A 57,671-nucleotide genomic window follows, 5' to 3' on the forward strand; every position below is an offset into this window, starting at 1 on the left:
CGGGGGGGGCCGGGGGGGGCCCCCCCCCCGGCCCCCCCCCCCCGGGCGCGGCCCCCCCCCGGGGCGCGCCCCCCCCCGGGGCGGGGCGCGGGGCGGGGCGCGGGGGCCCCCGCCACGGCGCACGCGGTGCCGCGGCGGTCCGGCGCGCAGCGCGCCGGACCGGTGCTGCGGAGGGTTACGGGAAGGTCAGCTTGAAGCTGTTGATGTACCCGGTGTCGAAGTAGGCCCGGTCCCGGACCTTCAACTGCCAGACACCGTTGGCGTTCTCGGCCGAGGCGTCGACGCTGTAGGTGGTGTTGATGTTCGGCGTCGAGTCGCCGGAGGAGCTGTGCAGGCGGTACGACCTGCCGCTCGGGCCCACCAGGTCGACCTGCAGGTCACCGCTGTAGGTGTGCACGATGTTCACGCCCACCTTGAGGTTGCTGGGGGCCTTGCCGCTCAGACCGGTGGTGGTGATCTTGGAGGTCACCGCGGAGCCGGGGTAGTCCGGGATGGAGACGTCCGTGTCGTTGGTGAACGTCTTGCCGTCGCCGGGGTCGGGGTCGCCGCCGGGGCGTTCGCCGACGTTGACACCGGCCCAGGCGTCCGCCACCGACTTGTACTCGGCGCTGTCGGTGCCGTACAGGTCACCGGCCACCGCGAGGGTGCCGGCGCGTGCCCCGGCGTAGTTGGTGGTGGAGGTGAACTTGGTGGTCAGCGCCTTGTACCAGATCAGCGCGGCCTTCTCGCGGCCGATCCCGGTGACCGGGAGACCGTCGGAGGTGGGCGAGTTGTAGCTGACGTCGTTGATGACCTTGGCGCCGCTGCCCTCGCTCAGCAGGTAGAACCAGTGGTTGGCGGGACCCGACGAGTAGTGCACGTCGCTGTTCCCGATACCCGAGTACCAGTAGTCCTTGGAGGCGCCGTCCCGGCTGGGCTTGTCCATGTAGCGCAGCGGGGAGCCGTCACCGTTGATGTCGATCTTCTCGCCGACGAGGTAGTCGCCCTTGTCGGTCGAGTTGGCGGCGTGGAACTCCACGGCCGTGCCGAAGATGTCCGAGGTCGCCTCGTTGAGGCCGCCGGACTCGCCGCTGTAGATCAGGCCGGCGGTGGCCGAGGTGACACCGTGGGTCATCTCGTGCCCCGCCACGTCCAGCGAGGTCAGCGGCTTGCTGTTGCCCGAGCCGTCGCCGTACGTCATGCAGAAGCAGGAGTCGCTCCAGAACGCGTTGACGTAGCTGTTGCCGTAGTGGACCCGGGAGTATGCGGCCTGGCCGTCACCGCGGATGCCGGAGCGGCCGTAGACCTCCTTGTAGTAGTCCCAGGTCTCCGCGGCGCCGAAGTGCGCGTCCGCACCCGCGGTGGCGGCGTTGGACGGGCTGCCGTTCCCCCAGGTGTCGGAGGACTGGGAGAAGAGGGAGCCGGTGCCGGAGGTCCCGTGGTTGAGGTTGTAGGTCTTGTGGCCGCCGCGGGCGTTGTCGGTCAGCGTGTAGTTCGAGCCCGACTGCGCGGTGCCGAGGGTGACCTGGCCGCTGTACTGGGTGTTGCCGATGCCGGTCTCGATGCCCTGCCACTGGCTGAGCTTCTTGCCGGTGCGCGCGTCGGTGACGACGTGCAGCTCGTTGGGCGTGCCGTCGTGCTGCAGTCCGCCGACGACCGTCTCGAAGGCGAGGGTGGGCTTGCCCTCGACCAGCCAGACGACCTTGCGCGGTCCGCGGTCGGCGTCGGTCTTCTTCGACCCCGCGGCGTCGGCGGCCTTGAGCGCCTGCCGTTCCGCCGTGCCGGGCCGCACGCCCGCCTTGGCGGAGAGGTTCTTGAGCGCGTGCTTGGAGGCTCGGCCGACCTCCTTGGTGGCGCCCTTCGCGGTGGTCTCCACGACGAGGTCGCCGCCGAGCACGGGCATTCCGCGGTAGGTGCGCTCGTAGCGCGTGTGGACGGTGCCGTCGCGGTCCTTGAGCACGTCGCGGACGACCAGCTTCTCCTTGGCGCCCAGGCCGAGCTTGTCGGCGGTGGCGGCCTTCTTGCTGTCCGCCTTCCGCAGCAGCGCGTCGCGTTGGGCGGGCGAGAGCTTGACGGGCAGGGCCCCGGTGTCGGCACCCTTGGTGGCTGCCGCGGCGGAGTCGTGGCTCTGGTCGTCGGCCGCGGCCGGACCGGTCTGGACGGCGACCGAGAGCAGGGCGGCCACGGCGCCGAGTGCGACGCCCGCCGATGCCTTCGGCGGCAGGAGGCGTCTGTGGGAGGTGGCGGTGGTGCCTCTGTGGGAGGTTGATCTTCGCAAGACTGGCTCCTTCTGCTGGTCGCACGGTGTGCGGCCTGGGAGACCGGACGGCGGACGACCGTCCGGCGGATCTCGGCAGAGCAAGGCGGAGCAAACGCGAGCTGGTGGAACGGTGTTGCTGGTGCGGTCACCGGAACGACCAGCACCGCGTGGGGGAACTACCGCTCGCCGTTCGTGCAGCGGTACGAGCGGCCAGTCGCAGACTGCCACTCGGGGCGAGCTCCTGTCAGGAGCGCATCAAGGGTTTGGCCGGAAACGGTCCGTTGTCCGTGCGTTCATGTCCGCTATCCGGTGCCGTTCACCGACCGGGCGGCGCGCCACGCCGGTTCCACGCCGGGCCGTACGGCTCCTCAGCTCCCGCCGCTCCAGGGCTCGGTCGCCACGACCGCCGACACCGGCAGCGGCCCGTAGAGGTGCGGGAACTCCTCACCGCCGGGCGCCGCCGGCTCGTAGCGGACGGGCGAGGAGAGCCGCTCGGTGTCGACGACGAGGACGATCAGCCGGTCCGGTGCCACCTGGTCGCCGTAGAGCGCGGCCGCCACGCCGGGGAGTTGGTGCCGCAGCGAGAGATGGATGAAGCCGACCTCGCTCAGCGTCCGGCCGCGGGTGGACATCTCGTACGTCCCCCGCGCGCAGGCTTCGTCCCACAGGACCCGTTCGGTGATGTGCAGTACCTCGGCCATCCCCGCACGGTAGCCTCCGCGCAACCCGCGGGCCCGGGGCCCCGGCCGGCAGGCCGGCAGGGCCGCCCCGGCGCCGGGGCGCGGGGCTCAGTCGCGGAACGAGCCGTCCGCGCGCCGTGCGTGCCGGGCCAGCAGGTGCCCGCACCGCGGGCAGTGACGCCGCAGCCCCCGCTTGAGCAGGTATCCGATGCCCACGGTGCACAGGTACATCAGGCCGACTCCCGTCGCCTGGAGCAGTTTTCCCAGCCCGGATTTGGTGCAGCTCTCGCAGTCCCGGCAGCCGGCAGTCATCGCGGATCCCTCGCCTTCGTCCCGTTCGGTGGTTCTGCCCGGAAGGACGTCGGCAGGGCCGGGCACGGGTGCCCCCGGTACGGTGCCGCAACGGTCCGGGGACGGCCCTGTGACAGCGGGCCGAGGTCCGGTCCGCCGCGGGAAGTGGCGCCCGACCCGCCATCGGTACTCCGCGCCCGGCGGCGGCGACGGTTTCCCGCCAGGCGCTTCGCGCCCGGGCCCCGCATGCGCGGGCGTCGACCGGGGGCGCCGGGCCCTCCGGACCGGAGAGGGCGAGGGGTCAGCCCTCGACTTCGGTCCTGTTGCCGCCCCAGAGGGTGTGGAAGACGCCCTCGCGGTCGGTGCGGCGGTAGGTGTGTGCGCCGAAGTAGTCGCGCTGCCCCTGGGTGAGTGCGGCCGGAAGGCGTTCGGCGCGCAGCGAGTCGTAGTAGGCGAGGGCGGAGGCGAAGCCCGGGATGGGGACACCCTGGGTGGCGGCTGTGGCGACGACCGCGCGCCAGTCGTCCTGTGCGGCGGCGATCTCGGCCGCGAACCCCTCGTCTGTGAGCAGGCTGGGCAGCCCCGGCTGTGCGGCGTAGGCCCTGGTGATGCGGTCGAGGAAGGCGGCTCTGATGATGCAGCCGCCGCGCCAGATCGCGGCGACCTCTCCGAGGTCGATGTGCCAGCCGTACTTTTCGCTGCCGGCGGCGATCTCGTGGAAGCCCTGGGTGTAGGAGACGATCTTCGACGCGTACAGGGCCTGCTCGACGCGGTCGGTGAACGCGGCCGCCTCGCCCTCGCCGAGGGCGCGCGCGGCGGGTCCTGCCAGCCGACGGGAGGCGGCGCGCAGGTCCGCGTGGCCGGAGACCGAGCGGGCGAAGACGGCCTCGGCGATGCCGGGTACCGGAACCCCCAGGTCGAGGGCGGTCTGCACGGTCCAGCGGCCGGTGCCCTTCTGCTCCGCGCGGTCGGCGACGACATCGAGGAACGGCCGGCCGGTCTCCGCGTCGGTGTGGGTGAGCACCTGTGCGGTGATCTCGATCAGGTAGGAGTCCAGCCGCCCCTCGTTCCAGCGCCGGAAGATCTCGGCGATCTCGGCGGGGGACCGGCCCGCGACCTTCCGCAGCAGGTCGTACGCCTCCGCGATGAGCTGCATGTCCGCGTACTCGATGCCGTTGTGCACCATCTTCACGAAGTGGCCGGCCCCGTCCGGTCCGATGTGCGCGGTGCACGGGGTGCCGTCCGGAGCCCGCGCCGCGATCCGCTCCAGCAGCGGGCCCAGTGCCTCCCAGGACTCGTCCGAGCCGCCCGGCATGATGCTCGGGCCCAGCAGGGCACCCTCCTCGCCGCCGGAGATGCCCGTGCCCACGAAGTGGAGGCCGCGCTCGCGCAGCGCGGCCTCCCGCCTGCGGGTGTCCTCGAAGTGGGCGTTCCCTCCGTCGATGAGGATGTCGCCGGGCTCCAGCAGTTCGGCGAACTCCTTGAGGACCGCGTCCGTCGGCTCGCCCGCCTTGACCATCACCACCAGGCAGCGGGGCCGCCGCAGGGCCGCCACGCACTCCCGCGCGGAGCCGGCCGGTACGAAGTCGCCCTCGTGGCCGAACGCGTCCATCAGCTCCCTGGTCCGCGCCTCGGTGCGGTTGTGCAGGGCGACCGTGAAGCCGTTCCGGGCGAAGTTGCGGGCGAGATTGCGCCCCATGACGGCCAATCCGGTGACACCGATCCGCGCCGACGCTGTCATGGTCACACCTTTCGGACGGGGAAACCTCCGTGGGCCGGGAGCGTCCGCGCAGGGCTCCCGCGCCGACCGGCCCGGCCGCCCCTCGATCGTCCCCCGACACGCGCCCCGGTGCTCGCCGCCGTGGCACAGGTCGCCCGGTCCTGCTCCGTCACTTGGCGTCGGCGTAGCACTCCACCGCGGCGGTGGTGAATCCGAAGCGCACGGGAGTCTGCCCGAACGCGGCGACGCCGGCCTCCTCGGCGGACGCCGTGATCGCCTCCCGGACCCGGGGCGCCTCCTCGGCGGGGCAGTGCACGATGACCTCGTCGTGCTGGAAGAACACCAGTTCGGCGACGAGGGGCAGGAGGCGCCGGCGCAGCGCCGCGAGCATCAGTACCGCCCAGTCCGCCGCGCTGCCCTGGACCACGAAGTTCCGGGTGAAGCGGCCCCGGGCCCGCGCGGCGCCCGCCGCGCTCCCGGAAGCACCCTCGGGCGGCCCGGAGGCCCCCGCGCCCGCCTCGGGCCCGGTGCCGCCCGCTTCCTCCTCCCCGCCGCGTCCCACGGGCGGGGAGGTGCGGCCCAGATGGGTACGGACGAGCCGGCCCTCCTCTCCCGCGCGGGCCGCCTCGTCCACATAGGAGACCGCGGCCGGGAACCGCTTCCGCAACGCGGCGAGATGGCGCAGGCCGTCACCGCTGGTCTGGCCGTAGACCGCGCCCAGCACCGCGAGCTTGGCGCGGTCGCGGTCGCCCGCGAAGGCCCGCTGCGACAGCACCGTGTACAGGTCCTGCCCGCTGCTCGCCGCCGTCATCAGCCCCGGGTCCCGGGAGACGGCCGCGAGCACCCGCGGCTCCAGCTGATCGGCGTCGGCCACCACCAGCAGATGCCCCGGGTCGGCGACCACGGCCCGCCGCACCACCTTCGGGATCTGCAGCGCACCGCCCCCGTTGGTGGTCCAGCGGCCGGAGGCCGCGCCGCCGGGCACGTACGCGGCGTGGAAGCGGCCGTTCCGCACCCAGGAGCGCAGCCAGCTCCAGCCGTGCGCGGTGTAGAGGCGGTACAGCTTCTTGTAGCGCAGCAGCGGCTCGACCGCCGGATGGTCCACCTTCCGCAGCTCCCAGGCCCGCGTGGACCCCAGCCGGATCCCCGCGCGGGCGAACGCCTGGAGCACCTCCGCGGCCAGGTCGGGGCGCACCCGCTCGCCGGGACCGAACGCCTGCGAGATCTCCTCCTCCAGCTCCACCAGGCGCCTCGGCAGCCCGTTGCCCGCGTACCGCTCGCCCAGCAGCTCCTCCAGCAGCTCCCGGTGGATCTCCGCGCTCCAGGGCAGCCCCGCCTGTGTCATCTCCCCGGCCACCAGCGTCCCCGCGGACTCCCCGGCCAGCAGGAGCCGCATCCGCTCCGGGTGCTGCGCCCGCGCCGTCCGGTCCAGCTGCGCCGTGTACACCTCCAGCAGCGCCTCCAGCGGATCCACGCCGTCCGGCAGCGGTACCGGGCCCGTGTCGAACAGCGACGGCGGGACATCGGACTCCAGATGCTCCGGCGGCCGGTCCGGGGGCACCGGACGTCCGTGCAGCCGGGCCCACGCGGCGGGCAGCGAACGGGGATCGCCCGCCCGGCCCTCGTGCGCGAGCAGCAGCGCCTCGGCCGTCTCCACGTCATAGCAGCGCGCCACCCGGATCCCGGCGGCCAGCAGCTCCGACTGCACCTGCGGGGTGGCCCGCCACACCCATCGGGCCACCTCCGGGCGGGCCCGTACGGCAGCCGCCGTCGACTCCTCCGTGTGCACGGGACCCGCCGCGCGGCCGTGCGCGTCCAGCGGGCACACCCGCACCCGGGTGCCGCCCGCCGGTGCCAGCGCCCATCTGCCGCGCTCCGGTGCCTCCCGGGTGCGGTGCCGGTGCCCCGAGCCCCCCGTCCTGTCGTCCATGCCGGGAGTCTCCCAGCCGCCTCCGACAATGCCCGCCGACCGCCGTCCGCGCGCGAGCGGGGGCAGGCGGAGTGCGGGCGCCGCCGGTCGGCGTAATCCGGCGGCGGAAGCAGGTGAGGGGGTGTCATACTCCGGCCATGCCAACCCACTTGGAGAAACGGGCGCACGGTGGCTGACGCCCGGGCGCACGAGGTGCGCAGGTTCCCCGGCCCCCGCGGTACCGAGCGGTCCCAGGCGCGTCGCGCCGAGCTGCTGGCGGCGGGGCGCACCCTCTTCGCCGACACGTCCTACGACGCCCTGTCCATGGACGACATCGCGCGCACCGCAGGCGTGGCCAAGGGGCTGATCTACTACTACTTCACCAGCAAACGCGGTTATTACCTCGCCGTCATCGAGGACGCCGTCGCCGAACTTGTGCTCCGCGCGACGAGCAGCCCCGACCTGCCCCGCGCCGACCGCGTCCAGCGCACCATCGAGGGCTATCTGCGCTACGCCCAGCAGAACCAGGCCGCGTACCGCACGGTCGTCAGCGGGGGAGTGGGTCACGACGCGCAGGTACTGGAGATCCGCGACCGGGTGCGCGAGCAGTTGCTGGGCGTGATCGCCGAGGGCTCCTGGGGCCGCACCCGCCTCCCGCCGCTCGCCCGAGCCGCCCTGGTGGGCTGGCTCTCCTCGGTGGAGGGCGTCACCCTGGACTGGCTCGCGCGCGGGCAGGAGCTCTCCGCCGAGGTGCTGTGCGACCTGCTCACCCGCACGTTGCAGGGCACACTGGAGATCGCCACGGGGTTCGAGAGCACGCTTCCGCCGCGCGCCGACTGCCGGGAGCCGCTGCACGCGCAGCCGGCGGCCGCTGCCGTGCGGGGTTCCGCATGATCCGCGCGGTTCCGGGACACTCGTTCCGGTAGCAATGTCCCTGGGTCCGGGAGGCGGTCGTGGACATCTCCGGAATCATCAGTGCGCTCGTCGTCGGCGTCGTCATCGGCGCGCTCGGCCGGCTGGTGCTGCCGGGCAGGCAGCGGGTCGGCCTGCTGTGGACGGTGGTGGTGGGCGTCGTCGCCGCGTTCGTCGGCACGGGAATCGCCAGTGGCCTGGGTGTCGCCGACACCCGAGGGTTCGACTGGATCGAGCTGATCATCCAGGTCGCCCTCGCCGCGGTCGGCGTCGGCGCGCTGGAGCGGGCGCGCGCGGGCGGACGAGCGCAGCGCTAGAGAGTCCCGGTCGGCCCCGCCCGCCCGGCGGACGGGGCCGACCGGCGGACGGGGCCGACCGGCATGCCCGGAAGCGCCGTACGCGGACCCGGAGCGGTCCGGGGCCGTGGAGACGGGTGCGGCCGGAGCCCGGCGGTGGCAGTCCGCCACCGGCGCCGTCGCCGGGCGCCCGGCAACCGCTGCGGAGCTGCTCTTCGCGGCCAGGGGCCCCGCGGTGGTGCGCCGCGGGGCCCCTGGTGCTCTGCCGGGCGTCGTACGCGCTACCGGACGGCAGCGCGCTACCGGATGGCCTTGATCAGCTCTCCGTTCGCGGTGTCGCCGCTCAGCTCCCAGAAGAAGGAGCCGGCGAGACCCTGCTGCGCGGCCCAGTCGCCCTTGGCGCCGATCGTCTGGGGGGTGTCGTAGCTCCACCACTGGTTGCCGCAGTGGGCGTAGGCGGTACCGCCGACGGTGCCGGTGGTCGGGCACTTGCTCTTGAGGACCTTGTAGTCCTCGATGCCCTGCTCATAGGTGCCGGGGGCCGGGCCGGTCGCGGTGCCGCCGGGCTCCGACTGCGTCACTCCGGTCCAGCCGCGGCCGTAGAAGCCGAGGCCGTACAGCAGCTTGCTGCCGGGTATGCCCATGCCCTTGAGCTTGGCGATGGTGGCCTGGGTGTTGAAGCCCTCCTTGGGGATGCCCGAGTAGGAGCTCAGCGGCGAGTGCGGTGCCGTGGGGCCCTTCGCATCCCAGGCGCCGAAGTAGTCGTAGGTCATCGGCATGTACCAGTCGACGTACTGGGCGGCCGTCTTGTAGTCCGTGGCCTCCATCTTGCCGCCGGGGGAGGCGTCGGCGGTGATGGCAGCGGTCACCAGCTTGTCGCCGAACTTGGCGCGCAGCGCCTTCATCACGTTCGTGAAGGCGTTCCGGCCGCTGGTGTCGCAGCTCAGTCCGCAGGCGTTGGGGTACTCCCAGTCGATGTCGATGCCGTCGAAGAGCCCCTTCCAGCGCGAGTCGTCGAGCAGGTTGTAGCAGGACTCGGCGAAGGCCGCCGGGTTCCGGGCCGCCTGGCCGAAGCCGCCGGACCAGGTCCAGCCGCCGAACGACCACAGCACCTTCAGGTCCGGGTGCTTCTTCTTGAGCTTCAGGAGCTGGTTGAAGTTGCCGCGCAGCGGCTGGTCCCAGGTGTCGGCCTTGCCGTCGACGCTCTGGGCGGCGGTGTAGGACTTCTCGTAGTCGGCGTAACTGTCGCCGACGGTGCACTTGCCGCCCTGGACGTTGCCGAAGGCGTAGTTGATGTGCGTGAGCTTGTCCGCCGAGCCCGAGGTCTCGATGTTCTTGACGTGGTAATTGCGCTGGTAGACGCCCCAGTTGGTGAAGTAGCCGACGGTCTTTCCGCCGGCTGCCGACGGTGCCGCGACCGAGCCGTGGCGGTTCCCGTCCGCGGTCGGACGGGGGCCGGCGGAGGCCGTGGCCGAGAGCAGCGTCGTGGTCAGCAGGGCCGCGCACAGTGCACCCAGGAAGGCGATGAGTCCGCGGCGGCGGGAGAGGCGGGAGCGTTCGGTGCGTGGGGAGTGCTGGCTGTCCGATCCGAGCATGGTCACCTCGCGTGTGGGGTGCGGAGGGTGTGGGGGGTGGCGCCGGTCGTACGTTCGGGGAATGTAGATGGACTAGACCAGTCAGTCAATGGTTCGGACCAATTTCGGTGCCCGGGGCCGCACCCGGCGCCCCTTCGCGATCATCGAGCGGTTCACACCCCTACGCCGGTGACGTGCGGCGCTCGATCGGGCATACTCCAACTCGCCGCAGCCGCTGGTCAGCCACCCTCGCGACCCGACGGTGCAGTATCACGGCAGGGGCAGCGGCACCCCCGGTCCGCCAGCGGGCCGGTGTCCCTCGGCGACCCGCCACACCCCGGCGCCGGTCGTCGCGATTCCTGACCCGAAGGAGAGCGCGTCATGCCCAAGGACGGTCCGCAGCCGGTGGAACGTGAACTGCCCACGGACGAGTCACGCGACCTGCTGGGCCTCGTCCGCGACCTGGTGCAGCGGGAGATCAAGCCCGTCGCCGCGGAGCAGGAGGCCGCCGGCGTCTTCCCCCGCGAGACCTTCCGGCTGCTCTCCGAGGCGGGACTCCTGGGCCTGCCCTACCCCGAGGAGCACGGCGGCGGGAGCCAGCCGTACCAGGTCTACCTCCAGGTCCTCGAGGAACTCGCCGCCGCGCGCCTCACCGTGGGGCTGGGCACCAGCGTGCACTCGCTCTCCTGCCACGGCCTGGCGCACTTCGGCAGCAAGGAGCAGCGCACCGAGTGGCTGCCCGACATGCTCGGCGGCGGCCTGCTGGGCGCCTACTGCCTCTCCGAACCGTCCTCCGGCTCGGACGCCGCCGCGCTGCGCACCCGGGCCGTCCGCGACGGTGACGACTGGGTGCTCAACGGCACCAAGGCGTGGATCACCCACGGCGGCGTCGCCGACTTCTACACCGTGCTCGCCCGGACCGGCGCCGAGGGGGCGGGCGGTATCACCGCCTTCCTCGTCCCCGCCGATGCCCAGGGGCTGAGCGCGGCGGCACCCGAGCACAAGATGGGGCTGAACGGCTCTCCGACGGCGCAGCTCCATCTCGATGAGGTGCGGATCCCCGACACCCGTCGACTCGGAGACGAGGGCCAGGGCTTCGCGGTCGCCCTCTCCTCCCTCGACTCGGGCCGCCTGGGGATCGCGGCCTGCGCCGTCGGTGTCGCACAGGCGGCGCTGGACGAAGCGCTGGCCTACACGGCCGAACGCGAGCAGTTCGGCCGCCCCCTCGCGGACTTCCAGGGGCTGCGCTTCATGCTCGCCGACATGGCGACCCGGATCGAGGCCGGGCGGGCCCTCTACCTGGCGGCGGCCCGGCGGCGGGACGCGGGGCAGCCGTTCTCACGACAGGCGGCGATGGCCAAGCTGTTCTGCACGGACGCCGCCATGGCCGTCACCACCGACGCGGTGCAACTCCTCGGCGGGTACGGCTACACCACGGACTTCCCCGCCGAGCGGTACATGCGTGAGGCCAAGGTCCTCCAGATCGTGGAGGGGACCAACCAGATCCAGCGCATGGTCATCGCCCGGCACGTGGCGGGGCCGGAACGCAGGAGCTGAGCGGACCGGGCGGGCACGAGGGGCGCGCGCCGCGGACCGGGGCCCGGCCCGCAGTTCCACCCCGGCCCACGGTTCGGGCTCCGGGGCGAACGGGGCGTGGCCGGTGGACCGGTCACCGACGGCGGCGGTCGCCGAGCCGACCGCTGCCGGGTGCGGCGCTCCTCAGCCGCGAGCCGCGTCCCAGACGTCCTCGGCGACGTCCTTGCTGAGCGCGACCCGCACCAGCCCGGCGGCCAGCGGCGCCAGCTCGTCCTCCCGCACCAGGTCGGCCAGCGCCTCGGCGGACGCCGGCAGTCCCAGCCGCTCCGCGCCCTGCAGCGCCTTCTGGTCCAGCCAGGGCCGGTACTCGGGCCACACCGCCTGAGCCTCGCGCAGGAAGATCGACGCGCCCAGCGGGCCGATGCCGGGGACCTCGCGCAGCGCGGCGGCGACGTCGCCGCTCCGCCGCATCCTGCGCAGGTCGCCGCCCCACCGGTCCAGCAGCAGTTCCGCCCCCCGGCCGAGTTGGGTGGCGGTGCGCTCGTCGTAGCGCCGGTAGCCGCCCTCGCCGAGTGCGTCGACCCGCTGCTGCCAGGTGGCCTCCGCCATCCGCCGCGGGTCCCGCATCCCGGCCCGGGACAGCGCCCGCGCGCTGGCGACCGCGATGTCCGCACGGATGCGGGCGCTCAGCAGCAGGGAAAGCACCAGAAGGCGGTAGAGCGGCTGCGGAGTGTCACGCAGCGTGATACCGGCGTCTTCCGCGTAGGTGTTCCCGTGCCGTCGCAGCAGTTCCCGCACCACGGCCTGCTGCCGGGCCCGTTCGCCGCGACGGGGGGCCGCGGCTGTCCTGCTCTTTGTGCGCGTGTTCGCCATGATGCCTCCTCGGCCCTCCGAGGTTCCCAGCCGTGCGGGATCCACGCCGGGCCCGTGCGCGGGCTACCGGTACGGGCCCGGGCCCGTCCGCGTGCGTGCGGATTTGCGGCCGGGGCGGTGCGGCCGGGAGCAGTGCGTCGGGGCGTCACGCTGCGTCGTCTTCCCGCACGGTGGGGTGACGCGCCATGTCATCGGGCGGGCCGGTATCGGTCGGCTCCCTCGGCTCCTTCGGCTCCCTCGGCGCCCGGGAGCGGTGCGGAGCGCCGTGGCCCGTTCGGTGCCGGTACGGCGGGGGAGCGCCGTGCGCCGGACCGCGCAGCGGCGTGCGCGGGCGTGCCGCCCCGACGCGGAAGGCCCGCACGCTCTGCGGCGCGGTCCGGGTTCCGATGCGGGACGATGCCGAACAGCAGCTGAACGGCACTGCTGACCAGGCGTGTTGCGTCCGTGCAGCCGTCTCGCGCCGGCCGGGGGAACGCCCGGCCGTAGGGTCGCCGGTGTCCGGGTCCGGTGCGGGAGCCCCTTGCGATGTGCCGCGCCGACCTGCTGCGCGCCGCGCAGCCCTGTCGCACGGGTGGCGTGGTGTGTTCGCGTCCGGCGGCCGGGGCGGCCGGACGCGCGCTCGACGGGCGAGGTGCGGACGGCCGGCGGCGGCCAGGCAGTTCAGCAGGGAGTCGGCGCCCCCGCGGCGGGGTCCGCCGGCGTGTGCCGGGCCGTCCCGCTCCGTGCCCCGGAGGGCCGGTCGGTCACTCGGCGCCGACCGGAACCGGCCGGCGGTCCGGGCGTCCCGCATGCGAGAAGGGCTGGGTGCGCCAGTCCAATCCCTCGGGAAGCGTGAGCAGTTCGCTGACCGCGCGTTCCCGGGTCTCGCTGTCCCAGGGGACGGCCCCGCCCACCGGGCGGCCGGATCCCTGGCACACCGTCAGGCCGAACGGGTCCCAGGGGGAGGCGCACAGCCCGTGCCGCGGCAGCTTCTCCTCCTGCGCGAACACAGCGATCGCCTGGCGGCATTCGGGGCACTGGACGCGGAGACTTTCGTACATCTCGTCCTCGGTGACCGGTCCGGACGGGTCGGTGGGGGTGTCGGGGCCGTCCGGGAGAGCGGCCGCTTCGTTCGGTCGCGTCTCGTCGCGGTGCGCCTCGCTCCGGAGAGCGCTTCGCGGGCGGGCGGACTGGGCGGATTTCGTCGTGCGCATGTGATCCCCCTTGATGGAACGGCCGGGCGACTGGGCTCCGGCCACAGCAAGCACTTCCCGTCGTGCCGCGCGCATAATCACTCTGCACGGGAGCACGCGGATGCATAAGTGTGGCCTTGGTCACATACTTGGCATTCGGATATTCGACGCGGCGTCCACCGGGCCCGGTGCGCCGTATGCGTGCGCCGGAGCTTTTTCCGCTGCGGCGGGCGCGCGAGGGCAGTACGGTGATCCGCTGTGGAGGAACTCGACCGTCAGATCGTGGAACTGCTCGTCAAGGACGGGCGGATGAGCTATACCGACCTGGGCAAGGCCACCGGCCTGTCCACCTCGGCCGTGCACCAGCGGGTGCGCCGTCTCGAACAGCGCGGCGTCATCCGCGGCTATGCCGCGCTGGTGGACTCCGAGGCGGTCGGACTGCCGATGACGGCGTTCATCTCGGTCAAACCGTTCGACCCCAGCGCCCCTGACGACATCGCGGACCGGCTCGCCGACGTGCCCGAGATCGAGGCGTGCCACAGCGTGGCGGGGGACGAGAACTACATCCTCAAGGTGCGCGTGGCCACGCCGATCGAGCTGGAACACCTGCTGGCCAGGATCCGGAGCCTGGCGGGGGTCTCCACCCGCACCACCGTCGTGCTGTCCACCCCCTACGAGGCGCGTCCGCCCCGCATCTGACCCGTCCCGGTCCGGAATCCGCCGGGGCCGGGGCCGGGGCCGGGGCCGGGGCCGAGGCGGCTGGACACGGGGCTCCGCCGGGAGGGAGCCCTTCCTTCCCCCGGCACTCCGGAGGCGCTCTCGGCCCCCGGGCGCCGGGCAACTGCCCGGAAGCGGGAGACTGTCCCCATGACCGAGCGCACGACCCCCTCCCGGCCCCGTACCGTCCTGCTGCGCGAGGGCGAGGTGCACAGCCCCGCCGACCCGTTCGCGACCGCGATGGTCGTGGAGGGCGACCGCATCGCCTGGGTCGGCTCGGAAGGGGCCGCCGACTCGTTCGCGGAGGGCGTGGACGAGGTGGTGCACCTCGACGGCGCGCTGGTCACCCCGGCCTTCACCGACGCGCACGTGCACACCACGGCGACCGGTCTCGCGCTGACCGGGCTCGACCTGTCGGGAGCACCCACGCTGGCCGACGCGCTGGCCCGGGTGCGCGCGTACGCGCGGGCACGGCCGGACGACCGGGTGCTGCTGGGCACCGGCTGGGACGCGCACGCCTGGCCCGAGCAGCGCCATCCGGGCCGCGCCGAACTCGACGAGGCGAGCGGCGGACGTCCGCTGTACCTGACCCGGGTCGACGTGCACTCCGCACTCGCCAGCACGGCCATGCTGGACCTGGTCCCCGGCATCACCACCCGCGAGGGCTACCGGCCCGACGCCCCGCTGACCGGTGCCGCGCACCACGCCGTGCGGGAGGCGGCGCACGGCACGCTCACAGCCCGGCAGCGCACCGAGGCCCAGCGTGCGGCCCGGGCCCGCGCCGCCTCCCTCGGCATCGGCTCGCTGCACGAGTGCGCGGGCCCGGACATCTCCGGCGAGGAGGATCTGCGCGGGCTGCTTGCGCTGGCCGCCGAGGAACCCGGCCCCCGCGTACACGGGTACTGGGCCGAACTCGTCACTTCGGCAAAGGAGGCGGCCCGCGTCCGGGAGCTCGGTGCGATCGGCGCCGCGGGGGACCTGTTCGCCGACGGGTCTCTGGGCTCGCACACGGCGCACCTGTGCGCCCCCTACGCGGACGCGCCGGGCACCAGCGGCAGTGCCCTGCTGGACGCCGAGGCGGTGGCGGTCCACGTCGCCGCCTGCACCGAGGCGGGGATCCAGGCCGGGTTCCACGCCATCGGGGACGCCGCCGTCCAGGCTGTCACCGACGGGGTGCGGCGGGCCGCCGAGCAGGTCGGCATCGCCCGGGTCCGCGCCGCCCGGCACCGTGTCGAGCACGCCGAGATGCTCACCGCCCGCACCATCGCGGACTTCGCGGACCTCGCGCTCACCGCCTCGGTGCAGCCCGGGTTCGACGCGGCCTGGGGCGGAGCGGACGGTATGTACGCGCGCCGTCTGGGGGCCGAGCGCGCCGCCACGCTCAACCCCTATGCGCCGCTGCTGCGGGCCGGGGTCCCGCTCGCGCTCGGCTCCGACAGCCCGGTCACCCCGCTCGGACCCTGGGAGGCCGTCCGCGCCGCGGCCTTCCACCGCACCCACGACCACCGGATCTCCGTACGCGGCGCCTTCACCGCGCACACTCGCGGCGGCTGGCGTGCACTCGGCACGGATGACGCCGGAGTGCTGGTCCCCGGCGCCCCCGCGGACTACGCGCTCTGGCGCACCGGTCCGCTGGTCGTCCAGGCCCCCGACACCCGCGTCGCGAACTGGTCCACCGACCCGCGCTCCGGTACACCGGGGCTGCCCGACCTGACGCCGGGCGGTCAAGTCCCCGTCTGCCTGCGGACGGTGGTGAGTGGACGCGAGGTCTACGCACGGCCGGACGAGTGACATAGGGGAGGGCGATACGGCCGAACGAGACCCCCTCCGCCGGTCACCGGGACGCCGTCGTCTCCGCACTGACCTGGGATTTCACCGAAACACCCCAGGTAACTCGGCTGTTGACAATGATTGCCCGGAGCCCGGTAGGTTCGGCGGCGTCCACCACAGGACGTCCGACCGGGGAGCTTCCGCGCTGTCGTCGAACGCCGCTGGGCCACGGGGTGGTGTACCGCACCGGCGCACCACCACTGCGAGCCAGGTCCAGCGCCCGCGGCACGGGGACAGATGGTTTCCGCCGGTCGGCGGGTGTGACCCGGGACGGGGCCCGGACGCTCAGTAGACAACGGCTTTCGGACGATCCGCAGCCAGCGGGTCCCAGGTCGGCCCGAAGGGCACCGGGCCCCGATCCGCAGACAGCGCCCCGAACCGGGCGCGCCCGCCCGCCGGTGACACTCCGCGACGCCCCGGCTACCGCTCCGCGCCCTTCGCCGGTGCCCACAGCCGCGTGCTCCTGCTTTTCCGCCGCTTTACGGTCCCGCGCCCCGCGCAGCCCCCCGCGCGTTGTACCGTCACCACACACCACCGCACGACCTGCTAGGAAGGCCGCGACCTTGGCATCGGGCCCCGAAACCACCTCCGCCTCCGCCCCGGACGGCTCCCGGGAGCGGAAGGCGGCCCCCGCCGCGCAGCCCGGCGCCCCGGAGGGGCCGACGCGCGCGAGCAGCGCCGACACGGGCAGTGACGTTCCGCCCGACGTCTCCGAGCACTCCGAGACCCGGGCTGCCCGCCCGGGCCGGATGCGCCGACTGGCCGCGCTCGCGCGGCGCGAGGCCGGGCGGTCCGCGCTGGCCGCGCTCGGCGGTGTGGCCCTGGCGTGCGCCTTCCCGCCCTACGGGATCTGGCCGCTCTCGCTGCTGGCCGTCGCCGCGCTCAGCCTGCTCACCCGCGGCCGGACCGGCCGGCAGGGCGCCTGGCTCGGATTCGCGTTCGGCTGGCCCTTCTTCGTCGTGCTGCTCAAGTGGCTGCATGTCGTCGGCTGGGACGCGGTCATCGGACTCGCCTTTCTGCAGAGCCTGTTCGTCCTCGGGCTCGGAGCGGGACTGGCCGTCACCGCGCGGCTGCCGCTGTGGCCCCTGTGGGGTGCGTGCCTGTGGCTGACCGAGGAATTCCTGCGCGACCGGCTGCCGTTCGGCGGCTTCTCCTGGGGGCGGCTGGCCTTCGCCAACACCGACTCCCCCTACACCCCGCTGGCCGCGCTCGGCGGAGCCCCGCTGGTGTCCTTCGCGGTGGCCCTCACCGGGACCCTGTTGGCCGCCGTCGCGCTGCGGGGCCTGGGGCTGCGGTCCGCCGCGGCCCGTACCGGCCGCGCCTGGGCCACCTGCTTCGGCGCGCTCGCGCTCGCCGGCGCCGCCAGCGTCGCCGGTCTCGCGGTACCGGTGCCGACGAAGGCGGCCGACACCGTACGGGTCGCTGTCGTGCAGGGGAACGTGCAGCAGCCCGGCATGCACTTCCTGGGCCGCCCGATGCAGATCCTCAACAACCACGCCGAGGCCACCCTCGACCTGGCGAAGCGGATCGAGCAGGGCAAGGAGCCCCGCCCCGACCTGGTGATCTGGCCGGAGAACTCCTCCGACCTGGACCCCTACAAGTACCCGGAGGCGGGCGACCGCATCGACCGGGCCGTCAAGGCCGTCGGCGTCCCCGTGCTGGTCGGCGCCCTGGTCGACCACCCGACCAAGGAGGGCTACGTCGAGAACCAGGGCATCGTCTGGGACCCGGACAAGGGGCCCGGCGCGTCCTACACCAAGCAGCACCCGGTCCCCTTCGGCGAGTACGTCCCCTTCCGCGCCCAGCTGAGCAAGGTCATCACCCGCCTCCAGCAGGTGCCCCGCGACTTCTATCCGGGCGACCACACCGGTGTCCTGCAGACCGGCCCCGCGCGCCTCGGCGACGTGATCTGCTTCGAGGTCGCCTACGACGAGATCCCCAGGGACACCGTCAAGGACGGGGCCCGCGCACTCGTCGTCCAGACCAACAACGCCACCTACGGCCGGACCGGGCAGCCCGAGCAACAGCTGGCGATGTCCAAGCTGCGCGCCGTCGAGCACGGCCGCGCCGTGGTCACCGCGGCGACCAGCGGCATCAGCGCCATCGTCGCGCCCGACGGCACCGTCCAGCAGCGTACGGACGAGTTCACCCAGGACGTGCTCACCGGGAAGCTCCCGCTGCGCGACGAGATCACTCTCGCCGACCGCGTCGGTGCCGCTCCCGAATGGGTGATCGCTATCGTGGGCGTGCTCGCCTGCGCCGGGGCCTGGATCCTGGGCCGCAGACGGAGCGGCACCGGTGCTCGGGCCCGTACCGCGCCGGACGCGGCCGGTGGCGGGGACGGCACCGACAGGCAGGACCGACAGGCTCAAGCGGAGGGGCAGCACCAGTGACGGACGGCGGACAGCGGCGGTACGGCCCGCTGGGAACGGCCCTGGTCATCATCCCGACCTACGACGAGGCCGACAACATCCGGCCTGTCGTCTCCCGGGTGCGCGAGGCGGTGCCCGAGGCACACATCCTCGTCGCGGACGACAACAGCCCCGACGGCACCGGGAAGATCGCCGACGAGCTGGCGGCCGAGGACGGCCACGTCCACGTGCTGCACCGCAAGGGCAAGGAAGGGCTCGGCGCGGCCTATCTGGCGGGCTTCCGCTGGGGCATCGACAACGGCTACGGCGTCCTGGTCGAGATGGACGCGGACGGTTCCCATCCGCCCGAGGAGCTGCCCCGGCTGCTGACCGCGCTGGGCGGCGCCGACCTGGTGATCGGCTCGCGCTGGGTGCCGGGCGGCCGGATCGTCAACTGGCCCAAGTCCCGGGAGTTCCTCTCCCGCGGCGCCAGCACCTACTCGCGGCTGCTCCTGGACGTCGACGTACGGGATGTGACGGCGGGCTTCCGGGCCTTCCGCAAGGAGACCCTGGAGGGCATCGGCCTGGACTCCATCGCCTCCCAGGGCTACTGCTTCCAGGTCGACCTCACCCGCCGCACGGTGCACTCCGGCTACCACGTGGTGGAGGTCCCGATCACCTTCGTCGAGCGCGAGCGCGGCGACTCCAAGATGAGCCGGGACATCATGGCCGAGGCGCTCTGGCGGATCGCCGCCTGGGGGGTCGAGGGACGGGTCAAGAAGGTCCTCGGCCGCGCGGAGCACCGCAAGGACGGCAGCGGGGACGGCCGCCCGCCGAGCTGATCCCGGGCCTACGCGGTAGCAGGCACACTGGAAGCATGACGACGCGCGCACCCTTTCCCCACGGACTTCCGCAGGAACCGGGCGGTGGAGCCGGCGGCCCGGGTGCCGGGACGCGCTCCGAGGGAGGCGAGCAGCCCCGGCGGAACCGGCCGAGGAGCCGCACCCTGCTGCCGCTGGCGGTCGCGCTGTGGGCGGTTCTGGAGATCTGGCTGCTGACCCTGCTCGGCCAGGCCGCGGGCGGGTTCACGGTCTTCCTGGTGCTGGCCGGCGGCTTCGTGCTCGGCGCCGCGGTGATCAAGCGGGCCGGGCGCCGCGCCTGGCGCAACCTCGCCGAGACGGTCCAGCGTGCCCAGGAGCAGGCCCGCACCGGAGCCGAGCCCTCGGGCGAGGACGCCGCGGAGGGCCGCGGCGGCAACGGGACGGCCATGCTGGGCGGACTGCTGCTGATGATTCCCGGGCTGCTCTCGGACGCGGTCGGGCTGCTGCTGGTTCTCCCGCCGACGGGAAAGCTGCTGCGCGGCGCCGTGCAGCGCTCCCTGGACCGCCGCAGCGGCTTTGCGCCGGGCACCCTGGGCGACGCCTACCAGCAGGCACGCACGGCCGAGCAGCAGGTGCGGATGCACCGCCCGGACGGCAAGGTCGTGCCGGGCGAGGTCGTCCGCGACGACGAGCCACAGGAGCGCGAAGGCGGGCAGAGCGGAAGCTGAGCGGCGCTCGCGCGCCCCGTTCGCGAGACGTGCGCCGGTGCCGCGAGCACTGTGGGACACGTCCGTCGGCACGCCAGAAAGGGCTCGGCGGCACGGGCGTGAGTCCGGGAGGCCAGCCGCAAGGGTCCGGCTGGGGAGCGGGCAGGAGGCCCCGGGGCGCGCAAGAAGACGCTCGATGCGAGCGCCCGCGCAGGTCGGCCCGCCCTCCCGAAGGGGCCTGGAGAACGCGCGAGAGGGCCCCGGTCACGCTGTGCGTGGCCGGGGCCCTCCCGCTGCGCTCCGGAACCATCAGGAGCGCAGGGTCGTCAGGCGGACTTGCGCTTGTTCCCGCCGTCGTCGCGGGGGTGGATCGCGAGGTTCATGGTGCCGGAGCGCAGTACGGCGAGCCGCTCGGCGAGGACTTCCTCGAGCTCCTCACGGGTACGCCGCTCCATGAGCATGTCCCAGTGCGTGCGCGCGGGCTTGCCCTTCTTCTCCTCCGGACCCTCGCCGTCCACCAGGAGCGCCTGTGCACCGCACACCTTGCACTCCCACTCGGACGGAATCTCGGCCTCTACCGAGAACGGCATCTCGAAACGATGTCCGTTCTGGCATGCGTACTCCACGGCCTGGCGCGGGGCCAGGTCGATGCCGCGGTCGGTCTCGTAGCTGGTCACCACGAGTCGCGTGCCGCGAAGAGCTCGCTCACTCATGAATTCGTGCCTCCCGGGCTGGTCGCCCACAGGACAGGTGTCGCTGTCGTCGTCATCCGGTCAACGTCCGGCTGCCGGTGAAGATTCCCGTAATCGGGAGATCACCCACCCTTCACGCACCTCCAACCTGACGGAAGGCTGCGCGCCGCTGCTGCTTCGTGCCGCCGCTTCGTTGATCTGCGGTACCCGCCGGTGACCGGTTTGTCACAATTGGCAGAAGATGTCACCCACTGTTCGCATCTCTTCGGCGCGCAGTAACGGTCCATCCCGGTGGGCCAAAGGCGTACACTACCGGTCCGGCACCCGCACGTCTAAATCCGGTCCGGAGCGACGTTGCCCACTGCTGCCGCAGCTCGCTGTACGGGTACCCGCAGCAGCAGTACGAAACCGAGCGCGAAGAAGACCACCAGCGAGAGGATCGCGTTCCGGTAGTCCCCCGAGAGCTGGTAGGCCAGCCCGAACACCAGTGGTCCCAGCCAACTGGTGCCGCGGTCGCTGATCTCGTACAGCGCGAAGTACTCCGCCTCCTTGCCGGCCGGCACGAGATGCGAGAAGAGCGAGCGGGAGAGCGCCTGGCTGCCGCCCAGCACCAGGCCGATGCCCACCGCCAGCGCGTAGAACCACAGCGGATCCTCCCGCGGCAGGAAGTATCCCGCGCCCACGGTCGCGGTCCACGCCACCAGCGACCCCAGGATGGTGCGCTTGGCCCCGTAGCGGGTGGCGAGCCGGCCCAGCAGCAGCGCGCCCGCCACCGCCAGGACCTGCACCAGCAGGATGGCACCGATCAGCGTCGTCTGGTCCAGGCCCAGCGCCTCCGAGCCGTAGACCGACGCCTGGGTGATCACCGTCTGGATGCCGTCGTTGTAGAGCAGGTAGGCCAGCAGGAACAGCAGTGTGAGCGGATAGCGGCGCAACTGGCGGAAGGTTCCGGCCAACTGGCGGAATCCCTGCCCGGGTCCGGTGCGCCCGGATCCCGCCGTCGGGCGCGCCGGCGGACGCTCCCGCAGCCGCAGCAGCGGTACGACCGTGAAGACGGCCCACCACACCCCGGCCGAGGACAGGCAGATCCGCACCGCTGTCGACTCCGCGACGCCCAGCGCCTCGTGTCCCAGGAACAGCCCGAGGTTCGCGACCAGGACCAGCGCGCCCGACCCGTAGCCGAAGGCCCAGCCGCGCGAGGAGACCGCGTCGCGCTCCTCGGGCGGGGCTATCTGCGGCAGGAAGGCGTGGTAGAGCACGATGGAGACCGCGTAGCTGACGTTCGCCACCACCAGCAGCACGCCGCCCAGCAGATACCGGTCGCCGTCCAGGAAGTACATCCCGGTGGTCGCCCCGGCCCCCAGATAGGCTGCGGCGCCCAGCAGCGGCTTCTTGCGCCCCGTGCGGTCGGCGAAGGCCGCCGCCAGCGGCATCACCAGTACCGACAGCAGGACGGAAGCCGAGACCGCGTAGGGGAAGAAGGAGCCGGCCCGCACCGGGATGCCCAGCGGGTGCACATAGCCGTCCGCGTCCGCGGCGGCCTCGGTGACCGAGGTCAGATACGGGCCGAGGAAGACGGTCAGCACACTCGTGGAGAAGACGGAGTTCGCCCAGTCGTAGAAGTACCAGCCGCGCTGTTCGCGGCGGCGCTCGCGGAGCGGGGTCCGGTTCCCGGATCCCGCGCCCTCCTGCGGCGCCCTCGGCGCGTCCGGTGCGACCGTTCCCATCCCCGTTCCTCCCCGTCGGCCCGCCGTGCGGGTTCCTGACCGGCCGCGCGGGAACCGAACGCCCGCAGAGCCGTGCCGGGAGACTACAGCCCGTCCCCGGCGGCACACCGGGCCGCCGGGGACGGGCTGTGGGCCGGTGCCGTTCGGCGGCGGTTCAGTCCGGGGGCCAGGCGCCGCGGGCGTCCAGTACCTCGCGCAGCATTTCCAGTTCGTCGGTCATGATCCCGTCCACGCCCAGGTCCAGCAGCGCCGCGGCGCGGACGGGATCGTTCACCGTCCAGACGTGCACCCGCAGCCCCCGCGCGTGCGCCGCCCGTACGAAGGCGCGGTCCACCACGCGGACCGGCCCGTGCCGTTCGGGCACCTGCGCGCATCCGGCGCCGGACGGCAGCCGCCACGGCAGTCGGCAGGAGCGCAGTCGCAGGGCCAGCACTCCGCCGGTGCCCAGCGAGGTCAGCAGCCGCGGACCCGCCAGCGCCCGCGCCCGGGCCACCCGCGCCTCGGCGAACGCGCCCACGCACACCCGGTCCCAGGCGTCCTCGGCCGCCAGCAGCTCCAGCAGCGGGACGAGCGCGCCGTCGGACTTCACGTCGATGTTCCAGCGCGCGCCGGGGAACGAGCGCAACAGGTCGGCGAAGAGCGGAACCGGCTCGCGCCCGGCCACACGTGCCCGGCTCACCTCGGCCCAGCCGAGCTCCGCGAGGCGGCCGCCGCTGCCGGTGGTGCGGTCCAGGGTGGTGTCGTGGAAGGCCACCAGGGCGCCGTCCGCCGTGGTGTGCACGTCCGTCTCCATGTAGCGGTAGCCCAGCTCCGCCGCACGGGCGAAGGCCGCGTGGGTGTTCTCCAGGCCGGCCGCCGCGCCGCCGCGGTGCGCGAAGGCCAGCGGCACTGCCGAGTCCAGGAAGGGGTGGCCGGGGCGGCCGCGGGGCTCTCTCGCTCTCGTCACCGCCGCAGTATCGCCGCAGTCGCGCCCGTCCGCCGTCGGCTCACCGCCTCCGGTCCGCCGGCGCACCGCCGTGCGCATCCCTCCTGCCGCCGCCGGCCACCACGTGCGAGCCCCCGGCGCCGCACGGCACGGCGAAGAGGCGCAGGAAGAACTGGGCGAGCGGGCCGATCGCCAGCGCGTACAGCACGGTGCCCGCGCCGGCCGAGCCGCCCAGCAGGATGCCGACGACCAGGACCACGATCTCGATCGCCGTCCGCACCAGCCGGATGGAGCGGCCGGTCACCTTGTGCAGGCCGGTCATCAGCCCGTCGCGCGGTCCCGGTCCGAACCGCGCCGAGATGTAGAGCCCGGTCGCGGCGCCGTTCAGCACCACGCCGCCCACCAGGAGCGGGATCCGGTAGGCCAGTTCCTGCGGGTGCGGGAGCAGCCACAGCGTGGCGTCCATGGACAGGCCCACGAGGAAGACGTTGGAGACGGTGCCCAGGCCCGGGCGCTCGCGCAGCGGCCACCACAGCAGCAGCACCGCGGCCCCGGCGATGATCGCCACGGTGCCGATGGACAGTCCGGTGTGCTCGGCGACGCCCTGGTGGAGGACGTCCCAGGGGTCCAGCCCCAGCCCCGCGCGCACCATCAGCGCCGCACTCGCCCCGTACAGCACCAGGCCCACGTAGAGCTGTGTGAGCCGGCGGACCAGATGCCTGTCAGAACCCCTCGAATGGGACAAAGATCTCCCCCTTCTCGTGTCATTGGACTGTCTCGTGGCACCCTGTGGCATGGAAGCAGGCCGTTTGAACGGCCAATCCAGGAGAGGTGGACTGCAAGATGGCGCACTGGAACTCCGCCGTGGGGGCCGCTCAGCTCGCGCGGCTCCTCGGCTCGCAGCACAGCGTGCGGGGGGAGGGCCCCGGAGCGGCCCGGCCGCACGCGGTCGCAGCGGACCCGGCAGTCACCGTCGGAGCCGCGGGCGCAGGTATCGGTGCGCACCCGGCACCGGCGGCCCGGAAGCTGCCCGCCTACCGTTCGCTGGCCGAGGGGCTGCGGATGCTCGTCCTGGAGGGGCGCATCCCCGTCGCCACCCGGCTGCCCGCCGAGCGGGAACTGGCCGCGGCCCTCTCGGTCAGCCGCACCACCGTCGCCGCCGCCTTCGAGGCGCTGCGCTCGGACGGTTTCCTGGAGTCCCGCCGCGGCTCGGGGAGCTGGACGACCGTGCCCGCGGGCAACCCGCTGCCCACCCGCGGCCTCCACCCGCTGCCGCCGGAGAACGAGGGCACCGTCATCGACCTGGGCTGTGCCGCGCTGCCCGCCCAGCCGGTCATGAACGAGGCGTTCGGCAGCGCCCTGGAGGCGCTCCCGCCGTACGCGCACACCCACGGCGACTACCCGGCCGGGCTGCCCGTGCTCCGCGAGGCCCTCGCCGAGCGCTACACCGCACTCGGCGTGCCCACGATGCCGCAGCAGATCATGGTCACCACCGGTGCGCTGGGCGGCGTCGGCGCCCTGGCCCGGATGCTGGTGCCGCGCGGCGAGCGCATCGCCGTCGAACACCCCTCGTACGCCAACGTACTGCAACTCCTGCGCGAGACCGGCGGCCGCCTCGTCCCCGTCCCCATGGGCGACGACCTGGCGGGCTGGGACCTGCCCACCTGGCACCGCACACTGCGGGAGTCCGCACCCCGGCTCGCCTACGTCGTCGCCGACTTCCACAACCCCACCGGGGCGCTGGCCGGCACCGAGCAGCGGCGCGAACTGGTCGCGGCGGCCCGCGCCTCGGGGACCGTGCTGATTGCCGACGAGACCATGGCCGACCTGCCGCTGGGCCCGCCCGGCGCCACCGGTACGCCGAGCACCGGCTCCCCGGGGCTGGAGATGCCGCGGCCGATGGCCGCCTTCGACCCGGGCGGTTCGGCCGTCATCACGGTCGGCTCCGTGAGCAAGTCCATCTGGGCCGGGATGCGGATCGGCTGGATCCGGGCCGCACCCGAGGTGATCCGCAGCCTCACCGCCGCGCGCGCCTACGTCGATCTGGGTAGCCCCGTGCTCGAACAGCTCGCCGTGGCCGAACTGCTGAACGGAACGGGCTGGGAGCAGGCCGTCACCGAGCGCCGGGCCCGGGCCCGGGAGAACCGCGAGTCGCTGACGGCCGCGCTGCGCGACCACCTGCCCGACTGGGAGTTCGCCGTCCCGCACGGCGGCCTCACCCTGTGGGTGCGCACCGGCGGCCTCTCCGGATCCCGGATCGCCGAGGCCGGTGAACGGCTCGGAGTACGGGTGCCCTCCGGGCCGCGGTTCGGGGTGGACGGCGCCTTCGAGGGGTTCGTGCGGCTGCCCTTCACCATCGCCGAACCGCTGGCCCGGGAGGCGGCCTCGCGGCTGGCAGCCGCCGCCGAACTGGTGCGCTCCGGAGCGCCCACCCCCTCCGACGTGCCGCGCTCCTACGTGGCCTGACGCCTCCTCGGCGGACTGCCCCTCCCGTCCCTTCGGCAGGGGCCGGGGCCCGGGCGCGGTGGACGGCGGGTTCGCGCTGCACCGGGATCCGGGCCGGATATACGGTCCCACGGGCCCGGTGAAACCTACGGGAGGGGGCCGGCGGGCGGGAGCGGCACCGCGCCGCGGGGCCCCCGCGGTTCGTCGTACGCGGCGGTCACCGCCCCGGCCGCCGCGGGATCCGCCGGTTCCCGCACGGGGGTACGCACCGATGCCGGGAGCAGGTCACGGACGGCGGTCCGCTCGGCCTCGTCTACGGCCTCGTCCCGCGGATCGGGGGTCGCGGGCACCTGGAGCCGCAGCACCGGTCCGTCGCCCAGCCGGGCGAAGCCCCGGCCCCGCGGCGCCTCGGCGGCCGGTACCGTCTGCGGCGCCCGGCCCAGCACACCGCCCGCCTGTCCGGGGGTGACGGCGCCCAGCACCACCCGGGCGCGGGTGCAGGCGAGGACTGCTTCGGCCAGCTCGTCCAGGCCGTCGAACTGCTCGGCGACCGCCACGGCCACCCCCGCGGCGCGGCCGTGGCGCAGCGGGGTCCGCAGCAGCTCCTGCGGGTCGGCCAGGCCCCGGGAGCGGGCGAGATGGCTGAGTACGGCGGGCCGGTCCACCAGCACGCACAGCGGCCGGGGCGCCTCCCCTGGGGAGCGCTTGCCGTGCTGCCGCGAGCGGCTCGCGGTCAGCAGCCGCCGTTCCGTCTCGCGGGCCGCCCACTCCAGCGCGGCGAGTGCTCCCGGCAGGGTGGACTCCACTCCGAGTACCCCGCGCCGCGCCGCGAAGGCGGCGAACTCGCCGGCCCCGCCGCCGTCCACCAGCAGCACCTCGCCGCGGCCGAGCGCCTGGAGGGCGAGTGAGCGCAGCAGGGTGCTGGTGCCGGCCCCGGGTGTGCCGACGGCCAGCAGGTGCGGCTCGGTCGAGCGCGGGCCGGTGCGCCAGACCACCGCCGGTACGTCGTCGGCCCGGTTCTCGTCCGGGAAGCGGACGGGCACCGTCCTGGCGGTCTCGTCGTCGTCCGTGAGGCCGAGGACCGCCTCGTCGGGTGCGGTGTCGAACGGCTGGGCACGGATTCCGCGGGGCAGCGGTTCCAGCGCCGTCATCTCCAGCAGGTTGCACTCCTCGTCCCAGCAGAAGCGGTACTCGCGACCGCGGCCCGTCTTGGCCGCCAGGAGGTGTTCGAGCCGGAGCCGCTCGGTGGGTTCGCTGTCGCGGAACGAGGTCGGATAGCGCAGCAGCAGGCCGCTGATCCGCCCGTCCCGGAAGGCGAACTCCTCGAAGGCGCGCTCCCATCCGCCGTCCGATGCGTACAGCGGCTCCCCGGGCGCGGAGCCCGGCGGCGCGAAGTACGGCACCAGTGCCTCGTACAGCGCCTGCAGCCGCGCCCGCTGCGCGTCCGTGGGAGCTGCGCGGCGCGGTGCGGGCCCGGCCCGCCGCCTCCCGTACCAGGCGGTCGAGCCCAGCAGCGCGAACCCGGCCAGCACCGGCCCGTAGGGCAGCAGCCAGAGCAGCACCCCGCACGCGGCGACGGCGAACAGCGTGGGACCCCGCCGTTCCCGGGGCGTGCCCAGCCACCAGTTCCGGCCCTTCGCGGCCAGGTGGCAGGCCCCCCTGCCGAGCACGAGCAGCGGATGCAGCACGTCGAGCGCCCCGTCGGTACCGGCACGCACGGCCTCGCGTGCGTGCCGCCGTGACGGTACCGCCCACCGCCCCACATCCGGCTCCTCCCGGCCTGCTGACTGATGCTCAGGCCCGTCGGTCTCCCGGCCTGTCGGCCCTGCGCCCGGCTTGCTGCCGCTCGGTCCGCGGTCGTTCGGCCGACCGCCGTGCGGCTGGTGGCGGGCGGCTAGAACTTGAGGCCGCCCAGCAGGCCGGCCAGGCTCTCGCCTCCCGCCTTGATGCTGGGTGCCATGGCGGTGCCCGCCAGGTAGAAGCCGAAGAGCGCGCACACCAGCGCGTGGGAGACCTTGAGATTGTCCTTGCGGAAGAACAGGAAGACGATCAAGCCAAGCAGTACGACGCCCGAGATCGAGAGAATCACCAGTACTCCTGATGTAGGGGACGGTCACCATGAGTGTCACCAGCTTCACAGATAGGACGTATCGTATGAAGCTGGCAAGTGGGTGATTCATGTACTAACGCCCCTGAACGGGTCGTGTCGCCGACCTGCTCCCGGTGGAAGCGCCCACTGGTGACACAGCCGCCGCGTGGGACGTCGCGGTCCGTCCGGCGCGGGAGCGTGCCTCCCCCGCCCGCGGGCCGGCACGCAGCGCGCCCCGGGCCGATGCCCCGACGCGGAAGCCCCGCGCCCCGAACCGCCGCCCGCACCGCCGGAGGACCAGGACCGCATGACCGAGAAAGATCCCACGACCGTCGCCGCGGACGCGGTGCTCACCGGGCTGCCCGACATCCGCGACAGCCTCGAATTCCGCTACAAGGACCTCCACCAGCACCCCGAACTCGGCTTCCAGGAGCGCCGCACGGCCGGCCACGTCGCCCAGGCCCTGAACGAGTGCGATTACGAGGTCACCGAAGGGGTCGGCGGGACCGGCGTCGTCGGCGTGCTGCACAACGGGGCGGGCCCCACCGTCCTGCTCCGTGCCGACATGGACGCGCTGCCGGTGCGTGAGCGGACCGGACTGTCCTACGCCTCGACCGACACCGCCCGCGGCCCGGACGGTGCGGAGCAGCCGGTGATGCACGCCTGCGGCCACGACGTCCATGTCATCTGCCTGCTGGGCGCCGCGCGCCTGATGGCGGCCGGGACCCACGCGTGGCGCGGCACCCTGGTCGTCCTCTTCCAGCCCAACGAGGAGAACGGCTCCGGAGCACGGGCGATGATCGACGACGGCCTCGCCCGGCGCATCCCCCGTCCGGACGTCGCGCTGGGTCAGCACGTGCTTCCCGCGCCCGCGGGGACGCTGCTGACGCGGGCGGGCGTCATGATGGCGGCGTCCGACAGCCTGCGGGTCACCTTCCACGGGCGGGGCGCACACGGCTCCATGCCCGAACGGGCCGTGGATCCCGTGGTGCTGGCCGCCTCGACCGTGGTCCGGCTGCAGACGGTCGTCGCCCGGGAGACCGGTGCGACCACGCCCGCGGTGGTGACCGTCGGGGCGATCCACGCGGGCAGCGGTCCGAACATCATTCCCGACCGCGCCGAGATCCAGCTCAACATCCGCACGTTCGGCGAGGAGACCCGCGCCCGGGTGCTGGCCGCGGTGCGCCGGATCGTCGCGGGCGAGTGCGCCGCCTCGGGCGCGGACGCGGCGGAGTTCGAGACGATCGGCGCGTTCTCCGTGACCGAGAACGACGCGGAGGCCACCGAGCGGGTCGCGAGCGCCTTCGGAGCCTACTTCGGGGAGCGTGCGCGGACCACCGGCCCGCTGCCGGCCAGTGAGGACTTCGGTGAGCTGCCCGCCGGTCTCGGCTGCCCCGCCACCTACTGGGGGCTGGGCGGTACCGACCCGGCCGCCTACCGCAAGGCGGAGCGCGCCGGCACCGTCGACCAGGACATTCCCGGCAACCACAGTCCGCGCTTCGCGCCCGTGGTCCAGCCCACCCTCGACACCGGCGTACGGGCCCTGGTGACCGCCGCCCTGGCCTGGCTGGCGCCGCGCCCGAAGTCCGACTGAGCGCTGTCCGTGCCGGGTCCGGTGCCCCGCGCGGGCGGTGGTGGGCATTCCCATCTTGTGGAACACGTTCTACTCTGTGCGCCGCCGTCGGCACACGTCGTGGAGCGGAGGGACCGTGTACCTCGAATACACCACCGAACAGCAGGAGCTGCGCACGCGGTTGCGGGAGTACTTCACCGGCCCGGACGGAGTCGTGCCTCCGGACGCGCACCCGCGGAACGTCGAACCGGCCGCGCAGAAGCGGTTCTACCGGGAGACCGTGCGGCGGCTGGGCCGGGACGGCTGGCTGGGTGTGGGCTGGCCGCGCGAGTACGGCGGCCGCGGAATGAGCGCCGTCGAGCAGTTCATCTTCTTCGACGAGGCCGCCCAGGCGGGCGTGCCGCTGCCGCTGATGGCGCTCAACACCGTCGGGCCCACCCTCATGCGCTTCGGCACCCCGGAGCAGAAGGACTACTTCCTGCCCCGGATCCTCTCCGGCGAGATCGACTTCGCCATCGGCTACAGCGAGCCCGGCGCCGGTACCGACCTCGCCTCCCTGACCACCCGCGCCGTCCGCGAGGGCGACACCGAGACCGGGCACTACGTCGTCAACGGCCAGAAGATCTGGACCACCAACGGGGACACCGCCGACTGGGTGTGGCTCGCGGTGCGCACCGATCCCGACGCCGCGCCGCACAAGGGCATCACGCTGCTGCTCGTGCCGACCAGCGACCCGGGCTACTCCTGCACCCTCATCACCACTCTCGCCTCGCACGACACCACCGCCGGCTTCTACGAGAACGTCCGGGTCCCGGCCCGCCGCCGGGTCGGTGCGGAGAACGGCGGCTGGAAGCTGATCACCACACAGCTCAACCATGAGCGGGTCACCCTGGCGGCACACGGGACCACGGCCGTCCGGGCGCTGGAGGACACCCGGCGCTGGGCGCGGAGGACGAAGCTCTCCGACGGCCGCCGCGTCATCGACCTGGGCTGGGTGCGCACCCGGCTGGCCCGCGCGCATGCCCGGCTGGACGCCATGAAGCTGCTCAACTGGCAGATGGTGGACGCTCTCGACAAGGGCACACTCACCCCGCACGACGCCTCGGCCGTCAAGGTCTACGGCAGCGAGGCGCGCCGCGACGCCTACGCCTGGCTGATGGAGGTGGCCGGAGCCGCCGGACCGCTCAAGGAGGGCTCCGCCGGTGCGGTGCTCCGCGGGGAGCTGGAGCGCGGCTACCGCAGCGCCGTCGTCTTCACCTTCGGCGGCGGCAACAACGAGATCCAGCGCGAGATCATCTCGTGGATCGGCCTGGGCATGCCGCGCGTGCGGCGCTGAGCCCGCGCCGCCCTCCGGCAGATGACGGGGTCGGAAGTCCGCCTCCGGCGGAAACTCCCGACCCACGTGCGACACCGAAACCGTCTGTATACGTCAGTAACACATCGAACCAGTCAAACGCGTACACCTCGGCATCGGTTGGCATACACGCGCAGGAACGAGGCAGCCATACTGGGCAGACAGGGGAGGGAAGAACGCGGCAACGACGGGGGCGAGAGACGGGGATGGTGCAGAGCACCCTGATCCATGGCCGGTACCGGCTGCTCGATCTTGTGGGGCGTGGCGGTATGGGCGAAGTGTGGCGGGCGCGCGACGAGTCACTGGGCAGACGCGTGGCCGTCAAGTGCCTGAAGCCGCTGGCGCGGCGCGAGGACGCGGGCTTCCTGCGTGTCCTGCGCGAACGCTTCCGGCGGGAGGCGCGGGTCGCCGCCTCGCTCCAGCACCGCGGTGTGACGGTCGTGCACGACTTCGGGGAGGACGACGGACTGCTCTACCTCGTCATGGAGCTGCTGGAGGGCCGCAACCTCAGCCAGCTGCTGGCGGACAACAAGGGGCAGCCGCTCCCCCTTGCCGAGGTCCTCGACGTGGCCGAACAGGTCGCGGCGGCCCTCGCGTACACCCATGCCCAGGGCGTCGTGCACCGGGACCTGAAACCGGCCAACGTCATGCGGTCCGAGGACGGGGCCGTGAAGATCTGCGACTTCGGCATCGCCCGGCTGGCGCACGACATCGGCTTCACCGCCCGGATCTCCGGCAGCGGTACGGCCATGGGCACCCCGCACTACATGTCCCCCGAGCAGATCGCGGACTCCGCCGTCGACCATCGCAGCGACCTCTACTCGTTCGGCTGCGTCCTCTACGAGATCGCCACCGGCTCACCCCCGTTCGAGGGCGCGGACCCCTGGGCGGTGCTCGTCGGCCACCGGGACACCCCGCCCGTACCGCCGTGCGTCCACCGCCCCGACCTGCCGCCGCCGCTGGCGACCGCGATCCTGCGGCTGCTGGCCAAGGCGCCGGACGAACGGCCCGGCGCCGCAGCCGGGCTGGCGGGCGAACTCGCGGCCGCACGCGCCCAGCTGCCCGGTGCGTGGACGGGCGCGTGGGGCACGACGGCCTTCCCCGGCACTCCGGTCGCACCGGCCGCGGTCGGGGGGATCGCGCCGCTGTGGATGCCGCCGTGGACGCACGGGATGCACGCCGGCCTGCCGGCCGGTGGCGCCCGTCCGGCGGGCACGCCGCCGGACGGAGCGCCGGTCGGTGCCGGTGGGCTCGCCGCGTGGTGGAGCGGGAGCCCCGGGCGGCGGTCCCGGGTGTCTCTCGGACAACCGCCCGGCGCCGGAGGGTCCGCCGTGCGCGGCCCGGTGGCGTCGTGGGGCGTCGCGCGGGTCTTCGCCGCGTCCGGTGCCGCGGACACCACCCACGCGGCCGCCCGCCCGGCCCCGGCGCGCGTCCCCGCGCAGGGCGCCCCGCCGCGGGGACGGCTCGCCCTCCTGGCGGACCGGCGCGAGGCGGGGCTGCGGCTGGGCCGGGCCGGTCGTTGGGAGGAGGCGTACGAGGTGCACCGCGCGGTCGCCGCCGAACGGGAGCTGCTGCTGGGGCCCCAGCACCCGGACACGCTCGCGAGCCGGCACGACACCGGGACCGCACTGGCCCGGTCGGGTCGCCACCCGGAGGCGCTGGAGGAGTACGCCTGCACCGCCGCCGGCCGTGCCGGTGTGCTGGGGCCCGAGCATCCCGACACGCTCGCCGTCCGGCACGAGCTCGGGCACGCGCTGGGCCGGCTCGGTCGCTGGGAGGAGGCGCTGGAGGTGCACCGCCAACTCGCCTCGGTGCGCGCGCAGGTGCTCGGCTCCGCCGATCCGGCGACGGTGGCCAGCCGGAACGAGGAGGCGCACTGCCTGGAGCGGCTGGGCCGCCGCTCGGAGGCGGACGAGGTCTACCGCGAACTGGCGCGCAGGTGCTGACCGCAGGCGCAGGCGTACCGGGATCGGTGGGGGTGGAAGGGGCCGCGTGAGGCGGTCGGGACGAGGGGGATGGCGCCCGCAGCCGACACCTGACGCAGCATCAGAAAATGTCTTCCCTCCGCGGCACTCCTGCGGCATCCTGCCGCGCATGCAGACGGAGCTGAGCAGACGCCTGGGAGCAGAGCACGCCATCTTCGGCTTCACCCCCTTCCCGGCCGTCGCCGCGGCGCTCAGCCGGGCAGGCGGATTCGGCGTGCTCGGTGCCGTGCGCTACGGAGCGGCCGACGATCTCGCCCGCGACCTCGACCTGCTGGAGTCGCACGCCGGCGGACGGCCCTACGGCCTGGACGTGGTGATGCCCGCCAAGAAAGTCGAGGGCGCGAGCGAGGACGAGATCGAGGCGATGATCCCCGAAGAACACCGGCGCTACGTCGAGGAGATCCTCGCGGCGTACGACGTCCCCGAACTCCCGGAGAGCGAACGCAGCGGCTGGCGGATCACCGGCTGGATGGAGAGCGTCGCCCGCAGCCAACTCGACGTCGCCTTCGAGCATCCGATCGGGCTGCTGGCCAGCGCGCTGGGCCCACCACCGCCGGACGTCGTCGAACGGGCCCACCGCAGCGGTGTCCCGGTGGCCGCGCTGGCCGGGAGCCCCCGGCACGCGCGGCGCCACCGCGAGGCCGGTATCGACATCGTGGTGGCCCAGGGCTACGAGGCGGGCGGCCACACCGGGGAGATCGCCTCCATGGTGCTCACCCCCGAGGTGGTGCGCGCCGTCGACCCGCTGCCGGTGCTCTGCGCGGGAGGCATCGGCACCGGCGAACAGCTGGCCGCCGCCCTCACGTTGGGTGCCCAGGGCGCCTGGCTCGGCTCGGTCTGGCTGACCACCACCGAGGCCGACCTCGGATCCCGGGCGCTCACCCGCAAGCTGCTGGCCGCCGGACCCGGCGACACGGTCCGCTCCCGCGCCCTGACCGGAAAGCCGGCGCGACTGCTGCGGACCGCGTGGACGGACGCGTGGGAAGCGGCGGAGGGGCGCCCGGGGCCGCTGCCGATGCCCCTGCAGGGGCTGCTCGTGGCCGACGCCACCTCGCGCATCCAGCGGCACGAGGTGGAGCCGCTGCTCGGCACTCCGGTCGGCCAGATCGTCGGCTCGATGAACAGCGAACGGTCGGTGCAGGCTGTCGTCGACGATCTCACCCGCGGCTTCGACCGCGCCCTCGCCCGACTGAACACCCTCGCGCGCTGAGCGGCACCCGGGGGGGCGACGGCGCGAGCCCCGCCCCCGGGAGACCGGCGCGGCGAGCCAGCGCGGCCGGCCGCGGCCGGAAGCCGGTGCCACGCCCACGCGCCGGCCCCGACACGAGAGGAGAACGAGGTGGACGCACCCAACGGGTTCTGGGCGCAGGCCCGGCGCGACCCCGGGCGCGAGGTGCTCGCCGCACCCGACGGCGCCGAGTGGACCGCGGCCCGGTTGCACGCGGAATGCAACAGGATCACGCACGGCCTCGCGGCGGCCGGTCTGCGCGCCGGTGACGCGTTCGCCACGATCCTGCCCAACGGCCCCGAGTTCCTCGCCGCCTATCTGGCCGCCGCCCAGTCCGGCCTCTACCTGGTGCCCGTCAACCACCACCTGGTGGGTCAGGAGATCGCCTGGATACTCTCCGACTCTGGTGCGAAGGTCCTGATTGCTCACTCCCGCTACGCGGAGCCCGCGAGCGCGGCCGCCGCCGAGGCCGCACTGCCCCCGGAGCGGCGCTACGCCGTGGGGCAGATGGAGGGCTTCCGGCCCTACGCGCAGCTTTTGGAGGGCCGTCCGGCCGAGCCGCCGGCCCACCGCACCAGCGGCTGGGTCATGAACTACACCTCGGGCACCACGGGCCGCCCGCGCGGCATCCGGCGGCCTCTCACCGGCAAGCGCCCGGAGGAGACACACCTCGGCGGCTTCCTCGGCATCTTCGGTATCGAGCCCTTCGACGGCAACGTCCATCTGGTCTGCTCGCCGCTCTACCACACCGCGGTGCTCCAGTTCGCGGCCGCCGCGCTGCACCTGGGGCACCGGCTGGTGGTGATGGACAAGTGGGATCCCGAGGAGATGCTGCGGCTGATCGACCGGCACCGCTGCACGCACACCCATATGGTGCCGACACAGTTCCACCGGCTCCTCGCGCTTCCGGAGGCGGTCCGCGCCCGGTACGACGTCTCCTCGATGCGGCACGCCATCCACGGCGCCGCGCCCTGCCCCGACCACGTGAAGCGCGCCATGATCGGGTGGTGGGGCCGGTGCGTGGAGGAGTACTACGCCGCCAGCGAGGGGGGCGGGGCGTTCGCGACCGCGGAGGAGTGGCTGGCCAAACCCGGCACCGTCGGCAGGGCGTGGCCGATCAGTGAACTGGCGGTCTTCGACGACGACGGCAACCGCCTCGGCCCGGGCGAGCTGGGCACCGTCTACATGAGGATGACCACCGGCGGCTTCGCGTACCACAAGGACGAGGGGAAGACCCGCAAGAACCGCATCGGGGACTTCTTCACCGTCGGCGACCTCGGCTTTCTGGACGGGGACGGCAGCCTCTTCCTCCGCGACCGCAAGATCGACATGATCATCTCCGGCGGGGTCAACATCTACCCGGCCGAGATCGAGTCCGCGCTGCTCACCCACCCCGCGGTGGCGGACGCCGCCGCGTTCGGCGTGCCGCACGAGGACTGGGGCGAGCAGGTCAAGGCCGTCGTCGAGGCCGCACCGGGCCACCGGCCCGGCCCGGAGCTGGCCGCGGCGATCCTGGCGCACTGCGCGGGGCAGCTCGCGCGCTACAAGTGCCCCGCGACGGTGGACTTCACCGAGGAGATGCCCCGCGACCCCAACGGCAAGCTCTACAAGCGCAGGCTGCGGGAGCCGTACTGGGCGGACCGGGCGGCGCGGCGGCCGTGACCGGCGGCCGCCGCGCAGGGCCAGACGGGTACGTCTGGGGGTGATGGCCTGCGCGGACCTCGTGGCCACTTTTCCCCTCTTCCCTGCACGGCCATGATGCTGACGGGGCGTCGTGGGCAGCGCCCGCGGCGTCGCCGTCACACGCACCGATGTCAGGAGGACCCATGGCCGGGCTCTGGAGCGGCGAAGGCGTACTGCGCCGCAAACCGATCGAGCACATCGAGGAGACCGAGGGCGGAGCCGGACAGCAGCTCTCCCGCACCCTGGGCCTGCGGCACCTGACCGCGATCGGCGTCGGCGGCATCATCGGGGCCGGTGTCTTCAGCCTCGCGGGAACGGTCGCCAACGGCAAGGCGGGTCCCGCCGTGCTGATCTCGTTCCTGGTGGCCGGGCTGGCCAGCGCCTGCGCGGCCCTCTCCTACGCCGAGTTCGCCGGGCTCATCCCGAAGGCGGGCTCCGCCTACACCTACGGCTACGCGGTGCTGGGCGAACTCGGCGGCTGGTTCATCGGCTGGGACCTGCTGCTGGAGTACACGGCCATCGTCGCGGTGGTGGCGATCGGCATCTCCGGGTACTTCTCGTTCCTCCTCGGCGAGACCGGCCTCGACCTGCCGGCGTGGATGCTGGGGGCGCCCGGAACCGGCGCCGGGCACCGCGTCGACCTGTTCGCCGCGGTGCTCTGTCTGCTGATCGCCTATCTGCTCACACGGGGCATCAAGAACGCGGCCCGCTTCGAGCTGATCGTCGTGGGCCTCAAGGTCGCGGTGGTCCTGCTGGTGATCGTCGTCGGCGTCTTCCACGTCAAGACCGGCAACTGGCACCCGTTCTTCCCCTTCGGCGTCTCGGGCGCCTTCACCGGTGCGGCGACGGTCTTCTTCGCCGTCTTCGGCTACGACGCGATGAGCACGGCCGCCGAGGAGTCGGTGGACGCCCAGCGGCACATGCCCAAGGCGATCATCTACTCGCTGGCCATCTCCATGGTGCTGTACGTGGCCGTCAGCCTGGTGCTGACCGGTATGCAGAACTACCGGGACATCGACCCCGACAGCGGCTTCTCCACCGCCTTCAAGTCCGTCGGGCTGAGCGGCATCGCCGACGTCATCGCCGTCGGCGCCATCATCGGCATCCTGACCGTCATGTTCACCTTCATGCTCGGCGTCACCCGGGTGTGGTTCTCCATGAGCCGGGACGGGCTGCTGCCCAAGTGGTTCGCCAAGACCGACGCCGTCCACCACGTGCCGGTCCGCGTCACCTGGATCGTGGGCGTCGTCTCCGCCGTCATCGCGGGCCTGCTGCCGATCCAGGAGGCCGCCGAGCTGACCAACATCGGCATCCTGCTGGCCTTCGTCGTGGTCTGCGTCGCGGTCATCGTGCTGCGCTACCGGCGCCCGGACCTCCCGCGCACCTTCCGGGCGCCCGGCATGCCCGTCACACCGGCGCTCGGCGTCATCTTCTCGATCTGGCTGACCACCTACCTCGACTGGCAGACCTGGGTGCGCTTCCTGGTGTGGTTCGTCATCGGCCTGATCGTCTACTTCGGCTACTCCTACCGGAAGTCCGAGCTGGCCGTACGGCCCGGTGGCACCCGGCCGGGCTCCTCCGGCAAGCGGGACGAGTGACGGAGCGTCCCGTCATGTGAGCGCGCCCGTTTGAGCGACAACGGAACGCGCCGGGCGGGCCTGCGCCACTCAGTCGTCCCGGGGCGCGGGATGCGTCCGCTCCCGCAGGATCCGCCGGGCCCAGCGGTAGTCCGCCTTGCCGCTGGGCGACCGCTGGATGTGCGCGGCGAGCACCACACTGCGGGGCACCTTGTAGCCCGCGAGCCGGGTGCGAGCGTGGGCCCGCACTCCCTCGGCGGTGAGCGGTACGGCGGCGTCGCCGCGCAGTTGGACGACGGCCGCCACCCGCTGGCCCCACCGTTCGTCCGGGAGGCCCGCGACGAGTGCGTCGTAGATGTCGGGGTGGGACTTGAGGGCTTCCTCCACCTCTTCCGGGTAGACCTTCTCGCCCCCGGTGTTGATGCACTGGGAGCCCCGGCCCAGCACGGTGACGACGCCGTCCGCGTCGACGGTCGCCGTGTCGCCCAGCAGCACCCAGCGCGTCCCCTCGGCCTCGAAGAAGGTCTCGGCGCTCTTGGCGGGGTCGTTGTAGTAGCCCAGCGGGACGTGGCCGCGCAGCGCGATGCGGCCGGTCCGGCCCGGTGCCACGGGGCGGCGGGTGACCGGGTCGACGACGGTGGTGTGCGCGTCGACGCTGATCCGGAAGCCGTTCGCCGGGCCGGAGTCCGCGGTCGCGGTGCCGTTGAACCCCGACTCGGAGGACCCGAAGTTGTTGAGCACGGCGGTGTGCGGGACCAGCGCCGTGAACTGCTCCCGGACCGTCCCGGAGAGCACGGCTCCGGAGCTGGAGAGCGCGAGCAGCGAGGAGCAGTCGGTCCCGCGCATCGACCCGGCGAGCGCGTCCACCAGCGGCCGCAGCATCGCGTCCCCCACCAGCGAGAGTGCGGTGACCCGCTCGCGTTCGACGGTGCGCAGGACCTCCTCCGGTGCGAACTTGCGGTGCAGCACCACCTTCTGGCCGTAGTCCAGTCCGATGAAGAGCGTCAGTGTGGAGGTGCCGTGCATCAGCGGGGGAGTGGGGAAGAACACCAGTCCCTCGCCCCCGGCCGCGACCCGCTCGGCCAACTCCTGCGGCCGTGCGACCGGTTCGCCGGTGGGCGCACCGCCGCCGAGCCCGGAGAAGAACAGGTCCTCGGCGCGCCACATCACCCCCTTGGGCATTCCCGTGGTGCCGCCGGTGTAGATGAGGAACAGGTCGTCGCCCGAGCGCGGGCCGAAGTCGCGCTCGGGCGATCCCGCCGCCTCGGCCTCGGCGAACTCCGCGAACGTGGTGGGCGCTGCGCGGCCCCGCGGGGTCGGTACGCACGGGTCCGGGCCGCCTCCCACCCGCACCAGATGGCGCAGCTTCGGCGCCCGCGGCGCGGCCGTGCGCACCCGGGCGGTGAACTCGCCGTCGAAGACGAGCGCCGCCAGGTCGGCGTCCCGGTAGAGATGGACCAGTTCGCCCTCCAGATAGCGGTAGTTGACGTTGACGGGGACGGCCCGGATCTTCAGGCAGGCCAGCAGGGTCTGCACGTACTCGACGCCGTTGTACAGATGCAGTCCGACGTGTTCGCCGGGCCGCACGCCGCTGCTCGTGAGGTGGTGCGCGAGCCGGTTGGCCGCGCGGTCCAGTCCGTCGTAGGTGAGTCTGCGCTCGGCGCCGGTGCCGGGGTGGTCCAGATGGACCAGCGCCTCGCGGTCGGGGACGGTGTCGGCGACCGACTCGAACAGGTCGGCAAGGTTGTACTCCACGGCGCGCTCCTCCATACCCCGGCCCGGCGTGCTCGTCTCGTGTGCGTGCCCCCGTGCGTGCCAGCGCTGCGCCCCCGTACTGGTGCTGCCGGCGCCATCAGAGCACCGGCGGGGGAAGACCGGAAGAGTGCCGCGAAAATATATGACGCTGCGTCAGAAACCTCTTGAACTCCCGCCGCCCGTACTGCAACCTGTTCCAGGTCCGGGTGCGGACCGCAGACGGGAGGAACCGCGATGGGCGGCACCGAGCAGCTGACCGTGGAGCGCGCGGGTGCCACCCTCGTGCTCACCCTCAACCGTCCCGAGGCCAGGAACGCGCTCTCCCTGCCGCTGCTCGTCGGCCTGTACGACGGCTGGCTGGAGGCCGACGCGGACGACACGATCCGCTCCGTCGTCCTCACCGGCGCCGGCGGCACCTTCTGCTCCGGCATGGACCTCAAAGCCCTCGCCGGGGACGGCACAGCCGCCGATCCCCACCGCGAACGGCTGCGCGCTGACCCCGACCTGCACTGGAAGGCCATGCTGCGCCACCACCGGCCGCGCAAGCCGGTCATCGCGGCGGTGGAGGGGCACTGCGTGGCGGGCGGAACCGAGATCCTCCAGGGCACGGACATCCGCGTCGCGGGCGAGAGCGCGGTCTTCGGCCTCTACGAAGTGCGCCGCGGCCTGTTCCCGATCGGCGGCTCGACGGTGCGGCTGCCGCGGCAGATCCCCCACACCCACGCCCTGGAGATGCTGCTGACCGGGCGCCCCTACAGCGCCGAGGAAGCCGCCCGCATCGGGCTGATCGGACGCGTCGTACCCGACGGCACCGCACTGGAGGCGGCACTGGAGACCGCAGCGCGGATCAACGCCTGCGGACCGCTGGCCGTCGAGGCCGTGAAGGACTCGGTGCACCGGACGGCATCCATGACGGAGGCCGAGGGGCTCGCCGCCGAACTGGAGTGCGGCTGGCCCGTCTTCGCCACCGCCGACGCGAAGGAGGGCCCCCGGGCCTTCGCCGAGAAGAGAGAGCCACGCTTCCGCCGGGAGTGAGCCCGCCCGCCCGCCCGGACGGACGGCGCAGCCGGGGACAGCTCCCCGACCGGAGACCGAAACGCAGCCGGAGCAGGAACCTCAACCAGAGACGGAAGGGGCACCCACCCTTGAACGCGGCACCCGCGCACGGAACGCTCAGCGCCCCCCTCGTCGTCGAGTTCCCCTTCACCCGCTCCCTCGGCCCGGTCCAGAGCGCCTTCCTCACCGGCCTCCGCGAACGCACGGTCCTCGGCGTCCGCACCGCGGACGGCCGCGTTCTGGTGCCGCCGACCGAGTACGACCCCGCCACCGCCGGGGAACTCCGCGACCTGGTGGAGGTCGGCCGGACCGGCACCGTCACCACCTGGGCGTGGAACGGCGCCCCGCGCCGGGGGCAGCCCCTCCGGGAGCCCTTCGCATGGGCGCTGGTCCGCCTCGACGGCGCCGACACCGCGCTCCTGCACGCGCTCGACGTTCCGGCCGGCCCCGAACACGTCCGCACCGGGATGCGTGTGCGTATCCGCTGGGCCGACGAGCGCAGCGGCGCGATCACCGACATCGCCTGCTTCGAGCCCGCCGCCGCAGCGGACGACGGCACCCGTCCCGAAGCGACGCCGCACAGCGGAACGTTCGCCGACCCCGTGCACGGCATCGTCGCCGAGGCCCGCCTCGACTACACCTACACCCCCGGCCGCGCCCAGACCCGCTATCTGGAGGCACTGGCCCGGCACCGCACCCTGGGCGAGCGGTGCCCCCGGTGCCGCAAGGTGTACGTCCCGCCGCGCGGCGCCTGCCCCACCTGCGGAGTGCCCACCGCGGAACAGGTGGAGGTGGGGCCGGCGGGGACCGTCACCACCTTCTGCGTCGTGAACATCAAGGCCAGGGGACTCGACATCGAGGTGCCCTACGTCTACGCGCACATCGCCCTGGACGGCGCCGGGCTCGCCCTGCACGGCCGGATCGCCGGCATCCCCTACGACCAGGTGCGGATGGGGCTGCGCGTCGAGCCCGTCTGGGTCGGAGGCGGGCGCCACCCGGACCACTACCGGCCCACGGGCGAGCCGGACGCGGCCCCCGAGACCTACCAGGAGCTGCTGTGACGATCCGGACCGGACTCCCCGAGGTCGCCGTCGTCGCCTTCGCACAGACCGCGCACGTACGGGCGGCCGACGACCTCTCCGAGGTGGAGATGCTGCTCCCGGTGCTGCGCGAGGTGCTGGAGCGGACCGGACTGAGCGCGGGGGACGTCGACTTCACCTGCTCCGGCTCCTGCGACTACCTCGCCGGACGCGCCTTCTCCTTCACCATGGCCCTCGACGGGGTGGGGGCCTGGCCGCCGATCTCCGAGTCGCACGTGGAGGCGGACGGCGCCTGGGCCCTCCACGAGGCGTGGGTCAAGCTGCTGACCGGCCGGGCGGAGACGGCGCTGGTGTACGCGTACGGCAAGTCCTCGGCCGGGGACCTGCCCGCGGTCCTCACCCGCCAACTCGACCCCTACTACCTCGCCCCGCTGTGGCCCGACTCCCTCTCCCTCGCCGCGCTGCAGACCCGCGCGCTGCTCGACGCGGGCGGGACCGACGAGCGGGAGCTGGCCGGGATCGCCGCCCGCAGCAGGAACGCCGCCGGAGCCAATCCGTACGCCCAGCTCACCGGCTCGCCCTCCGCCCACGCGCTGCTGACGGGCGACCACCTCGTCCGGCCGCTGCGGCTGCACGACGTACCGCCCGTCACCGACGGCGCCGCCGCGGTCGTCCTGGCCGCCGGAGACACCGCCCGCCGACTCTGCGGCACCGGCCGCCGCCCCGCGTGGATCCGCGGCATGGACCACCGGATCGAGGCGCACAGCCTGGGGGTCCGGGACCTCACCGACTCGCCCTCCACCCGGCTGGCCGCCGAACGCGCCGGACTCTTCGACCCGCAGGCGCCGCCACCGGACGTCGCCGAGCTGCACACGCCCTTCACCGCGCAGGAGGTCGTCGTGCGCAACGCGCTGCGGCTGGGCCCGGGCACCGCCGTCAACCCCTCGGGCGGGCCGCTGGCGGCCAACCCCGTGATGGCGGCCGGACTGATCCGCATCGGCGAGGCCGCCGACCGCGTGGCCCGCGGAGAGGCCCGCCGAGCGGTCGCGCATGCCACCTCGGGCCCCTGCCTGCAGCACAACCTCGTGGCGGTCCTGGAGTCGGACGCCGCCGAAGACCGCTCCGGCCCGTGCCGAGCCGAGGAGGAGCGAGGATGAGCACCGCCACCCGGCCCGGCGCCGGGAGCAAGGAGCCCGTCGGCATCGTCGGTGTCGGCCAGACCAAGCACGTCGCCGCCCGCCGGGACGTCTCGATCGCCGGGCTGGTCCGCGAGGCCGCGGTCCGGGCGCTGGAGGACGCGGCGCTCGGCTGGGCCGACATCGACGCCGTGGTCATCGGCAAGGCGCCCGACTTCTTCGAAGGCGTCATGATGCCGGAGCTCTTCCTCGCCGACGCGCTCGGCGCGGTCGGCAAGCCCATGCTGCGGGTGCACACAGCCGGTTCGGTCGGCGGCAGCACGGCGCTGGTCGCCGCCGACCTGGTCGCGGCCCGGGTGCACCGCACCGTGCTGACCCTCGCCTTCGAGAAGCAGTCCGAGTCGAACGCCATGTGGGGCCTGTCGCTCCCGGTCCCGTTCCAGCAGCCGCTGCTGGCGGGCGCGGGCGGCTTCTTCGCGCCGCACGTCCGCGCCTACATGCACCGCACCTCGGCACCCGACCACATCGGCGCGCTCGTCGCCTACAAGGACCGCCGCAACGCGCTGCGGAACCCTTACGCGCACCTCCACGAGGAGGGCCTCACGCTGGAGAAGGTGCGCTCCTCACCGATGCTGTGGGACCCCATCCGCTACTCGGAGACCTGCCCCTCCTCGGACGGTGCCTGCGCCATGGTGCTGACCGACCGCGCCGGGGCCGCGCGCGCCCCCGGCCCACCGGCCTGGGTGCACGGCGGAGCGATGCGCAGCGAGCCCACCCTCTTCGCGGGCAAGGACGCCGTCTCGCCGCGCGCGGGCAGCGACTGCGCCGCCGACGTCTACCGGCAGGCGGGCGTGGCCGACCCGCGCCGCGAGATCGACGTGGTGGAGATGTACGTCCCCTTCTCCTGGTACGAACCGATGTGGCTGGAGAACCTCGGCTTCGCCGAGGAAGGGGAGGGCTGGCGGATGACCGAGTCCGGCGCCACCGGCCCCGGTGGCGAGCTGCCGGTCAACCCCTCGGGCGGAGTGCTGTCGACCAACCCCATCGGCGCCTCGGGCATGCTGCGCTTCGCCGAGGCCGCCCTCCAGGTGCGCGGCGCCGCAGGCGCACACCAGGTGCCGGGGGCGCGCAGGGCGCTGGGTCACGCCTACGGGGGCGGCTCGCAGTTCTTCGCCATGTGGCTGGTCGGCGACCGGCCGCCCAGCAGCTGACCACCCGCCCGGAACGATGCCGGGCGCGGCGCACGGGCCGGCCGCCACCCCCGCGCGGGAGGAGCGCACGCCCCTCGATTTCCCGCTGCCGCGCCCTGTCCCGGCGACCGCGCCGCTGGTTAGGGTGACGCCGGCGGTACGACGACCGGGAGGAGCACCAGCGTGGCCGACAGCACCATCGGGCAGCCCGAACTCGACCTCAGCCGGGCGCAGTGGCAGTCGAGCAGCCGGGGCACCGGCGATGTCGAGATCGCCTTCGTGGAGGGGTTCGTGGCGATGCGGCACGGCCGCCAGCCCGACAAGCCCGCGCTCATCTTCGACCCGGGGGAGTGGCGCGCCTTCGTCCGCGGGGCGCGCGAGGGCGAGTTCGACCTGACGTGAGGTCGGGCCGCCGCGTTCCGCTCCTCTCGAACGCCCCCGGCCCCGAGGTCCAGCCCCCGCTCCAGCATCCGCGCCCGCATCGGAGCGGGGGCCCGACAGGACCGTGCCGTCGCGCTGGGCGCTGCCCACGCTTCCGAGCAGGGCAGCAGCAGCCGCTGTCCGGAGGCGGCGTAGGGCCGATGCCGTCCAGCTCGCCGGCCCGCCGCGGGCTGCGGTACGAACCGGCCACGGTGGTCCCTCCGCCCGGGAGCCCTGGCCGTTCGCTTCCGGCTGCGTCCGGCTGCGTCCGGCCATGCCGGTCCGCTCCCGTCCGGCCCTGGGCGCCCGGCCCGCGCGGCCGCAGCGGGCCCGCCGCGCGGAGGCACCCCGCCGCGGGCCGACTGTCCAGGACGGAGGCCGGATGTTCCGGGGAGGACGGGCTCCCGGCCCCGCCTCCGGTCTCGCCTTTCCGCCGGACCGCTGCCCCGCGCCGGACCGGACGTCCGGCGGGCTGCTGGGACAGGGCGCCGCGGAGCGCGCGTGCGCCGGGGCGCACGGTGAGCAGCTGGCGCGCCGATCCGCGCCCCCGCGGCCCGCACCGTCCGGCACCGGGAGACGGCCGGCCGTCCGGCTGCCTGCCGGTGCGCGGCGCCCGGCGTCGGACGTCCCGACGGGGGAAGGCCGCCCGCCGTGCGGGTGGCGGGGCACTGACCGAGGGCGACCATCGAGGGGCACGTACTATTGCGGCATGTCGTTCCTCCGCCGCCGCAGCGCCGCCGTGCCCGCGGGCCCGGACTTCGATGTCCTGGCCATGGACCCGTCCGACTGGCCGGGGAATCTCGGCGCGGGACTGCTGCCCGCTCCGGACGGCACCTGCCAGGGAGTCTTCCTGCGGTACGACCTGTTCGGCGGCCGCGGTCCGGCGATGATCATCGGAAACCTCCCGGAGGGCTCCCCGGCGCGCGAGGTCGCCGACGACGAGGCGCCCTTCGAGGTGGTGCAGCTCCTGGCCGCGCTGGAGAACGACGAGCACGTCGAGGTCGTCAGCACCGAGGACGACCCGGTCATGCACGAGGACAACCTGCTGATCGTCCGCCGGGTCAAGCTCTCCGAAGACCGGATCTCCTGCGTCCAGTTCGACCGCAGCGACGGAGTGCTGGTCACCATCGCGAGCTGGGACCGCCCCATCACCAACGACCTCTACGCGCTCCTCAAACCGCTGCCCGCCGAGATGTTCCAGCAGTAGCCACCCCGGGCACCGGCCCGACGGCCGACGGGCACCGCCTCCGGGCCGGAGACGGTGCCCGCCCTCCTGAACGGCCCGCTCAGCGGACCACGCGCACGTCCGCCGCCTTCACGAACGCGATCCGGTGGCCGAGCTGGATCTGGTAGTACCGCTGCTTGCCCCGGACCACCTGGAAGTTCTCCGCGTCGGGGTCGTAGGTGACGGCGTACAGATACTCGCCCGACGTCTTCAGCCCCGCGACGTAGCGCTGCCCCGCGGCGACCTTGTACGGCAGCGGCGAGAGAGCCTGCACCGGTACGCTCTGCGGATAGGCATCCGCCTCGGGGTAGGCCCGCCCGTACACCGGGATCTCCGTACGCCCCTCGCGGGGCGTGAGCACCGTGCCCCGGCCGGGCACGGCGCTGCGCCGGCCGGCGGGGTTGTGGAACCACGCCTTCTGGCCGAGATACCAGACGGCCGTCCAGTCGCCCTTCCGGTCGGCGACCGCGTACTGCTGGCCGGTGGTGGCCCGGGCACCGGTGTCGTTCACCCCGGTGGTCGACGGGGAGCCGTCGGGCCGCAGCCCGATGTCCTCGACCAGCGGCGAGGACGCGTCCGGCGCCTGGTGCAGCCGGACGGCGGAGGAACCGTGCTCGGGGCAGGGCTTCCCCGCGCCCTCGCAGCCGGTGTACAGCGGCTTGTGCTCGTCATAGTCGGGCCGGATCGTCACCACGCCCGACCGCGGGCCGGCCTTGGGCGTGAAGGGCTTGCCCATCAGCGTGAAGTAGTGCTGCCAGTCCCAGTAGGGACCGGGGTCGGTGTGCATGCCGGGGACGCTGGAGGCGGTCGGGCCGGGCACGTTGTCGTGGCCGAGGACGTGCTGGCGGTCCAGCGGGATGTCGTACCGCTTGGCGAGGTACTTCACCAGCCGTGCCGAACTGCGGTACATCGCCTCGGTGTACCAGGCGTCCGGGTCGGTCAGGAAACCCTCGTGCTCCAGGCCGACGGACTTGGAGTTCACATACCAGTTGCCCGCGTGCCAGGCGGCGTCCTTGGCCCGCACATGCTGCGCCACGTGCCCGTCGGACGACCTGAGCGTGTAGTTCCAGGAGACGTACTTCGGGTTGGTCACCAGACCCAGGGTCGTCTCGTACGTCCCCTCGGTGTCGTGGACGACGATGTAGTCGATCTTCTGCGACCGGGGGCGCCGCGTCTTGTCGTGGTTGCCGTAGTCCTCGGCGCCGGAATCGTCCGTCCACTTCTCGTACGCCGCCGGATACCACTCGCAGTCCACGCTCCGCGGGCACTCCACCCTGCCCCGGGGACGGTGTGCCCGGTCGGACGCCTGCGGGGGGCGCAGCCGGGGGGTGGCCCGGAGGGTGACGGCGGCGCCGGTGTCGGTGGTCCGGCTCTCACCCGTGCGCAGCACGTCGAACACGTCGTCGGCGAACGCCGTGGCGCTCGGCTCGCCGCGCCCGCCGCCCGGATAGGCGGCCACGGCCTCGTACCAGTCCGCCGGATCGGCGCTCAGCGGGTGGCCGAGCCGCCGCTGCGCGTCCGCGAGGAGGGCGGCGCCGCCGCGCAGATTGGCTTCCGTGGAGGAGCGCATCCGGGCCGCGTCGAGGCCGGTCAGCTCGGCGGCACGCGCCAGCGTCCGCAGCCGCGCCGGGAGCTCTCCCGCCGGCTGCGGACGGGCGGGCCGCGCGGTGGAGTGGAGCGGGCGGGCGCTGTCGCCGCGGGCGTCCTCGGCGGAGAGGTGGCCCTGTGTGCGGGAGGAGGCCAGGGCCGTGCGCGCGTCGGTGAGATGCATCGGCCCGTACCCGCCGGAGACACTGGGGGACCCCTGGTGCGCGTTCCAGCGCGACTGCAGGTAGGAGACGCCGAGCAGGACCTTCTCGGGCACGTGGTAGCGGTCCGCGGCAGCGGCGAACTGCTCCTGGAGCGTTCCGCCGTCGGGCTGGTCCGCCGTCGCCGGGCTGCCCGCCGTCAGCAGCGGGACGACCAGCGCGGCGGCCGCCGCGGCGACCACCGCGGAGCGGGTGCCGCGCCGGTCGGTGTGTCTTTCGCCGCGGCGGCCGCGTCCGGCACTGCTGCCGTCAGCGGGTGCGCTGTCTGGGTCACGGAAGGGTCGTGGCAATGCCGCCTCCTCGGACAGTGCGCCGTGAGGTCACGGACGCGAGCAGTCCTCAGACGTACCCATTGGCCGACGATCCGTCAATCATTCCGCGCGGCTGTCAGTTCGACGCCACACCAGCGAACCCGTTCTCGCACCTCGCCCCGGGCCCGGTGGGGTGTGCGTGCCCGGGGCGCCACCGGTGCAGACCGGTGAAGCCCCGGGGCACCCCACCCGTCCCGGCGCCGCTCCCGGCGGATGACCCGAACGGCCCCCTCGACACGGGTTCAGCGGGTGCCGACCGCCGCGCGTACGGCCCGCCGCGCCGTGGCACAGTCGTCGTGCAACCTGCGCAGCAACAGCCGCTGCTCCTCGCCTGTCGGGATGCCGCCCGCCCGGACCGCCGCGGCCGCTTCCGCCGCGACCTGCGGCGAGGGATCCCGCATGGTCCGCTGCACAGCCGCCTCGTAGGTGCGGATCTCCCGGGTGAGGATCAGCATCAGATTCACCAGGAAGGCGTCCCGTGCCGCCGGACCGGCCGCCTGGGCGAGCTGGCTGATCTGACGGCGCGCCAGCGGCGCGTCCCCCAGCGCGGCCCACAGGGAGGCCAGATCGTAGCCGGGCAGATACCAGCCCGCGTGCTCCCAGTCGACCAGCGAGGGCCCGGCCGGGCCCAGCATGACGTTGGTCAGCAGGGCGTCCCCGTGGCAGAACTGCCACGGCACCCCGCGTCGGCCGCCCGGCCCCCGGTACTGCACCAGTCCGTGCAGCAGCTTCTGCAGATCGCCCAGATCGCGGTCGGTCAGCAGGCCCTGCTCGTGGAAGCGGGTCAGCCGGGCCGGGTAGTCGAGCGGGCGCTCGAACGCCGACGGGGGCGGCTCCCACTCGTTCAGCCGGCGGAAGGAGCCGATCACCGCCCGCAGATCAGTCCGGGGCGGCGCCTCGACCGGATGCCGCTGGGCCGCCGCCACCCGCCCCGGAACCCGCTCGATCACCAGGGTGCAGGTGTCCGGGTCGGCGGCGATCAGCCGCGGAGTACGCACCGGCGGACGGTGCCGGACGAAGGCGCGGTAGGCCGCTATTTCGTGCCGGAAGCGCTCGGCCCAGGCGGAGGAGTGGTCCAGCAGGCACTTGGCGATGACGGTGTTCCGTCCCGCGGTACCGGCCAGCAGCACCGAGCGCCCGCGCCTGCGGAGCAGTTGGACAGGGGCGAACTCCGGGCAGATCCGGTGGATCGAGGAGATGGCGGCACGGAGCCGGGTTCCTTGCGGGCCGGACAAGTCCAGCCTCCCGCTGACGGGTGGGGACACGGTGCTGGGCGCGCGGAGGTCCATGCGGGCGCCGGAGTGCGGGACGACCGGCCCCGGCGCCCGCGCGGGATCGCGTGCCGGATCGGGGGCCAGCACTGCCGGCCCCCTTCCGCGGGGCGGGGGCACCGGGGCCGCACGCGGCCGACGCTGCACGGACACGGGGGATGGTGCTGAATACATGGGCGCGCGAGATCCCTTCGTGTGCCGACGGGTTTCCGCGCCTCCCCGGCTGCCCGTCCGGACCTGAGCACCCTGGGGAATGCGGGGGCCGGGCGGAACGACCGGGGTGGCGCGTTCCTACACGACACCCGGTCCCGGGTGGCACACCATCTGGCGGACCCTGGCGAACCCTGGCGAATGTTCTCGGGCCCGGCCTACCCGTGCGTACGGGAGCTACTGTCAACTCAGCCGAGAACCTGGGGGCTTGACGTGACAAAGGGACCCAACGCGCGCCTCGCGGACCTCTTCGCGCTCGCCGGATGGTCGAAGGGCGAACTCGCCCGGCTGGTCAACCGGCAGGCGGCAGCGATGGGGTACGCGCAGTTGGCGACGGACACCTCCCGGGTGCGGCGCTGGATCGACACCGGGGAGACTCCGCGTGATCCGGTGCCCAAGGTGCTGGCGTCCCTGTTCACCGAGCGTCTCGGCCGTGTCGTGACCATCGAGGACCTCGGGTTCACCGGGCCGGGGCAGACAGCTCAGGCGGAGCCCGTCGACGGGCTGCCTTTGCCGTCCGGCCAGGTCGCCGCGGTCCTCACCGAATTCACGGGAATGGACCTCATGCTCAACCGACGCGGCATGGTGGGCGCGGGCGCCGCGCTCGCCGCAGGATCGGCACTCAGCAGTGCCATGCACAACTGGCTCGGCAGCGACCCGGTGACGTCCCGCGCACAGGGCACCGGAGGGGCGGTCCACGCGGTCCCCGCCGGCCACTCGGCCCACGACCGCTACGAGGCCGCTCCGGTCGGGCGGCAGGAGGTCGAGGCGCTGGAACACTCCGTGGAGGTCTTCCGCGCCTGGGACGCCGAACGCGGCGGTGGCCTCCAGCGCAAGGCCGTGGTGGGCCAGCTCAACGAGGTGGGCGGGATGCTCTCCTACCACCACCCGCAGCAGCTGCAGCAGCGGCTGTGGGGCGTCGCCGCCAACCTCGCGGTGCTCGCCGGCTGGATGTCCCACGACGTCGGCCTGGAGCCCACGGCCCAGAAGTACTTCGTCATCGCCGCGCACGCGGCGCGGGAGGGCGGTGACCGGCCGCGGGCCGGAGAAGCGCTCTCCCGCGCCGCCCGCCAGATGGTGCACCTGGGCCGTCCGGACGACGCGCTCGACCTGGTCAAGCTGGCCCGGTCCGGCTCCGGCGACGAGGCCCTGCCCCGCACCCGCGCCATGTTCCGCACGATCGAGGCGTGGGCGCAGGCGTCCATGGGCCGGGGGCAGGAGATGCGGCGCACCCTGGGCCAGGCCGAGGAGCTGTTCGCCTCGGACCGGGGCGACATCGCACCGCCCGGCTGGATGCAGATGTTCGACGAGGCGGATCTGTACGGCATGGAGGCGCTGGCCTTCCGCACCCTCGCCGATCACGAACCCGCCGCCGCCAGGACCGCCGAACAGCACGCCAAGCGGGCACTGGTGCTCCGCGAGGAGGGGCGTCGGCGCTCCCAGATCTTCGACTACCTCTCGGTGGCCTCGGCGTGCTTCATCTCCGACGATCCGGAGCAGGCGGACCGCTACGCCCGCCTCGCCCTGCTGTCCATCAGCGAGAACTCCTCGCACCGCACCTGGGACCGGTTGCGCGAGATGTACCGGCTCACCGGGCAGTACGCCGGTCACGGCAAGGTCGACGACCTGCGCGCGGAGATCGAGGAGGCGCTTCCCCGGGCGCCGAAGCCGTCACGGACCGGCAGGAGCCTCAAGGACGCGGGGGAGTTGCGGCGGGCCCCCGGCGACATCCGCAGAGTACGCGGAGCGAAGGGGGCCGAGACGGTGTGAGACGGAGGACCGGGCCGGGGCCGTGCGGCAGCCCGGGGCGGGCACCGGCCCGGACCACCGGAACCCCGCGGGCGCCGACCGAGGGGCGCCGGGCCCACCGGGGCCGGTCCGGAGCGAAGCGGGGCCGCCCCCCGGCGCCGCTTCTGAGGGCGCCGCCCCTCAGGACGTCACACGGACCACGAGCACGCACGCGTCGTCCTCGCGCTCCCGGTCGGCGAACGCCTCGGCGACGGCCCGGACGCACTCCTGTGCGGAGTCGGCCGCGGTGAACCGGTCGGCGAGGGCCAGGAGGCGGGCGCTGCCCGCGTGCAGAGCCGTCGACCGGGGCCCGGAGCCGGGGCCGGAGGGCCGGAGCGCGTCGTCGGGTGCCAGCCCGTCGGTGTGCAGCACCAGCAGATCGCCAGGCTGCAGTTCCACGGTGCGCTGCCCATAGGCGGCACCCGAGGTGACGCCCAGCAGCACGCCCTCCGGGCGCGGCAGCACGCCGCCCACCCCGCCCCGGAAGAGCAGCGGCGCCGGGTGGCCGGCCTGCGCCCAGGTGAGGGCGCGGGCGCGCGGCTCGTACCGGCAGCACAGGGCGCTGCCCAGGGACGGCTGGGCGGTCGAGTCCAGGAGTTGGTTCAGATGCCCCATCAGCGCCCCCGGCCCGACACCGGCCAGCGCCATTCCGCGTACGGCACCCAGCAGCATGGCCATGCCCGAGGTCGCGGTGACACCGTGCCCCGTCAGGTCGCCCGCCGTCAGCAGCGTCGCACCGCCGGGAAGTTCCATCGCGTCGTACCAGTCGCCGCCGATCAGCGAGCTGGACGCGGAGGGCAGGTAGTGCGCCGCCAGATCGAGCGCGCCGGTGGTCCGTTCGTCGCCCTGCGGGAAGCGCAGCGAGCCCCGCCAGGGCGGCAGCACGGCCTCCTGGAGTTCGACGGCCAGCCTGTGCTCGGTCCGCGCGAGGTGCCGCTCGCGCTGGAGCGAGTCCCGGGTCTGGCGCACCGCGTGCTCGCTGCGGCGCAGCGCGCTGACGTCCCGCACCACCGCCCACATGGAGGCGGTGCTCCCGTCGCCGTCGAGCACCGGTTCGCCGACCAGGTGGACGGTGCCCACGGAGCCGTCCGGCCGTACCAGCCGGAACTCCTGGTCGATGGCCCGGCCGTCCACCAGGCAGTCGGTGAACGCGGTGGCGAGCGCGGGCTGGTCCTCGGGGACCACCCAGGAAGGCAGTTCGTCCAGTGAGAGCGGGCCGTCCCGCTCGGTCCTGCCGAAGATCCCGTACAGCTCGGGTGACCAGGACACCTCGTCGGTCAGCAGGTTCCACTCGGCGCTGCCCACCCGGTCGCTCCGGGAGGGCGCGGGCTCCTCGGAGGGCCGGGCCGCGGAGTAGGCGGCGCCCGGCGTGTCCGCCGCGGCCTCCCCGGGCGGCTGGTCGGCGGACGGCCACGCCCGGGGCGTCTCGGGGGGCATGCCCTCCCGTAACTGGTCGAGCTGGCTGCCCAGGTCGTCGAGCTGGTGCACGGCCAGCTCGCACAGCGCGCGCCGCCACCGCGTGCGCGGGTCCGCTTCGGCGACCCCCGGGTCCGGCTCCGCCTCCGCGTCCGCGTCCGCGCCCCGGCGCACGGCGTCGAGGCGCCCCCGCAGGGTGCGCGCCTGGGTGATCAGAGCGTCCAGCGTGCCGCGATCCGGGGGCTGCGGTGCCGAGCGGTCCGCATGGAGGTAGGAGGCCATGGAGAACTCCGATACGGGGGAGAGTCGATTACGACTGTGACACAGCCCGCGACTCCCCGTAAGGGATTCGGCCACACTCGATGCGGTGGTGCTGCCGTCATATGTCCCGGTAGGCCGCCCGGGGCCCGGTCGGGAGATCCGGTCCGGGTGCCGCGGGCGGCCGGGCTCGGCGGAATGCGTCACTCCGGGTAAGCTCCGGCTGCCGACCGGGTGTCCTCGCTCCGAAAGGTGAAACCCAGGAGTAGAACCGCGGTCACCGGCAAGAATGCCCGGCAACGGAAATCCCGTTGCCAGTCGAATACCCCGCACCGGATGCTGACTCTTATGTTCGTCGATTCCGTCGATTCAGACATAGCGCCCAGCGGTACGCTGCTCGGCCTCCTGCAGAGGGGCCGCGGCGACGGAACGCTGCACGCGCTCGCCGCGCCGCGCGCCGAGGCGCTCGGCGCGCTACGGCACTGTGTGCTGCACGACCCCAGGCGGGACTGGCAGGTCGAGCACCGCTCCCTGTACTACGCCCGTCTGCACAGCGAGCTGGAAGCCGGGCTCGACGACATCGCCGCGCACCTCTTCGACCCCGCTGACCTGCTGTGCACCCCCGAAGAGGCCGAGAGCCGCACCGGGCTCGCCCTCTCCGTCCTCGGCCACCTCGCCTCCTACGCGGCGGCCCGGGGCGGGAGCCGCCAGGACAACGCCCCCCTGCGGCTGCTGCGCCGCTATGCCACCACCGGTACCAACTGGCAATGGGCGCTGGACGAGCTCGCCGTCCGCGACACCGACGCCGGACTGCGTCCTCTGGGCCCTGCCGTGCTGGCCCGCTTCCCCCGCACCCCGGAGGGCGACGCCGAGCTCGCCGAAGCCGCGCGCGACGCCTTCGAGCCCCGTCCGTGGCGGCTGTGGTCGGAGGACCCGGCGCATCCCGAGCAGGCCGAGCGGCTGCGCCGGGCCCGGGAGTGCCGCTCCTTCGACCGCTGGCAGCGCCAGCTCCGCAGCCCAGGACCGCGACCCGGCTGGAGTGTGCGGGAGATCCTCGACTGGGCGCAGGACGGCCACGACCAGCACCCCCGCCAGCACCGCGAGGCCCCCGCCGCCCGCTGCCTGTCCGCCGTCGCCGGGCCCGAGGACCGCCCGCTGCTGCTGGCCGCGGCGCGCGGACCCCACGAGGCCGCGCGGGCCGCCGCACTGCGGCACCTGGCCGACCGCAACGACTCCGACGTCCTCGACCTCGTCGAGGAGGCCGCCGCCGACCCGGCCGAGACCGTCGCCGACGCTGCCACCTGCGCCTTCGCCCGTATGCGGTCGCTGGCCGCGCTGGAGCGCGCCCGCCGGTGGGCGGCCGCACCCGAGGGCGCCCTGCCGCCCGGACTCGCCACCGCCGCCGCCGAGATGCTGGCCTGCCGGGGCGGTGAGCAGGACGCCGCGGCCGTCCTCGCGGCGCTGCGCCGCACCATCCGCCTGGAAGGGCCCGACAGCCCGGCACTGTGGCCGCTGGTGGACGGCGCCGGGCGGCTGTCCATCGGCTGCGCGGCGCCGGTGCTGCGGCACATCTACCGGGAGACCGCCTCCTCCCAGCTGCGCGGGCGCACCGCCCGCTCGTTGGCCGCCACCGACCCCTCCTTCCCTGCCGGGTTCGCCATCGAGTGCCTGTGGGACTGCGAGGAGTCCACCCGGCAGGTCGCCGCCGAGCACGCCGCAACCGGAGACGCGCGCGTCGTGGAGCGGCTGCGCAGGCTGGCCGCCGATCCGGCCGAGGAGGCGGGAGTCCAGACCGCCGTGCGCGGCCGCCTCACCCCGCCCGCCTGACCCCTGCGACCGCCCGGCCCCTTCGGCGCCGCCCGGCGGGGCGGGTGCAGCCGGGCCTCTCCGCCTTGCGGCGGGGCGCGCCACGGGCACCATGGATGAGGTGGGTGGCCGCTGGGAGTTCTGGGTGGACAGGGGCGGAACGTTCACGGACGTGATCGGCCGACGGCCCGACGGCACGCTCGTGAGCCGCAAGGTGCTGTCCCACGACCCGTCCCGGCCCGGCCGGGACGCCGCGGTGGCCGGGATCCGCGCGCTGCTGGAGGTGCCGCCGCACGACCCGGTCCCGGCGGACCGGATCGAGGTCGTCAAGATGGGCACCACGGTCGCCACCAACGCGCTGCTGGAACGCACGGGCGAGCCCACGGTCCTGGTCACGACCCGGGGCTTCCGGGACGCCCTCACCATCGCCTACCAGAACCGGCCCCGCCTCTTCGACCGCCGCATCGTGCTGCCCGAGGTGCTGCACGACCGGGTCGTGGAGATCCCGGAGCGGCTGGGTGCGGACGGCACCGTGGTGCTGCCGCTGGACCGCGACGCGGCGGCCCGCGCCCTCCGGGAGGCCCGCGAGGCGGGTTTCCGCAGCGCAGCCGTCGTCCTGCTGCACGCCTACCGGTACCCCGCGCACGAGCGCGAGGTCGCGCGTCTCGCCCGGGCGGCGGGCTTCTCCCAGGTGAGCTGTTCGCACGAGGTCAGCCCGCTGATCAAACTGGTGCCGCGCGGCGACACGACCGTCGCCGACGCCTACCTCTCGCCCGTGCTGAGCCGTTACGTGGCGGACGTGGCGGACGAGCTGCAGGGTGTGCGGCTGATGTTCATGCAGTCGAACGGCGGACTGCGGGAGGCGCGGCACTTCCGGGGCAAGGACGCCGTGCTCTCCGGCCCGGCCGGTGGTGTCGTGGGCATGGCACGCAGTTGCGCGGAGATCGGGCAGGGGCGGGTCATCGGCTTCGACATGGGCGGCACCTCCACCGACGTGTCGCACTACGCGGGCGCGCTGGAGCGGGTGTTCGGTACGCAGGTCGCCGGAGTGCGGATGCGGGCGCCCATGATGGACATCCACACGGTGGCGGCCGGCGGCGGCTCGGTGCTGCACTTCGACGGCGCCCGCTACCGCGTCGGACCCGATTCGGCGGGCGCGGTCCCCGGCCCCGCCTGCTACCGCCGCGGCGGCCCGCTGACCGTCACCGACGCACAGGTGATGCTGGGCCGCATCCAGCCCGCGTACTTCCCCGCCGTCCTCGGCCCCGACGGTGACCTTCCGCCGGACGTGGCGGAGGTCCGCGCAGGCTTCGGACGGCTCGCCGAGCAGACCGGCGACGACCGCACCCCCGAGCAGGTCGCGGCCGGGTTCCTGGAGATCGCCGTCCTGAACATGGCCAACGCGGTCAAGAAGATCTCCGTGCAGCGCGGCCACGACGTCACCCGCTACGCGCTGGCCAGCTTCGGCGGTGCGGGCGGGCAGCACGCCTGCGCGGTCGCCGACGAACTGGGCATCGGGACGGTGGTGGTGCCCCCGATGGCCGGAGTGCTGTCCGCGTATGGGATCGGCGTGGCGGACGCCACCGTGCTGCGGGAGCAGTCCGTCGAGGAGGAACTCGGCGCGGAGCGGCTCGCCGGGGTGCGCGACCTGTGCGCTCGCCTGGAGCGGCAGACGCGGGAGGAGTTGCGCGCCGACGGCGTCCCCGACGAGGCCATCAGCACCACCGCGCGGCTGCAGTTGCGGTACGCCGGAACGGACGCCGCGCTGACCGTCCCACTGGGCGGCGCGGAGCGGATGGCCCGCGACTTCGCGGCCGAGCACCGGTCGCGCTACGGATTCACCATGGACAAGCCGCTGGTGGTCGCGACCGCGGTGGCGGAGGCGACCGGCAGGGCCGGGCGGGTCGCCGTGCAGGCGCCCGCGTCCGGATCCGCCGGGGGTGCCGCGCAGCCGCACGACGCGGTGCGGATGTTCACAGGCGGGCGGTGGCAGGACATCCCGCTCCACCGGCGCGAGGAATTGCGTCCCGGGCAGCGGGTGGCCGGACCGGCCGTCGTGGTGGAGACCGACGCCACCACCGTGGTGGAACCGGGCTGGGCGGCCGCGGCCGATCCGCGCGGGCATCTCGTGCTGACCCGGGTCCGGGCCAGGGCGGCGGGGCCGGCGGTGGGCACCGGGGTCGACCCGGTGCGGCTCGAGGTCTTCAACAACCTCTTCATGGCGATCGCCGAACAGATGGGGGCCCGCCTGGAGAAGACGGCGCACTCCGTCAACATCAAGGAGCGGCTCGACTTCTCGTGCGCGCTCTTCGGCCCGGGGGGCGACCTAGTCGCCAACGCGCCGCACATTCCGGTGCACCTGGGCTCCATGGGCGACACCGTCAAGGAGGTGCTGCGGCGCACGGCCGGCGAGATGCGCCCGGGGGACGTCTACGCCGTCAACGACCCGTACCACGGGGGCACCCATCTGCCGGACATCACGGTGGTGACCCCCGTCTTCGAGCAGGAGGGCGACCGGCTGCTCTTCCTGGTCGCCTCGCGGGGCCATCACGCCGAGATCGGCGGCCTGACGCCCGGCTCGATGCCCGCCTTCAGCCGCACCGTCGAGGAGGAGGGCGTGCTGTTCGACACCTGGCTGCTGGTGCGGGACGGGCGGCTGCGCACGGAGGAGACCCGTGCGCTGCTCACCGGCGCCCGCCACCCCTCCCGGGACCCGGACGCCAACCTCGCCGACCTGCGCGCCCAGATCGCGGCGAACGAGAAGGGCATCGCGGAGCTGCGCGCGACGATCGAACAGTACGGCCTCGACGTGGTGCAGGCGTACATGCGGCATGTGCGCGACAACGCGGAGGAATCCGTGCGCCGGCTCGTCACCGGACTGCCCGACGGCGCGTGCGCGTACGAGACCGACAGCGGTGCCGTGATCCGGCTGGCCGTCACCGTGGACCGGGCCGGCCGCACCGCACTGCTCGACTTCACCGGCACCTCGGCGCAGCGCGAGGACAATCTCAACGCGCCCAGCTCCGTGGTGCGGGCCGCTGTGCTCTATGTCCTGCGGACGCTGCTGGCCGAGGACATCCCGCTCAACAGCGGCTGCCTGGCCCCGCTGGAGGTGCGCATCCCGGCGGGCTCGATGCTCGCCCCCGTCCGTCCCGCCGCCACCGTCGCGGGCAATGTGGAGACGTCGCAGGCCGTCACCGGCGCGCTCTACGCGGCGCTGGGTGTGCAGGCCGAGGGCTCGGGGACGATGAACAACCTCACCTTCGGGAACGCGCGCGTCCAGTACTACGAGACCGTCGCCAGCGGCGCGGGCGCGGGGGACGGGTTCGACGGCGCCGACGCGGTCCAGACGCACATGACCAACTCGCGGCTGACCGATCCCGAGGTGCTGGAGTCCGGCTACCCGGTGCGGGTGGAGGACTTCCGTATCCGCCGCGGCAGCGGAGGCGCCGGGCGCCGGCACGGCGGCGACGGCGTGGTGCGGCGGCTGCGCTTCCTGGAACCGGTCACCGTCGCACTGCTGACGAGCCACCGGCGGGTGCCGCCCTACGGGATGGCGGGCGGCTCCCCGGGCGCGCTCGGGGACGACGCGGTGGAGCGCGCCGACGGCACCCGCACCCCGCTGGCCGGGCGCGATGTGGCGGAACTCGGGGCGGGGGACGTGCTGGTGCTGCGCACGCCCGGTGGCGGCGGCTACGGCACCCCGCCGGGCTGACCCGCAGCGCCCGCCGACCGGCGGACGGCCGGCGGGCATCCGAGGACCGGTCCGCGGCCCCCGTGTTGTCCCCTTTCGGCCGGTGCGGTTCACTTCCCCCATGAGCGAGCACGCGCTGGACCAACTCCGCAGCGAACGAGAGCTGTTGGAGCGCACCAGCACGGCGGAGAGAGTCGCGGGCATCCTGCGCGCCCGGATCATCGAGGGCGGCTTCCTGCCGGGCATGCGGCTCGCGGAGGAGGACATCGGCGGCGCGCTCGGGGTCTCGCGCAACACCCTGCGCGAGGCGTTCCGGCTGCTCACCCACGAGCGGTTGCTGGTGCACGAGCTCAACAAGGGCATGTTCGTGCGCAAGCTCAC

43 protein-coding genes (1 of these 43 running past the window's edge) are annotated in these 57,671 nt (G+C 73.8%); 25 read left to right on the plus strand and 18 right to left on the minus strand.

Annotated elements, in window-relative coordinates; genetic code table 11:
* Nucleotides 1–175: 175 nt before the first annotated feature.
* From ACFYNS_RS28515 to ACFYNS_RS28535, 5 genes are all read right to left on the minus strand, one after another.
* On the minus strand, nt 176–2,257 hold the full coding sequence (locus tag ACFYNS_RS28515; RefSeq protein ID WP_360294314.1) for a M4 family metallopeptidase: 2,082 nt from the start codon (nt 2,255–2,257) through the stop codon (nt 176–178).
* Between the two features lie 350 nt (nt 2,258–2,607).
* The gene (locus ACFYNS_RS28520) at nt 2,608–2,940 is read right to left on the minus strand and encodes a DUF952 domain-containing protein (protein ID WP_360294312.1); all 333 of its coding nucleotides are present in this window, start codon (nt 2,938–2,940) and stop codon (nt 2,608–2,610) included.
* Between the two features lie 87 nt (nt 2,941–3,027).
* A complete protein-coding gene (locus ACFYNS_RS28525; RefSeq protein WP_360294309.1) occupies nt 3,028–3,231 on the minus strand; it encodes a hypothetical protein in 204 nt (67 codons plus the stop codon).
* 280 nt (nt 3,232–3,511) lie between these two features.
* The gene (gndA, locus tag ACFYNS_RS28530) at nt 3,512–4,951 is read right to left on the minus strand and encodes an NADP-dependent phosphogluconate dehydrogenase (RefSeq protein ID WP_360294306.1); all 1,440 of its coding nucleotides are present in this window, start codon (nt 4,949–4,951) and stop codon (nt 3,512–3,514) included.
* A 148-nt stretch (nt 4,952–5,099) separates the two neighbouring features.
* Complete coding sequence (locus ACFYNS_RS28535) at nt 5,100–6,860, minus strand: bifunctional 3'-5' exonuclease/DNA polymerase (protein ID WP_360294304.1); 1,761 nt, start codon at nt 6,858–6,860, stop codon at nt 5,100–5,102.
* A gap of 168 nt (nt 6,861–7,028) precedes the next feature.
* On the opposite strand from ACFYNS_RS28535, the gene ACFYNS_RS28540 reads away from it, so the two are divergent.
* Entirely contained in the window at nt 7,029–7,733 is a 705-nt protein-coding gene (locus ACFYNS_RS28540; RefSeq protein WP_360294301.1) for a TetR/AcrR family transcriptional regulator, read from the plus strand.
* Between the two features lie 59 nt (nt 7,734–7,792).
* The gene (locus tag ACFYNS_RS28545) at nt 7,793–8,068 is read left to right on the plus strand and encodes a GlsB/YeaQ/YmgE family stress response membrane protein (protein ID WP_360294298.1); all 276 of its coding nucleotides are present in this window, start codon (nt 7,793–7,795) and stop codon (nt 8,066–8,068) included.
* Nucleotides 8,069–8,346: 278 nt separating this feature from the next.
* Here ACFYNS_RS28545 and ACFYNS_RS28550 read toward each other — a convergent pair whose 3' ends face one another.
* Nucleotides 8,347–9,642 carry a glycoside hydrolase family 18 protein gene (locus ACFYNS_RS28550; RefSeq protein ID WP_360299722.1) on the minus strand — a complete coding sequence of 432 codons (1,296 nt, stop codon included), beginning with the start codon at nt 9,640–9,642 and terminating at the stop codon, nt 8,347–8,349.
* 360 nt (nt 9,643–10,002) lie between these two features.
* On the opposite strand from ACFYNS_RS28550, the gene ACFYNS_RS28555 reads away from it, so the two are divergent.
* Nucleotides 10,003–11,178 carry an acyl-CoA dehydrogenase family protein gene (locus tag ACFYNS_RS28555; RefSeq protein WP_360299725.1) on the plus strand — a complete coding sequence of 392 codons (1,176 nt, stop codon included), beginning with the start codon at nt 10,003–10,005 and terminating at the stop codon, nt 11,176–11,178.
* Nucleotides 11,179–11,340: 162 nt separating this feature from the next.
* On the opposite strand, the gene ACFYNS_RS28560 is transcribed toward ACFYNS_RS28555, so the two are convergent.
* Together ACFYNS_RS28560 and ACFYNS_RS28565 are read right to left on the minus strand one after the other, a co-directional pair.
* Nucleotides 11,341–12,030 carry a hypothetical protein gene (locus tag ACFYNS_RS28560; protein ID WP_360299728.1) on the minus strand — a complete coding sequence of 230 codons (690 nt, stop codon included), beginning with the start codon at nt 12,028–12,030 and terminating at the stop codon, nt 11,341–11,343.
* Nucleotides 12,031–12,773: 743 nt separating this feature from the next.
* Nucleotides 12,774–13,223 carry a hypothetical protein gene (locus tag ACFYNS_RS28565; protein WP_360299731.1) on the minus strand — a complete coding sequence of 150 codons (450 nt, stop codon included), beginning with the start codon at nt 13,221–13,223 and terminating at the stop codon, nt 12,774–12,776.
* 237 nt (nt 13,224–13,460) lie between these two features.
* On the opposite strand from ACFYNS_RS28565, the gene ACFYNS_RS28570 reads away from it, so the two are divergent.
* From ACFYNS_RS28570 to fxsA, 5 genes are all read left to right on the plus strand, one after another.
* Nucleotides 13,461–13,901: an Lrp/AsnC family transcriptional regulator gene (locus ACFYNS_RS28570; protein WP_019356223.1), complete on the plus strand. Its 441-nt coding sequence runs from the start codon at nt 13,461–13,463 to the stop codon at nt 13,899–13,901.
* 168 nt (nt 13,902–14,069) lie between these two features.
* Nucleotides 14,070–15,710 carry an amidohydrolase gene (locus ACFYNS_RS28575; protein ID WP_388605688.1) on the plus strand — a complete coding sequence of 547 codons (1,641 nt, stop codon included), beginning with the start codon at nt 14,070–14,072 and terminating at the stop codon, nt 15,708–15,710.
* Between the two features lie 602 nt (nt 15,711–16,312).
* Nucleotides 16,313–18,142, plus strand: coding sequence for an apolipoprotein N-acyltransferase (gene lnt, locus ACFYNS_RS28580; RefSeq protein ID WP_360299737.1), 1,830 nt, complete (start codon nt 16,313–16,315; stop codon nt 18,140–18,142).
* Nucleotides 18,139–18,942, plus strand: a complete 804-nt coding sequence (locus tag ACFYNS_RS28585; protein ID WP_360299739.1) for a polyprenol monophosphomannose synthase — start codon at nt 18,139–18,141, stop codon at nt 18,940–18,942. The genes lnt and ACFYNS_RS28585 overlap by 4 nt, the downstream gene beginning before the upstream one ends.
* A gap of 35 nt (nt 18,943–18,977) precedes the next feature.
* The gene (fxsA, locus tag ACFYNS_RS28590; protein ID WP_360299742.1) at nt 18,978–19,649 is read left to right on the plus strand and encodes an FxsA family membrane protein; all 672 of its coding nucleotides are present in this window, start codon (nt 18,978–18,980) and stop codon (nt 19,647–19,649) included.
* A 305-nt stretch (nt 19,650–19,954) separates the two neighbouring features.
* Here the strand turns inward: fxsA and ACFYNS_RS28595 are convergent, their stop codons facing one another.
* The 4 genes from ACFYNS_RS28595 to ACFYNS_RS28610 all read right to left on the minus strand — a co-directional run bounded on the left by ACFYNS_RS28595 (nt 19,955) and on the right by ACFYNS_RS28610 (nt 23,768).
* Nucleotides 19,955–20,341, minus strand: coding sequence for an RNA polymerase-binding protein RbpA (locus tag ACFYNS_RS28595; RefSeq protein WP_360299745.1), 387 nt, complete (start codon nt 20,339–20,341; stop codon nt 19,955–19,957).
* Between the two features lie 311 nt (nt 20,342–20,652).
* The gene (locus ACFYNS_RS28600) at nt 20,653–22,047 is read right to left on the minus strand and encodes an MFS transporter (protein WP_388605691.1); all 1,395 of its coding nucleotides are present in this window, start codon (nt 22,045–22,047) and stop codon (nt 20,653–20,655) included.
* 154 nt (nt 22,048–22,201) lie between these two features.
* Complete coding sequence (locus ACFYNS_RS28605) at nt 22,202–22,993, minus strand: glycerophosphodiester phosphodiesterase family protein (protein ID WP_360301774.1); 792 nt, start codon at nt 22,991–22,993, stop codon at nt 22,202–22,204.
* Nucleotides 22,994–23,033: 40 nt separating this feature from the next.
* Complete coding sequence (locus tag ACFYNS_RS28610) at nt 23,034–23,768, minus strand: YitT family protein (RefSeq protein WP_388605693.1); 735 nt, start codon at nt 23,766–23,768, stop codon at nt 23,034–23,036.
* A 47-nt stretch (nt 23,769–23,815) separates the two neighbouring features.
* Between ACFYNS_RS28610 and ACFYNS_RS28615 the strand changes: the two genes are divergently transcribed.
* Entirely contained in the window at nt 23,816–25,438 is a 1,623-nt protein-coding gene (locus ACFYNS_RS28615; RefSeq protein WP_360301777.1) for a PLP-dependent aminotransferase family protein, read from the plus strand.
* 125 nt (nt 25,439–25,563) lie between these two features.
* Here ACFYNS_RS28615 and ACFYNS_RS28620 read toward each other — a convergent pair whose 3' ends face one another.
* Nucleotides 25,564–27,180, minus strand: a complete 1,617-nt coding sequence (locus ACFYNS_RS28620) for a hypothetical protein (RefSeq protein WP_360301769.1) — start codon at nt 27,178–27,180, stop codon at nt 25,564–25,566.
* 131 nt (nt 27,181–27,311) lie between these two features.
* On the minus strand, nt 27,312–27,506 hold the full coding sequence (locus tag ACFYNS_RS28625) for a hypothetical protein (RefSeq protein ID WP_019356234.1): 195 nt from the start codon (nt 27,504–27,506) through the stop codon (nt 27,312–27,314).
* A 307-nt stretch (nt 27,507–27,813) separates the two neighbouring features.
* Here ACFYNS_RS28625 and ACFYNS_RS28630 point away from each other — a divergent pair, with 307 nt between their 5' ends.
* The 6 genes from ACFYNS_RS28630 to ACFYNS_RS28655 all read left to right on the plus strand — a co-directional run bounded on the left by ACFYNS_RS28630 (nt 27,814) and on the right by ACFYNS_RS28655 (nt 36,927).
* Complete coding sequence (locus ACFYNS_RS28630; protein ID WP_360301766.1) at nt 27,814–29,100, plus strand: amidohydrolase; 1,287 nt, start codon at nt 27,814–27,816, stop codon at nt 29,098–29,100.
* A 115-nt stretch (nt 29,101–29,215) separates the two neighbouring features.
* Nucleotides 29,216–30,415 carry an acyl-CoA dehydrogenase family protein gene (locus tag ACFYNS_RS28635; protein ID WP_360301764.1) on the plus strand — a complete coding sequence of 400 codons (1,200 nt, stop codon included), beginning with the start codon at nt 29,216–29,218 and terminating at the stop codon, nt 30,413–30,415.
* Nucleotides 30,416–30,639: 224 nt separating this feature from the next.
* On the plus strand, nt 30,640–32,379 hold the full coding sequence (locus ACFYNS_RS28640) for a protein kinase (RefSeq protein WP_388605695.1): 1,740 nt from the start codon (nt 30,640–30,642) through the stop codon (nt 32,377–32,379).
* Between the two features lie 148 nt (nt 32,380–32,527).
* Nucleotides 32,528–33,628, plus strand: coding sequence for an NAD(P)H-dependent flavin oxidoreductase (locus tag ACFYNS_RS28645; RefSeq protein ID WP_388605697.1), 1,101 nt, complete (start codon nt 32,528–32,530; stop codon nt 33,626–33,628).
* A gap of 129 nt (nt 33,629–33,757) precedes the next feature.
* Nucleotides 33,758–35,308, plus strand: coding sequence for an acyl-CoA synthetase (locus ACFYNS_RS28650; RefSeq protein WP_360300771.1), 1,551 nt, complete (start codon nt 33,758–33,760; stop codon nt 35,306–35,308).
* A gap of 164 nt (nt 35,309–35,472) precedes the next feature.
* Nucleotides 35,473–36,927 carry an amino acid permease gene (locus ACFYNS_RS28655; RefSeq protein WP_360300773.1) on the plus strand — a complete coding sequence of 485 codons (1,455 nt, stop codon included), beginning with the start codon at nt 35,473–35,475 and terminating at the stop codon, nt 36,925–36,927.
* A gap of 69 nt (nt 36,928–36,996) precedes the next feature.
* On the opposite strand, the gene ACFYNS_RS28660 is transcribed toward ACFYNS_RS28655, so the two are convergent.
* Entirely contained in the window at nt 36,997–38,661 is a 1,665-nt protein-coding gene (locus ACFYNS_RS28660; protein WP_388605699.1) for an acyl-CoA synthetase, read from the minus strand.
* Nucleotides 38,662–38,895: 234 nt separating this feature from the next.
* Between ACFYNS_RS28660 and ACFYNS_RS28665 the strand changes: the two genes are divergently transcribed.
* The 6 genes from ACFYNS_RS28665 to ACFYNS_RS28690 all read left to right on the plus strand — a co-directional run bounded on the left by ACFYNS_RS28665 (nt 38,896) and on the right by ACFYNS_RS28690 (nt 44,710).
* A complete protein-coding gene (locus ACFYNS_RS28665) occupies nt 38,896–39,696 on the plus strand; it encodes a crotonase/enoyl-CoA hydratase family protein (protein ID WP_360300779.1) in 801 nt (266 codons plus the stop codon).
* 110 nt (nt 39,697–39,806) lie between these two features.
* On the plus strand, nt 39,807–40,778 hold the full coding sequence (locus ACFYNS_RS28670) for an OB-fold domain-containing protein (RefSeq protein WP_360300781.1): 972 nt from the start codon (nt 39,807–39,809) through the stop codon (nt 40,776–40,778).
* Complete coding sequence (locus ACFYNS_RS28675; RefSeq protein ID WP_388605701.1) at nt 40,775–41,914, plus strand: thiolase domain-containing protein; 1,140 nt, start codon at nt 40,775–40,777, stop codon at nt 41,912–41,914. Before ACFYNS_RS28670 ends, ACFYNS_RS28675 begins: the two co-directional genes overlap by 4 nt.
* Nucleotides 41,911–43,104 carry a thiolase domain-containing protein gene (locus tag ACFYNS_RS28680; protein ID WP_388605703.1) on the plus strand — a complete coding sequence of 398 codons (1,194 nt, stop codon included), beginning with the start codon at nt 41,911–41,913 and terminating at the stop codon, nt 43,102–43,104. The genes ACFYNS_RS28675 and ACFYNS_RS28680 overlap by 4 nt, the downstream gene beginning before the upstream one ends.
* A 162-nt stretch (nt 43,105–43,266) precedes the next feature.
* Nucleotides 43,267–43,485, plus strand: coding sequence for a DUF397 domain-containing protein (locus ACFYNS_RS28685; protein ID WP_019356239.1), 219 nt, complete (start codon nt 43,267–43,269; stop codon nt 43,483–43,485).
* A gap of 727 nt (nt 43,486–44,212) precedes the next feature.
* Nucleotides 44,213–44,710: a hypothetical protein gene (locus ACFYNS_RS28690; protein ID WP_019356240.1), complete on the plus strand. Its 498-nt coding sequence runs from the start codon at nt 44,213–44,215 to the stop codon at nt 44,708–44,710.
* A 79-nt stretch (nt 44,711–44,789) separates the two neighbouring features.
* Here the strand turns inward: ACFYNS_RS28690 and ACFYNS_RS28695 are convergent, their stop codons facing one another.
* Nucleotides 44,790–46,826, minus strand: coding sequence for an N-acetylmuramoyl-L-alanine amidase (locus ACFYNS_RS28695; protein ID WP_388605705.1), 2,037 nt, complete (start codon nt 46,824–46,826; stop codon nt 44,790–44,792).
* A gap of 263 nt (nt 46,827–47,089) precedes the next feature.
* Nucleotides 47,090–48,292: an aminoglycoside phosphotransferase family protein gene (locus ACFYNS_RS28700; protein WP_360298341.1), complete on the minus strand. Its 1,203-nt coding sequence runs from the start codon at nt 48,290–48,292 to the stop codon at nt 47,090–47,092.
* 249 nt (nt 48,293–48,541) lie between these two features.
* Between ACFYNS_RS28700 and ACFYNS_RS28705 the strand changes: the two genes are divergently transcribed.
* Nucleotides 48,542–50,098, plus strand: coding sequence for a hypothetical protein (locus ACFYNS_RS28705; RefSeq protein WP_360298344.1), 1,557 nt, complete (start codon nt 48,542–48,544; stop codon nt 50,096–50,098).
* 159 nt (nt 50,099–50,257) lie between these two features.
* On the opposite strand, the gene ACFYNS_RS28710 is transcribed toward ACFYNS_RS28705, so the two are convergent.
* A complete protein-coding gene (locus tag ACFYNS_RS28710) occupies nt 50,258–51,814 on the minus strand; it encodes a PP2C family protein-serine/threonine phosphatase (protein ID WP_388605707.1) in 1,557 nt (518 codons plus the stop codon).
* Between the two features lie 324 nt (nt 51,815–52,138).
* Here ACFYNS_RS28710 and ACFYNS_RS28715 point away from each other — a divergent pair, with 324 nt between their 5' ends.
* From ACFYNS_RS28715 to ACFYNS_RS28725, 3 genes are all read left to right on the plus strand, one after another.
* Nucleotides 52,139–53,617, plus strand: coding sequence for a HEAT repeat domain-containing protein (locus tag ACFYNS_RS28715; protein ID WP_360298364.1), 1,479 nt, complete (start codon nt 52,139–52,141; stop codon nt 53,615–53,617).
* A 100-nt stretch (nt 53,618–53,717) separates the two neighbouring features.
* Nucleotides 53,718–57,311 carry a hydantoinase B/oxoprolinase family protein gene (locus ACFYNS_RS28720; protein ID WP_388605709.1) on the plus strand — a complete coding sequence of 1,198 codons (3,594 nt, stop codon included), beginning with the start codon at nt 53,718–53,720 and terminating at the stop codon, nt 57,309–57,311.
* A gap of 100 nt (nt 57,312–57,411) precedes the next feature.
* Nucleotides 57,412–57,671 carry the beginning of a GntR family transcriptional regulator gene (locus ACFYNS_RS28725; RefSeq protein WP_360298353.1) on the plus strand. 439 nt of this gene lie beyond the right edge of the window, so 260 of the gene's 699 nt are visible here — the first part of the coding sequence; it begins with the start codon at nt 57,412–57,414; its stop codon lies beyond the right edge, outside the window.

Source organism: Streptomyces sp. NPDC006925 (assembly GCF_042869575.1).
Lineage (GTDB): Bacteria > Actinomycetota > Actinomycetes > Streptomycetales > Streptomycetaceae > Streptomyces.

Excerpts from the sequence above, each read along its gene's own strand:
- ACFYNS_RS28550 (WP_360299722.1), bottom strand. The coding sequence starts at position 9,642 with ATGCTCGGATCGGACAGCCAGCACTCCCCACGCACCGAACGCTCCCGC.
- ACFYNS_RS28690 (WP_019356240.1), top strand. The coding sequence starts at position 44,213 with ATGTCGTTCCTCCGCCGCCGCAGCGCCGCCGTGCCCGCGGGCCCGGAC.
- ACFYNS_RS28610 (WP_388605693.1), bottom strand. The coding sequence starts at position 23,768 with ATGCCACAGGGTGCCACGAGACAGTCCAATGACACGAGAAGGGGGAGA.
- ACFYNS_RS28615 (WP_360301777.1), top strand. The coding sequence starts at position 23,816 with ATGGCGCACTGGAACTCCGCCGTGGGGGCCGCTCAGCTCGCGCGGCTC.
- ACFYNS_RS28715 (WP_360298364.1), top strand. The coding sequence starts at position 52,139 with ATGTTCGTCGATTCCGTCGATTCAGACATAGCGCCCAGCGGTACGCTG.
- ACFYNS_RS28630 (WP_360301766.1), top strand. The coding sequence starts at position 27,814 with ATGACCGAGAAAGATCCCACGACCGTCGCCGCGGACGCGGTGCTCACC.
- ACFYNS_RS28655 (WP_360300773.1), top strand. The coding sequence starts at position 35,473 with ATGGCCGGGCTCTGGAGCGGCGAAGGCGTACTGCGCCGCAAACCGATC.
- ACFYNS_RS28520 (WP_360294312.1), bottom strand. The coding sequence starts at position 2,940 with ATGGCCGAGGTACTGCACATCACCGAACGGGTCCTGTGGGACGAAGCC.
- ACFYNS_RS28525 (WP_360294309.1), bottom strand. The coding sequence starts at position 3,231 with ATGACTGCCGGCTGCCGGGACTGCGAGAGCTGCACCAAATCCGGGCTG.
- ACFYNS_RS28700 (WP_360298341.1), bottom strand. The coding sequence starts at position 48,292 with ATGTATTCAGCACCATCCCCCGTGTCCGTGCAGCGTCGGCCGCGTGCG.
- ACFYNS_RS28595 (WP_360299745.1), bottom strand. The coding sequence starts at position 20,341 with ATGAGTGAGCGAGCTCTTCGCGGCACGCGACTCGTGGTGACCAGCTAC.
- ACFYNS_RS28680 (WP_388605703.1), top strand. The coding sequence starts at position 41,911 with ATGAGCACCGCCACCCGGCCCGGCGCCGGGAGCAAGGAGCCCGTCGGC.
- ACFYNS_RS28565 (WP_360299731.1), bottom strand. The coding sequence starts at position 13,223 with ATGCGCACGACGAAATCCGCCCAGTCCGCCCGCCCGCGAAGCGCTCTC.
- ACFYNS_RS28555 (WP_360299725.1), top strand. The coding sequence starts at position 10,003 with ATGCCCAAGGACGGTCCGCAGCCGGTGGAACGTGAACTGCCCACGGAC.
- ACFYNS_RS28640 (WP_388605695.1), top strand. The coding sequence starts at position 30,640 with ATGGTGCAGAGCACCCTGATCCATGGCCGGTACCGGCTGCTCGATCTT.
- ACFYNS_RS28560 (WP_360299728.1), bottom strand. The coding sequence starts at position 12,030 with ATGGCGAACACGCGCACAAAGAGCAGGACAGCCGCGGCCCCCCGTCGC.
- ACFYNS_RS28575 (WP_388605688.1), top strand. The coding sequence starts at position 14,070 with ATGACCGAGCGCACGACCCCCTCCCGGCCCCGTACCGTCCTGCTGCGC.
- ACFYNS_RS28600 (WP_388605691.1), bottom strand. The coding sequence starts at position 22,047 with ATGGGAACGGTCGCACCGGACGCGCCGAGGGCGCCGCAGGAGGGCGCG.
- gndA (WP_360294306.1), bottom strand. The coding sequence starts at position 4,951 with ATGACAGCGTCGGCGCGGATCGGTGTCACCGGATTGGCCGTCATGGGG.
- ACFYNS_RS28710 (WP_388605707.1), bottom strand. The coding sequence starts at position 51,814 with ATGGCCTCCTACCTCCATGCGGACCGCTCGGCACCGCAGCCCCCGGAT.
- ACFYNS_RS28535 (WP_360294304.1), bottom strand. The coding sequence starts at position 6,860 with ATGGACGACAGGACGGGGGGCTCGGGGCACCGGCACCGCACCCGGGAG.
- fxsA (WP_360299742.1), top strand. The coding sequence starts at position 18,978 with ATGACGACGCGCGCACCCTTTCCCCACGGACTTCCGCAGGAACCGGGC.
- ACFYNS_RS28645 (WP_388605697.1), top strand. The coding sequence starts at position 32,528 with ATGCAGACGGAGCTGAGCAGACGCCTGGGAGCAGAGCACGCCATCTTC.
- ACFYNS_RS28665 (WP_360300779.1), top strand. The coding sequence starts at position 38,896 with ATGGGCGGCACCGAGCAGCTGACCGTGGAGCGCGCGGGTGCCACCCTC.